Raw genomic sequence first — 56944 nt, 5'->3', positions numbered from 1 at the left:
CAAGGCCTGGCGGAAAACGGCTTCCAAGGCATCGTCGCTGCGAGTCGGTTCATGGTGGGTGCAGTACAGAACCTTGGCGCCAGCACGCGAGGCGTAGTCGAAGCTGCTGGCATAAGTGCCGTGTCCCCAACCGATCTTGGACGGGTATTCGGCCGCAGTGTAGGACGTGTCAATGATCAGCACGTCCACCCCCTGCATGCCGCGCACGATGGCCGCGTCACGGTCATTGACGTGGTGTTGGTACTCGGCGTATTCCAGGTCACCAGGCTGGTAGATGTTGTAGGGCGGCTCATGGTCGCCCGTGAAGAAGACGGACTTGCCATTGGACTCGATGCGGTATCCGTAGTTGATCACCGGGTGATTCAGCAGACAGGGAGTGATGGTGGCGCTGCCGACACGAACGCTTTCGTCGGGCGTGAGCGTCACGTACTCGACACGGCCTCGCAACTCAGCCTCACGCACTGGGAAATAGCTGTATTGCAACTGGACGGACATCACTTGTTCCACGCCTTGTCCACTCACGGGGTCGTAGGCGCCATGCAGGCGCAGCACGTTGCCCGCGACGAAATTGGGGATGAAAAAAGGCAGGCCCTGGATGTGGTCCCAGTGAGAGTGCGTGATGAAGATGTTGGCGTGCACGGGCTGACGCGTCATCAAGCTCTGGGAGAGCGGAAAGATGCCGGTGCCCGCGTCCAGGATGATGATGTCGTCTTCGTCGGTGCGCACCTCGATGCAGGTGGTGTTGCCGCCGTAGCGCACGGTCTGCGGACCCGGCGAGGCGATGGAGCCGCGCACTCCCCAGAACTTGATCTTCATGCCACTTTCCTTGGGCTTGGGCTATGTGTTGGTGCGAGGGCTTTCACGTTTCGAGTCGTGCGAACAGCCTGGCTTCGTCCATCAGAGGCTTGAGGTCGCCCAAATGCGCGATGACGCTGTCCAGATCACCGCCTAGGCGACTTTCCATGGCCTCGGTCAAAGGCTCCACGTACATGTTGCCAGCGAACCCCATTTGCAATTTCTTGCTGATTTGATTGGCGGCGAAGACGCAGGCGATCATCGGCGTGTCCTTGACCTGGGGGCCATGCATGTTCTGGATGGTTTCCACCAGACGCCAGGCAAAGCGCCAGCGTTCCAGCAGCAAGGCCCCCGTCACGGTGTGGTCGGCGCCCAGGGTCTGGCGCAAGGCCTCATGCAAGGGGATGTGCAGTTGTTTGCTGGTTTGCAACGCCAGCCTGAACTCATCCGGCATGTGTTGGGCATAGACCACCTTGCCGAAATCGTGAAGCAGCCCCGCGATGAAGCATTCCAGTGGATCGGCCTCGGGATGTTTCATCCGGGTGGCCAACTCGCGCGCGAGGCAAGCGGTGGTGAGCGAGTGCAGCAGATACTGCTGCATGTCCAGGCCCGCGGCGGTGTGGCGGGGCAGCACACCCATGGCCGCGATGCCCAGTGCCAAGTGCTTGATGGTATTGAAGCCCAGCAGAACCACCGCGTGGTTGATCGAGGTGACTTGCTTGGGAAGGTTGAATTGCGCCGCGTTGACGACTTTCAGGATCTTGAGGGTGACGACCGGGTCTTTTTCGATGACCTGCACCAAATCCTTGGGCGTGCAGTTCGGATCGCGTGTCAGGTCCAAGATGGCCTGCACGCTCTTCGGAAAAGCCGGCATCTTCTCGATGGCGGCCGTCAGCCGTCGGGTCAGCTCGGGACTGAGTGTTTGCATGTTCGACGTGCGCGTGGCAGGAGCGGGCAGCTTCCCAGATTCCCGCGCCGCCGTCAATGTCGAAGGTGTGCAGTATTTCAGCGTTTCAGTCGCGCAATGCCCAATTCATTCGATGCGATGGCGCCGCGCTCGCCCCGTATCTCGTCCGCCAACAGGCGGGCCGCCCCACAGCTGACCGTCCAGCCCAGAGCGCCGTGCGCGCAATTGAGCCAAAGGCCTGGAATCGTGGTGGAACCCAGCAAAGGCGCTTGGTCAGGCAACATCACTTGGCCACCTCGCCAAGTCTGCACGTTGCCGGAGAGCAGCGCGGCTCCGGGAAACCAGTCGTGGAGCACGGTGTAGAGCTTCTGCACCAGCTTCGGATGCTGCTGGTCGGGGCGGCCACCGAGTTCCACCGCTCCCCCTCCCACTCGGATTCGCTGGCCCATGCGCGTCAGCGCAATGTTGTGGCGCAGATCGATGACGGCGCTGCGGGGCGCATGCAGGGGCTCCCGCACTTGCGCGCTGATCGCATAGCTGTGCGTGGTGACCAAGGGCAATCTGAATCCCAGCGGACGCAGCAAAGGCTTGAGCAACTGGCTGGCACCCGCGCCAGCGCATATCACCACGGCGTCGAAGCGGCGAGGCTGCGATTCTCCGACGAGTTGTACCTGCATGTTGGCAAGCAGCCGAGCTGGGAGATGCGTGACGTTGGCGCCGGCTGCTGGTAGCAGGTGTCGTACCTCCACACCAAACACGAACTGCGCTCCGCGGGCCTGGGCCTGGGCCTTGAGCATCTGGGCGAACTGTCGGCAATTGCCCGCCTCGTCATTAGGCAAGTGGATGGCGGAGTGAAAAGCTGTCTCTTGATTGAGCGCGGGCTCAACCGTGCGTGCCTGTTCGGGGCTGAGTTCTTGAAAAGGGACACCAAGCTCTCGCAACAGCTGCAGTCCCGGTTGCAGTGCCGTCATTTCTCGCGCACTGCGCACCAGCAACAGCACGCCCAGCGTGCGCTCAAAGTCCAACTCCAGTTCGGCAACCAGGGCATGCAGCCGCTCATGGCTGTAGCGTGCAAGCTCACGCACCGCGCTGATGCGACGGGCCATCGTGCTTGAGCTCAACAGCACGCGCTTCCAGCGCCAAGCCCGTTCGCTCATGGACAGAGGGCGTGTGCGGTGCAGTGGCGCCAGGGTATCGAGTTGCTGACGGCGGGCTCGCCGTGGCATCGTGGGGTCGGCCCAGGGGATGAGGCTGGACGGCGCGATGAGCCCGCTGTTGGCGAAGCTGCCTTCTTCCGCCACGGCGAGGCGCCGGTCGAACACGGTGACTTGGTGACCGTCCTGAACCAGTTCCCAGGCGGTGGTGACGCCAGCGATGCCGGCGCCGATGACTGCGATTTCCATGAAAGGAGGTGGGGACCCGCCGAAAGCGGGAGTCTGTGCAAAAAGTAGAGAGGGACGGATTATGGCTGGCGCGAGCGGCAGACCCGGTGCCTGCGCTGACTCGGGGTGCTGGGATGCGCTTTTGCGCTATTCAGAATAGGGGTTCCAGCGCCAGTGCGAGGTTGAGCAATTCATCATCGCGCAAGGCGCCGTGCCAAAGCATCAGTCCCACCGGTGCATCGCCAGGTGCTTGGCAGGGCAGGCTGATGGCGCACCCATCCAGCATATTGACCACGCTGGGGTTGCGCAGCAACAAGCCGTTGACGCGGAAGAACGCGTCATCCCTTTCTGGTCCGGGGGCGACCTGGGCGATGGTCGGTGCCAGCATGGGCACGGTGGGAGAGAGCAGGGCGTCATAGCCCTCGATCGCACTGGTCATGCGCCGGATCCAGTCGTGTCGCGCCTGAGTCAACTCGATGTATTGCCAAGCACTCATGCCAGCGCCACGTTCCATGCGCAGCTTGACGCGAGGGTCGTAAAGCGTCCCCTGGGTCATCAGCAGCTCGCGGTGCCAGGCATAGCTCTCCGCAGCAGAAAAACCACCTGTCGAATTGATTGCGCTCAGCTCCTCCAACTCGGGAAGCGTGATGTCTTTGACCTGGGCGCCCAGACTGCGCAGCGTCTGCAGCGCGCGGTCGAACGCTCGCGCAACGGGAGGCTCCAAGTCGTCCAGCATCAAGGTGCGAGGCACGGCGAAGCGGCAATCTCCCAATGTCTTCTTCAAGCGAGGCACGACGCGTGCAGAGAGGATTTCGTGCGCGAGGATGGCATCTCGCACGCTGCGCGTGATGGCGCAGACCGTGTCCAGCGTGCTCGATAGTGGCAAGGCGCCGTCCGTGGGCACGAGACGCGCGGTGCTCTTGAACCCAACCAAGCCCTGTAGCGCGGCCGGGATGCGGATCGAGCCTCCAGTGTCCGAACCCAAGCCAATGAAGGATGCTCCGATGGCGACCGAGACTGCAGCCCCGCTCGAAGAACCTCCCGGGATTCGAGGTTGGTCCGTGTAGGCGGGATTGCTTGGCGTGCCGTGGTGTGGGTTGATGCCTACCCCTGAAAACGCGAACTCGCTCATGTTCGTGCGGCCAATGAAGGCCGCGCCTGCGGCTCTCAGGCGCGCCACCGCGGTGCTGTCGCTTTGGGCCACCGGTGCCTGGTGCAGCACCAAGGAGCCTGCCGCCGTGGTCTGGTCTCTGACATTGAACAAGTCCTTGACCGAGACAGATAGCCCCGCAAGCGGCGAGCTGGCGGCTGCAGCGCGAGCTTGTCGACGAGCGCCCTCGAAGTCCGTGGAGATGAAGGCTTGCGCTCCTTCTTCACTTTGGGCTGAGGCAATCGACTGTTCCATCTCAGCGGCCGACGTCGTCAGGCCCTCGCTGAGGCGTTTCAACGTGGCGTGGGCGTCGGGGCGGAACGTGGGCATGTCAAAAAAGTGAAAGATGGGTGCGATATGGTAGTGCGCGCCGTAGCCAAAAAGATCAATCCCGAAACGTCAAGCCTCGACAACAATGAGAAACCGCTGGCTTCGGGGATTGGTCGCGTGCTGCGGGGTGTTGTGTTCCTACGCTTGCGCCGATGGCGCGGGCCGGTCTGGGGTGGAAGAGGCCGGCGACTTTCTGCAGCTGATGATTCCGACCTACGCCTTGGGCATGGCGGTCAGCGAACACGAGTTCACGAGCGGGGGGGAGGGCGTTGCGCAATTCGGCATGACGATGCTGAGCACCGCGCTCACGGTTCACTCGTTGAAAAAAACGACCCGGCAAAAACGCCCGGACTACGATTCCGGAGAAGCCCGCGACTCCTTTCCCAGCGGTCATACGGCCTCCGCATTTGCCGGGGCCGCATTCATTCATCGGCGCTACGGTTTCTCGCAAGCCGCCGTTCCTTACGCATTGGCGGCGTTTGTGGGCTACTCTCGCATCCAAGCAGGCGCGCATCACCCGCGCGATGTGGCGGGTGGCGCCTTGATCGCAGGCTTCTCTACTTGGCTGTTCGTGGACGAACGGCAACACACGTCGGCTTGCAATCGCATTGAGACTGATTTCGGCGATGGGCGAGTCCAAGTCAGTTGTAGCATGCGCTTTTGAAGTCATCCCGAATCTGGGCTCGATGGTCTGTATCAACCAGGAGATGTCATGTTGATGTCGCGCGCGATTTCCACCTTGCTGATTGCCTTCGGTGCACTTGCGTGCTCGGCCTCGGCCCATGCTGAGTTCGAGTTTCGCTTCTACACCGGAATTCAAGGGGCCTCGGACAGTCAAGTCAAAGGCGATGATTCCGATGGGGCTGGCAAATTCAACTTCAACGCGGGATGGAGAGGAGACTCTCTGAGCCGCAAGCCCCCCTACTATGGATTGGCCTTGACATGGTGGCGCGAGGACGACTGGGGGGTGTCGCTCGACTTCACCCACGCCAAGGTGTATGCCGATGACAAAACCTTGCGCAAAAGTGGCTTCGAGGTGCTGGAGTTTTCCGATGGGCTGAACCTGCTCATGCTCAACGCCCTGCACCGTTTCCCACAGCTGATGCCGGGCTATGCCCCTTACGTTGGCGCCGGGGCAGGTTTGGCCATCCCCCATGTGGAGGTGCAGACTCGCGACGGGAGCCGAGAGACGTTCGAATACCAACTCGCCGGTCCTGCAGTGCAGTTGATTGGCGGCATCAGTTACGCCATGTCCGCCAAGTGGTTGGCGTTCACCGATTTCCGGGTCAGCTATTCGCAGAACTCAACCCGTCTCGAGGGCGGGGGTGAGTTGAAGACCAACATCGTCACGCAAGCCTTGAATGTTGGCGTGGGCTACAGGTTCTGAGCAGGCCACCATGACTTCTTACAGCATCGCCCCGTACTTCCGTCGGCTGCGTTGGTGGTTGCCACCGTTATTGGCGGCCCTTCTGGTCTGCGCGGTCAGGCCCGCGCTGGCGCTGGATTGGCAGCTGGGCCTGGGCATGGCCAATTTTGCGGAGGACGAGGGCAGCAGCTTGACTCTCGATGTCGGGCAGGGTCATTGGCAGGTCGGCCTCAGCTACAGCCAGGCCTACACGTCTTCGCGCAATGTGCCGGTTTGGCGTGGTTATGAGATCGCCATGGCAGGCTTGGGTTACCGCAATCAGATGGAGAACCTCACGACGTATGTTCGTGGCGGCTTGCTCTGGCTCGTGGACACCGAGCAAATCTTTGCGAACGACTCCAATCCGGGGCGTTTTCTGTTGATTGGTATCGAAGCTCCTTTGCTGCGTACCCCTTCGAATGGGGTAATCAAGGTGGCGCTGGAGGGCGGCAGCATGGGTAAGGGGGCTGAATTGCGCACCGGGGAAGAGGTTGGACATGGTTTTCTGAGCCAAGTCCTGTTGAAGTGGGCGTTTTAGACATGTCGTCCCGTTTTAGGGCTTTGCTATAATTCCAAGGCTTTGCCAGACCGAAGTCCATTTGTGCATTCTGTTGTCCCTTCATCGGGGCGCGAACACGCGGTTTTTGTCGGGTGAAGTGAATCGCAAACCGGCCTATCAAAGGTGTTGCGGCGTCCCATTGGCGTCGCGATAGGGGCCGGATTTAAGTTCTAACCTTCGGAGTTACCAATCATGTCCGTGACCATGCGTCAAATGCTGGAAGCCGGTGTCCACTTCGGCCACCAGACCCGCTTCTGGAATCCCAAGATGGCCCCCTTCATCTTCGGCCATCGCAGCAAGATTCACATCATCAACCTGGAAAAGTCGCTGCCGATGTTCCAGGAAGCCGCCAAGTTCGCGAAGCAGCTGGCGGCCCGTCGCGGCACCATCCTGTTCGTGGGAACCAAGCGCACTGCCCGTGAAATCGTGGCCGCCGAGGCCCAGCGTGCCGGCGTGCCGTATGTCGACCAGCGTTGGCTGGGTGGCATGCTGACCAACTTCAAGACCGTCAAGACCTCGCTCAAGCGCCTGAAGGACATGAAGGTTCAACAGGAAGCTGGCCTGGACGCGATGTCCAAGAAAGAGCAACTGATGTTCCAGCGCGAACTTGAGAAGCTGGAAAAAGACATCGGTGGTATTCAAGACATGGCGACGCTGCCGGACGCCATTTTCGTGATCGACGTCGGCTACCACAAGATCGCCGTGGCCGAAGCCAAGAAGCTGGGCATTCCCCTGATCGGTGTGGTGGACTCCAACCACTCGCCCGAAGGCATCGACTACGTGATTCCGGGCAACGATGACTCTTCCAAGGCCGTCACGCTGTATGCCCGCGGCATCGCCGACGCCATCCTCGAAGGCCGTGCCAATGCGGTGGAAGACGTGGTCAAGGCCGTGTCCGCCGAGGGCGACGACGAGTTCGTCGAGGTGGAAAACGCCGCCTGATCTCATGCCCTGCGCCCCTTTACCAGGGACGGGAAGAAAGGGGCGTGTAGGCCCCTTTTTTTTAGCCCCGGTTTGAACCGAACCAAACAAATCAAGACGGAGTAAACAAATGGCTGCAATCACCGCAAGCATGGTCGCCGAACTGCGCGCCAAGACCGATGCCCCCATGATGGAATGCAAGAAGGCGCTGACCGAGGCCGATGGCGACCTGGCCAAGGCCGAGGAAGTGCTGCGCGTCAAGCTGGGCACCAAGGCTGGCAAGGCCGCGTCCCGCGTGACCGCCGAAGGGGTGGTCGCTTCCGCCATCGAAAACGGCGTGGGTTCGCTGATCGAGATCAACTGCGAAACCGACTTCGTGACCAAGAACGACAGCTTCCTGGCCCTGGCGAATGCCGCCGCGCAGCTGATCGTCAAGAACAACCCGGCCGACGTGGCGGCCCTGGGCACCGTGGCCTACAGCCAGGACGGCTTCGGCCCCACCCTGGAAGACGTTCGCAAGGGGCTGATCGGCAAGATCGGCGAGAACATGAGTTTCCGCCGCTTCAAGCGTTTCGCCTCCGGCGCCAAGCTGGCCTCCTACCTGCATGGCACGCGCATCGGCGTGGTCGTGGAGTTCGACGGTGACGAGGTCGCCGCGAAGGACGTGGCCATGCATGTGGCCGCGATGAAGCCCGTGGCCCTGACGTCCGCCGATGTGCCGGCCGCGCTGATCGAGACCGAGCGCCGCGTCGCCGCCGAGAAGGCCGCAGAGTCTGGCAAGCCTGCCGACATCGTCGCCAAGATGGTCGAGGGCTCGGTGCAGAAGTACCTGAAGGAAGTCTCGCTGTTCGACCAAGTCTTCGTGAAGGCTGCGGATGGCAAGCAGACTGTCGGTGCCTACGTCAAGAGCAAGAACACCACGATCAAGAGCTTCACGCTGTACGTCGTGGGCGAAGGCATTGAGAAGAAGGTTGACGATTTCGCCGCCGAGGTGGCTGCACAGGTGGCGGCCGCCAAGCAAGCCTGATGCTCTTGTGACGCATTGCCATCCATCGCCGCGCAAAGGGTCCGGCGGTGGGTGGTAGCCGGTTGAAATCCGGTAAATTTCCGTTCGCGCCCCGCCTTCTTTCCTTTCTGGAGTCTCCCATGTCCACCCCGCAGCCGGCCCACAAGCGCATTTTGCTCAAGCTGTCCGGTGAAGCCTTGATGGGGGATGATGCCTTTGGCATCAACCGCGCCACCATCGTGCGCATGGTCGAGGAAGTCGCCGAGGTCACCCGCATGGGCGTCGAAGTGGCCGTGGTCATCGGCGGCGGCAACATCTTCCGTGGTGTCGCGGGTGGCTCGGTCGGCATGGATCGCGCCACGGCCGACTACATGGGGATGCTCGCCACCGTGATGAACGCCTTGGCCTTGGCCGACACGATGAACAAGGCGGGTCTCACGGCCCGCGTGATGTCGGCGATCGCCATCGAACAGGTGGTGGAGCCTTATGTGCGTCCCAAGGCTTTGCAGTACCTCGAGGAAGGCAAGGTCGTCGTCTTCGCGGCGGGCACGGGCAACCCCTTTTTCACGACGGACACAGCCGCGGCCCTGCGTGGCGCGGAAATTGGCGCCGAGGTGGTGCTCAAGGCCACCAAGGTCGATGGCGTCTACACAGCCGACCCTGCCAAAGACAAGAGCGCCACGCGCTACAGTCGTCTCTCCTTTGACGAGGCCATCCAGCGCAATCTGGGCATCATGGATGCAACGGCATTTGCTTTGTGCCGTGACCAGAAGCTGCCGATCAAGGTGTTCTCGATCTTCAAGCACGGCGCCCTCAAGCGCGTGGTGCTGGGCGAAGACGAAGGTACTTTGGTGAGTCTTTGATGCATACACGGCGCCCATAACTTTCACCGTCGAGTCCCAAGTTCCGATTTTTGCCTGTACGTGCAGGAGATCCACATGACCACGATTGCAGACATCAAGAAAAACGTCGAAGGCAAGATGGACCAGTCCATCGAGGCACTGAAGAACAACTTGTCCAAGATCCGCACCGGTCGCGCCAACCCCGCCTTGCTGGACGCCGTGCAAGTGGAGTACTACGGCTCCATGGTTCCCTTGAGCCAAGTCGCCAATGTGGCGCTGCTGGACGCACGCACCATCAGCGTTCAGCCCTGGGAAAAGGGCATGGGTGCCAAGATCGAGAAGGCCATCCGCGAAAGCGACTTGGGTCTGAACCCCGCGTCCATGGGCGACCTGATCCGCGTGCCCATGCCGCCCATGAGCGAGGAACGCCGCAAGGAAATGACCAAGCTCGTGCGCAACGAAGGCGAGGCGGCCAAGATCGCCGTGCGCAACCTTCGTCGTGACGGGAACGAAGCCGTCAAGAAGTTGGTGAAGGACAAGACCGCCTCCGAGGACGATCAGAAGCGCGCCGAGGCCGACATTCAGAAGTTCACGGACAAGCATGTCGCGACCATCGATCAACTGGTCGCCGCCAAGGAGCAAGAGGTGATGGCCGTTTGACCGGCCGTCTCCCTTGTTCCTGCTGCAGATGCGCATGAAAGCCATCCTCAACCGCGCCCCCTCCCTTGGGGTACCCACGCACATCGCCATCGTGATGGACGGGAATGGTCGCTGGGCCACGCGGCGCCTGCTGCCACGCCTGGCGGGGCATCGGCAAGGCATGGAAAGTCTGCGCCGTTGCATACGCGCGTGTTTGGAGCGCGGCGTGGCGGTGCTGACGGTCTTCGCTTTTTCTTCTGAAAACTGGAACCGACCTGCGGAAGAGGTGTCAGGCCTCATGGAGTTGCTCGCCGGAGCCCTGGCCAAGGAAGTCCCCCAGATGCACGCCGATGGCGTGCGTTTGCACTTCGTGGGCGAGCGCGCGAACCTTTCCGAAAAGGTGCGGACCGGGTTGACCACGGCCGAGCAAGCGACAGCGGGCAACGACCGTCTGATCCTGAACGTTTGTTTCAACTACGGGGGACGCTGGGACTTGGTTCAGGCTGCGGCGAAACTGGCCGCGGCGAAGGTCGAGGTGACCGAGGCCACGTTGGCCAGCGCCCTGGCCCTGGCCCACGTGGCTGACCCCGACCTGTTGATACGCACGGGCGGTGAGTTACGCCTGTCCAACTTTCTGCTCTGGCAGGCGGCCTATGCCGAGCTGTATTTCAGTGAGATGCTCTGGCCAGACTTCGACGAGGCGGAATTGGATCGTGCCATCGCGGCCTATGCGAAGCGTGAGCGGCGTTATGGCCGTGTTCCCTCGCCAGCCTCGTCTTCAGCCTCAACGTCCAGCTCGAGACAGTCCCAGGCGGCTTGAAGCCTCGGGCATGATGCAACCCCCCCCGAGCTCCCACGGAGTCGGTACCGTACCAGTCAGGAGACAAGGACCCATGCTCAAGCAACGCGTCATCACCGCCATCGTCCTCCTGGCGCTTCTGCTGCCCGCGCTCTTTCACCCAGACACCACCTACTGGCGAGCTGTGACGCTGGTGCTGATTGCCGGTGGGGCGTGGGAGTGGGGGCGTTTGAATGATCCTAGGCAGCGTCGCGCCGGCTTGCTCACGTGGGCCGGTGTTCTGCTGTGCGTATGCGCTTGCCTGCTGAGCTGGGTCGGCGGCGGATTCCGCGCGACATCGGTCTGGGTGTGGACACTCGGGGGCTTGTTGTGGGTGCTGGTGGGTGCCGCCTTGTTGCGTGCCGGCGTGACACGTTGGGCAAGCGTGCCCCGCGCGCTGCGCTTGATCGCCGGCTGGGCCGCGCTCTGGCTGACCTGGCTCGCCGTGGTGCGTGCCCGTGAGTTGGGGATCGCCTTCTTGCTATCGGTGCTCGTGCTCGTCTGGGTGGCCGATATCGCCGCTTATTTCGCGGGCAAGGCCTTGGGTGGGCGTTACACGCGCCAGCGCCTTGCGCCCAGCATCAGCCCGAACAAAAGCTGGGAGGGCGCGTGGGGTGGCTTGCTGGGCGTCTTCGTGCTCGCCTTGGTTTGGCTGGCCCTGGAGCGCTCTGCTGTGCTGCCTGGTCCCAGTCTCTATGCAGTGCTTGGCGCATCGAGCGCTGGGGCGGTGGGCTTGGCCCTCGCATTGGTTTTTTTGACGGCCATGAGCATTGTGGGGGACCTCGTGGAATCCCTGGTCAAGCGCAGCGCGGGCATGAAGGACAGCAGTGGCCTCTTGCCTGGTCATGGCGGCGTGCTGGACCGAGTCGATGCGCTCTTGCCCACTTTGCCACTCGCCCTGATGTTGCATGCTTGGGCGCGCTGAGCCTTCGTTTTTCCCGGAACCCTCAACATGACAAAGCAGCGCGTCGCCGTCCTTGGCTCCACGGGCTCGATTGGCGTCAATACCCTGGATGTCTTGGCCCGTCACCCTGAGCGGTTCGAAGTTTTCGCCTTGACCGCCGCCAGTCGTGTAGACGAGATGCTGGCGCAGTGCGCGCGCTTCAAACCCGCGTACGCAGTCATGGCCGATGAGGCGGCGGGGCGCTTGCTGGCCAGTCGGATCAAGGCCGAGGGGATTTCCACGCGGGTGCTCAGTGGCGAGACGGCCTTGTGCGAAGTTGCCGCGCATGAGGCAACGGATGTGGTCATGGCCGCCATCGTGGGCGCGGCTGGCCTGGCGCCGTGCCTCGCCGCGGCGCGCGCCGGCAAGCGCTTGTTGCTGGCCAACAAGGAAGCCATCGTTGTCGGCGGTGCCTTGTTCATGGACGCGGTGCGTGAGGGGGGCGCGCTGCTGCTGCCCATCGACAGCGAGCATTCGGCCATCTTTCAGTGCCTGCCCGAGGATCGCTCGACCTGGTCGCAGCGCATTGACCATATCCTGCTGACCTCTTCCGGCGGGCCGTTCCGTGAGCGGGACCCGGCCACTTTTTCCGCGGTCACCCCCGAACAGGCCGTGGCGCATCCCAACTTCGCGATGGGGCGCAAGATCTCCGTCGATTCGGCCACCATGATGAACAAGGCGCTGGAAGTGATCGAGGCCAAATGGCTCTTCGATCTTGCGCCAGAGCAGGTGCGTGTCCTGATCCATCCGCAACAGATCGTGCATTCCATGGTGGTCTGCCGAGATAACTCGGTGCTGGCTCAGCTGGGTACGCCTGACATGCGTGTACCGATTGCCTATGGTTTGTCGTTCCCCGAGAGGATCGAGTCGGGGGCGGCGGCGCTCGATTTCACGAAGCTGACCGGCCTGAGTTTCCAGTCGCCTGATCACCTGCGCTATCCGGGGCTCGCGCTGGCTTGGGAGACCTTGCGGGGTCCGGCAGGGTCAACAGCCGTGCTGAACGCGGCCAACGAAATCGCGGTGGCCGCCTTCCTCGATCGGCGCATCCGTTTTGACCAGATTCACGCAGTGAACTTTTCGGTGCTGGAAAGCATCTCACCCAGGCTGTCCGCGGCGGCCCCTCCGGCCGCCTTGGAGGATCTGCTGGCCTTGGATGAGCGCTCCCGCGCCGTGGCTGAGCAATGTGTGCAGCGCCTGTCCTTGCAGGCGGCCTGAAGGACCCATCTTGCTGACAATCGCCGCATTTGTTCTCGCACTCAGTCTTCTGATCGCCATTCACGAGTACGGCCACTACCGCATGGCGGTGGCGTGCGGTGTGAAAGTGCTGCGTTTTTCCATCGGCTTTGGACCCGTCGTTTTGCGTTGGACCTCACCCAAATCGGGTACCGAGTTCGCGCTGAGTGCGCTGCCGCTCGGTGGTTACGTGAAGATGCTCGATGAGCGCGAGGCACCTGTGGCAGCTCAGGAGCGCCATCGGGCCTTCAATCTTCAGCCTTTGCGCTCGCGTGTTCTCATCGTCGCTGCGGGCCCGCTGGCAAACCTTGGTCTGGCCGCGTTGCTCTATGCAGCGCTCAACTGGAGCGGTGTGCAAATGGCCGCGCCTGTGCTCGGCGTGCCGGTGTCCGGGTCTGTCGCCGATCGGGCCGGGCTGTTGGGCGGAGAGCGTGTGGCGCGGGCTGGCTATGACGCGGCCGACCTCGAAGTCGACGATCTGCAGCCCGTGCAGTCTTTTGAGGATTTGACTTGGCTCATGAGCCAAGCGGCGCTGGCTGGACGTGACGCACGCCTGCTGCTCGATGATGGGACGCAGGTCCGGCTCGGTCTGGCCGCCCTGGAGGCGCGCGAGGCTGCCCCGGAGCTGCTTGAACGCATTGGACTCATCGCACCCCTTAGCAAGCCCGAAATCGGTGATCTGTTGGCCGATGGCGCGGCCCAGACCGCCGGCCTGCGCAAGGGAGATAAGGTGCTGAGCGTCGACGATGTGGCGATGCGGGACGGTCGCCAGCTTCGCGAGCTGATCCGTGCCAGCGCAGCCGACGGTGTCGCGAAAGTCCAGCGCTGGCGCATCGACCGGGCCGGCCAGATCCTCGTGGTGGACGTACGGCCTGAAGTCGTGGTGCAGGACGCCTCGACTGTGGGCGACTCGCACTCCATGGGGCGCACGGTCGGAAGAATCGGTGCTTACATAGGCTCCCAGCCTGAAATGCGCTTGGTACGGTACGGCCTGTTCGACGGATTGTGGCTGGGCATCGTCAAGACCTGGGATGTCTCGGCCTTGACACTCAAGACGCTGGGACGGATGGTGATCGGAGAGGCCTCGCTCAAGAACCTGAGCGGTCCCCTGACCATCGCCGATTACGCGGGGCGTTCCGCCAGCTTGGGCCTTTCGGCTTATCTGGTCTTCCTGGCGCTCATCAGTGTGAGTCTCGGCGTGCTCAATTTGCTTCCCTTGCCACTGCTTGATGGTGGGCACCTCATGTATTATCTCTGGGAGGGTCTGACGGGCCGTCCTGTATCCGAGGCCAGCCAGGCTTGGCTCCAGCGATTCGGCGTTGTCGTGCTGGCGCTCATGATGTCCATTGCCCTCGTCAATGACGTCACCCGTTTATTGGGCTGATAACCACGGGTTGATTCCATAAAGGCCGCCCCCATCCCCTGACTGCGCTGTTGATGCTGTTTCCTCGTTTTCGTTTGATGGCCCGGTTCTGGCCGATGGCCCTGCTGGTTGTGTTCTCTGCACTGTTCGCAGTGACGCCTGCGCGAGCGGTCGAACCGTTCACTGTTCGTGACATTCAGGTGGAGGGCCTGCAGCGCGTGGAACCGGGCACGGTGTTCGCCTCGCTGCCGCTGCGCATCGGTGACCGTTATGACGACGACAAGGGCGGCGCCTCCATACGGGCGCTTTTCGCTTTGGGTTTGTTCACCGACGTCCGCCTTGAAGTGAAGGGGGATGTGTTGGTGGTTGTCGTGCAGGAGCGCCCCACCGTGGTGAGCCTGGAATTCAACGGCGTGCGCGAGTTTGACCAAACCGTGCTCACTCAGGCGCTCAAGGACATTGGTCTGGCGGAGGGGCGCCCTTTTGACAAGGCGTTGCTGGATCGGGCCGAGCAGGAACTCAAGCGTCAATACATCAACCGCAGCCTCTACGCGGCCGAGGTGGTCAGCACGGTCACTCCAGCGGAACGTAACCGCGTGGCCTTGAGTTTCAGCGTGACCGAAGGCGAGCCGGCCAAGATCAGTGAGATCCGCATCGCTGGCAACAAGGTGTATTCAGAAGCGACGCTGCGCAACCTGTTTGATTTGGATACTGGCAACTGGATGAGCTGGTACACCAAGTCCAACCGGTATTCACGCGCCAAGCTGAACGCGGACATGGAGACCTTGCGCTCTTACTACCTGGCCCGGGGCTATCTGGAGTTCCGCATCGATTCGACCCAGGTGGCCATGGCTCCGAACAAGCAGGACATGAGCATCACCATCAACGTGACCGAGGGTGAGCGTTTCGTCGTGTCCGCGGTGCGTCTGGCCGGCAACTACCTGGGTCGTGAAGACGAGTTCAAGACCTTGATCACCATCCGTCCTGGTGAGGCTTACAACGCCGATCAAGTTGCCGAGACCGTGCAGGCCTTCACCGAGCATTTTGGCCGTTTCGGCTATGCCTTCGCCCGCGTGAATTCGCAACCCGAGATCGATCGCGCGACCAATCGGGTCGCCCTGGTGCTGAACGCTGAACCCGCGCGACGCGCCTATGTCCGTCGCGTCAACATCGCGGGCAACACACGGACGAGGGATGAAGTCATCCGTCGGGAACTGCGGCAATATGAATCGGCTTGGTACGACGGCGACAAGATCCGCTTGTCTCGCAATCGTGTCGACCGTTTGGGCTATTTCGACCAAGTCACCGTCGAAACCAGCGAAGTCCCCGGCACCTCCGATCAGGTGGACCTGAATCTCAATGTCAAGGAACGGCCCACGGGCAGTTTGACGCTGGGCGCGGGTTATTCCACCAGCGAGGGGTTGGGCTTGCAGTTTGGTATCAGTCAACGTAACGCTTTCGGCAGCGGTAACTCGCTGGGTATCCAGCTGGACACGAGCAAGGTCAATCGCACCGTGGTGCTGAACACCACCGACCCTTATTTCACAGAGGATGGCGTTTCCCGGAGTTTTGATTTGTACGACCGGATTTCCCGGCCCTACACCGATACCTCGGCTTACTCCGTCGAGACCCAGGGCGGCAGCGTGCGCTTCGGCTTGCCGGTGAGTGAGCGCGATACCGTGTACGTCGGAGCCGGCATTGAAAGCACGACCATTGTTCCTGGGAATTACCTGCCTGCTGCCTACGAACGTTACATCAACGAATTCGGCCGCAACAGCTTGGGCTACCCATTGACGCTGGGATGGGGTCGGGATAACCGTGACAGCGCCTTGGTTCCGACCCAGGGCAACTATCTGCGCGCCTCGCTTGAATGGAGTCCGAGTTTCTTCGGGGGTGAATTGCAGTACCTTCGCAGCACGTACCAATACCAGCATTACATCCCTCTGACCAAACAATACACGCTCGCCATGAACAGCGATCTGGGCTGGGGGTTTGCGCTCGGGGATCGTCCCTATCCGATGTTCAAGAACTACTACGGTGGGGGACTGGGCTCGGTCAGAGGTTTTGAACCCGGCAGCCTAGGCCCGCGTGATCCAGACTCGGGCAATAGCTATGGCGGATCTAAGAAATTTAACCTGAACTTTGAACTGCAAGCACCGTTCCCCGGCGCGGGCAACGACCGCACTTTGCGCGTCTACGCCTTCTATGACACGGGCAACGTCTATGGTCCGGACCAGGACATCAGTCCCAGTGACTGGCGCTCTGGCGCGGGCTTGGGTCTGAGCTGGATTTCGCCGATGGGCCCCTTGCGCCTGGCCTACGCCTGGCCCGTGCGCAAGTTCGATGGCGATAGAATCCAACATCTCCAATTCCAGATCGGGACCACATTCTGATGAAGCTGCGCAAATCCTTTGTTGCCTATTGGCTGGCCGTCAGCGCGGGTCTGTTGGCGCTGTTCAGTACGCCGGTTTCCGCTCAACAGTTTCGCCTTGGTTACGTGAGCCTGGATCGCATCATCAAGGAGGCTGCTCCCGCGAAGAATGCCCAGGTCCGTCTTGAACAGGAATTCTCCAAGCGCGAGAAAGAGCTGCAGACTCAGGGAGCGGCGCTCAAGACCCGAGCCGACCAGTTCGAGAAAGATGCCCCCACCTTGTCCGAAAGCCAGCGTTCGGCCCGGCAAAAAGAGCTTGTGGATCTGGACCGTGATTTCCAACGCAATCGCCGTGAGTTCCAAGAGGATCTCAGCCGTCGGCGAAATGAAGAATTGCAGCAGGTCTTTGAGCGCGCCAACCGTGTGGTCAAGCAGGTGGCGGATGCCGAGAAGTACGACCTGATCCTTCAGGAAGCGGTGTATGTCAATCCCAAGCATGACATCACCGACAAGGTCATCCAGGCGCTGAACGCCAGCGCCAAGTAATTCCCAGCCCTCAAGCGTCACGCATGGGTCATGTTGTACTGCGTCTCGGTGCCATCGTCGAGCAACTTGGGGGTGAGTTGCTCGGTGATGCGCACTTGCAAATCGAGCGTCTTGCTCCGCTTGAATCTGCCGACGCCCAGTCCCTGAGCTTCCTCAGCAGCGCCAAGTATCGCGCTCAACTGGCGACGAGCCAGGCGGCCTGTGTGATCGTCGCACCCGCCTTGCGCGATGAGGCGATGGCTCGCTCTGTGCACGGTCTGTCTGGTGGCCCAGCCTGCATCGTCACGCCAGATCCGTATCTTTATTTCGCTCGCCTCACCCAGCTCTGGCAGCGCGCGCGCAGAGCGACCGCACCGGCTGGCCCGCGCATCCACCCTAGTGCCGTGGTGGATGCCCTGGCCCAGGTCGATCCCAGCGCGGTCATTGGTCCGCTTTGCGTGGTGGAGCGGGGTGCGAAGATCGGCGCGCACACATGGCTGAAGTCCCGCGTGACGGTGGGTGAGGACTGCGTGATTGGCGCGCGCTGCATCTTGCATTCAGGCGTGGTCATTGGGGCCGACGGCTTCGGTTTTGCCCCTGTGCGCGCCGACGCTGAAACACGCTGGGAAAAAATTGAACAGCTTGGCGCCGTGCGCATCGGTGACGACGTGGAAATCGGCGCCAACACGTGCATCGACCGGGGCGCCTTGGCGGACACCGTGATCGAGGATGGCGTCAAGCTCGACAACCTGATTCAGATCGCGCACAACGTGCGCGTGGGGCGCAACACGGCCATGGCGGCCTGTGTCGGCGTGGCAGGCTCCGCCATCATCGGCGCCAACTGCACTATTGGCGGGGGAGCGGGCATCGCCGGGCATCTGACCCTTGCCGACAACGTGCATGTGTCCGCGTTTTCGCTGGTTTCCCGATCCTTGCACAAGCCGGGGCATTACACAGGGGCCTTTCCCCTCGATGACCACGCTTCCTGGGAAAGGAATGCTGCCACGCTCAAACAACTCGCCGGTTTACGCGAACGGCTGCGCGCCTTGGAGAAGGCGCATGGCTCCGAATCGAGCGACAAGGCGATTGACAAGAATTGAAGGAACCCGAGAGGAATAAACAATGAGCGCACCCACCACCGACCTGACCCGGCTGGACATCCACCAGATTCTCAAACTGTTGCCGCATCGCTATCCCATCCTGCTGGTGGACCGTGTGCTTGAACTTGAAAAGGGCAAGCGCATCAAGGCGCTGAAGAACGTGACCATGAACGAAGAATTCTTCAATGGTCACTTCCCCAGCCGTCCGGTCATGCCCGGCGTGTTGCAGATCGAGGCCTTGGCCCAAGCCGCGGCGCTGCTGTCCTTTGTGTCGAATGACATCGAGCAGGACGGCAAGAGCATCTACTACTTCGCGGGCATCGACGCTGCGCGCTTCAAGCGCCCGGTGGAGCCAGGCGACCAGTTGATCTTGGAGGTCGAGCTGGAGCGCTCCAAGGCGGGCATCTATAAATTCAAGTCTTGGGCCAGTGTCGACGGCGAGCGCGCCGTCGAGGCCGATATCATGTGCACGATGCGCCGTGTCGATTGAGCCCCCGGGGTAACAAGCAGGAACATCGAGGCGCCATGAGCCGTATCCATCCCACAGCCATCGTCGATCCGAAAGCCGAGTTGGACGCTTCGGTCGAGGTCGGCCCCTACGCCGTCATCGGACCGAACGTGAAGATTGGGGCGGGGACCCAAGTGGGTCCGCATTGTGTGATCGAGGGATACACCACGATTGGCCGCGACAATCAGTTCTTCCAGTTTTCTTCCATCGGTGCAGCACCGCAGGACAAGAAATATGCTGGCGAGCCCACCGAATTGCGCATTGGTGACCGCAATCTGATCCGCGAGTTCTGTACTTTCAACACTGGCACTACGCAGGACGCGGGTGTCACGCAGATTGGCAGCGATAACTGGATCATGGCCTACGTGCATGTCGCGCACGATTGCGTCATTGGCGACCACACCACGATCGCCAACAACGCCACCTTCGCCGGGCATGTGCGGGTGGGCGACTGGGTGACAGTGGGTGGGCTCACGGGCGTGCTGCAGCGCATGCGCATAGGTGCACACGCGATGGTGGGCTTCGCCAGCCACATCAACAAGGATGTGCCTCCTTTCATGGTGGTGGATGGTCATCCGCTTGAAGTGCGCGGCGTCAATCTGACGGGCCTGAAGCGGCGTGAGTTTTCGGAAGCACGTATCCGAGCCATACGTGAGATGCACAAGTTGCTCTACCGCCAAGAGCTCACCCTGGAGCAGTCGCGTGCGGGCATCCTGGCCTTGTCCGTGAACTCGCCGGAACTGGCCGCGGACGTCGCTTTGATGGATGCGTTCTTGTCCACCAGCGCCGCAGGGATCGCCCGTTGAAGACCTTGGCCATGGTTGCTGGGGAAGCCTCCGGTGACCTGCTCGCCGGCTTGCTGCTCGATGGCGTGCAGGCCCGCTGGCCTCAGATGCGCGCACCGGGCAACATGGTGGGCATCGGCGGACCGCAGATGCTGCGACGTGGTTTTCAGGCCTGGTGGCCCAGCGAGAGGCTGGCCGTCAGCGGTTATGTCGAGGTGCTGCGTCGTTACCGCGAATTGGTCGGCATCCGTGACCAATTGCGGCAACGGCTGTTGCGCGAGCGGCCCGATGTCTTCATTGGCGTGGACGCACCGGATTTCAACCTTGATCTTGAACGCGGCCTGCGCGAGGCTGGGATCAAGACCGTTCACTTTGTCTGTCCCTCCATCTGGGCATGGCGTCCGGAGCGGGTGCATAAGATCAAGGCCAGTGTGGACCATGTGCTGTGCATCTTCCCCTTCGAGGTCGAACTGCTCTCGCAGCATGGCATCGCCGCGACCTATGTGGGGCATCCGCTCGCCAATGTGATTCCCCGAACGCCCGACCGCGTGGCGGCACGTGCCGCGCTGGGATTGCCGCCCGACGCTCCCGTGGTGGCTGTCTTGCCCGGTAGCAGAGCCAGCGAGGTCAAGCATCTCGCGGAACGCTTCCTAAGGGCTGCGGCGTTGATGGGGCGGGCAAGACCGGAATTGCACTTCATCGTGCCCGCCGCGCCTGGTCGGCGTGCTGCCATCGAGCAGGCCGTTCGGCGGGTGTTTGGCGCGAGTGCGCAGCCCAATCTGCACATCCTGGACGGACAGTCCCACCAAGCCCTGACCGCCTGTGACGTGACGCTGATCGCCAGCGGGACCGCCACGCTGGAGGCCGCTTTGTTCAAGCGACCGATGGTCATCGCCTACGCAGTCCATTGGCTCACGGCCTCGATCATGAGAGGCAAGAAGCTGCAGCCCTGGATCGGCCTGCCCAACATCCTCTGCCGCGATTTTGTCGTCCCCGAATTGCTGCAAGACGAAGCGCGACCCGAAAAACTTGCTGCCGCCACACTGGCTTGGTTGGATGACCCAGCACGCGTCGCGGCGCTGCAAACCCGTTTCGATGCCCTGCACGCTGAATTACAGCGCGATACTCCCACCCTGGCTGCCGATGCGATCGCCCAGATCCTCCCGGCCTGATGCCGCGCTGGCCGCACAAGCCGCTCAGACCCGCCTGATGTGGGACACGCCCGGCCTGCTCGCCGGTGTGGATGAAGCGGGGCGCGGACCGCTGGCCGGGCCCGTGGTGGCCGCCGCCGTCATCTTGGACGAGTTGAATCCGATCGAAGGTCTGGACGACTCGAAGAAGCTCACGGCCGCGCGGCGTGAGCGGCTGTACGACGAGATCCGGGCCAAGGCCTTGTGCTGCGCCGTGGCCGAGGCCAGCGTGGAGGAGATCGACGCCCTGAATATCCTTCAGGCCACCTTGCTGGCCATGCGGCGCGCCGTCGGGGGACTGCGTTTGAAGCCCTCCAAAGTGCTGGTCGATGGCAACCAGTTGCCGCGCCTGTCCGTGCTGTCCGAGGCCGTGGTGAGGGGCGATGCTTTGGTGCCGGCCATCTCGGCGGCGTCCATCCTGGCCAAGGTGCACCGCGATCGCTGGTGCCTCAGCTATGACCGTGAATTCCCTCAGTACGGTTTCGCCGCTCACAAGGGTTACGGCACGGCAGTGCATCTGGCCGCCTTGCACATGCATGGCGCGTGTCCGCAGCATCGGCGCTCCTTCGCGCCGGTGGCGCAGGTCATGCGCGCCGGGAGTGCATCGTGAGCCTGCCCCAGGCCCAGATCATCAGCTCGCGTGACAATCCTCTGCTGAAGGAGTTGCGTCGGCTGGCGCAGGACAACACGGCCTACCGCAAGTCCGGCACCGCTGGCCGGGTCTGGGTCGAGGGTGACCACCTGGCCCGCGCGGCGCTGTTGCGTGGCTGGCGTCCCGCCTTGGCCGTGTTGGCCGAATCGGCCTGGCTGCACTGGGGCGGGGAGTTCGGCGATGCGAGCCACACTGGCGCGGAACGCACCGTGCTTCTGCCCGACGCCCTGTTCGCCAGCATCAGTGCTCTGGAGTCGTTCTCGCCCGCGCAGGGCCTGGGTCTGGTGTTCGACCTGCCCGTCGAGGCGACCGTTCAGTCTGGGCTGTCCACCGTCGTCCTGGACCGGGTCCAAGACGCAGGCAACGTCGGCTCCATCTTGCGCAGCGCCGCAGCCTTCGGCTGCGCTCAGGTGCTGGCGCTCAAGGGCACGGCGGCGCTATGGAGCCCGAAAGTGCTGCGCGCTGGCATGGGGGCGCACTTCGGCCTGCGCTTGGTCGAGGGCCTGGCCGCAGACGATCTGGCGGTCTTGCAGGTCCCGCTGCTGGTGACCAGCTCTCACCAAGGTGAGCTTTTGCATCGCGCCCATTTGCCCTGGCCGTGTGCCTGGGTCTTGGGCCACGAGGGGCAGGGGGTGGGTGAAGCCTTGATGGCTCGCGCGGCGCTCAAGCTGCGCATTGCCCAACCGGGTGGCGAGGAGTCACTCAACGTGGCCGCTGCCGCCGCCATCTGCCTGCACGCCAGCGCGCTGTCCGGTCCTGCGCTGTCCTGAGCAAGGCCCGTTTTCACGGGTCCGGTACTTTTCTCGCCTTGTGAAAACGCCCCGTGCTGCGGCGCAGCATTTTTTCTTGATATGAGATATTGGATTTCTCATCAAGAAAATTCATCCTTAAGTCTATGATTTAAAAAGAATAAAAAAACTCCAAGTCACTGAGATCCGATCGGCATCGGAAGGGTGGGCACACCTACATTGAACGGGTCGCAAGTCTTATACATGACCTGCGCTTTCCCCTGTATCCACCATGACCCAAGGAGTTCACCATGCCCCAAACCCTGACCGAACAACTCAGCTGTGAGCAACAAGCCGCCGCCCTGGAAAAAGACTGGGCGAGTAATCCCCGCTGGAAAGGTATCGAGCGCGGTTACAGCGCCGCTGACGTCGTGCGCCTGCGCGGATCCTTTCCCATCGAGCACACCGTCGCGCGCCGCACGGCGGAAAAGCTTTGGGATTTGCTGCACACCACGCCGTATGTGAACTGTCTGGGCGCTTTGACGGGTGGGCAGGCCATGCAGCAGGTCAAGGCTGGCGTGAAGGCCATTTACCTGTCGGGCTGGCAGGTGGCGGCCGACAACAACAGCTACGCCTCCATGTACCCCGACCAGTCGCTCTATCCCGTGGATTCCGTGCCCAAGGTGGTGGAGAGCATCAACAACACCTTCCGCCGCGCGGATGAAATCCAGCACGCCAAGGGCGTCAACCCCGGTGACACGGACTACATCGATTACTTCGCGCCCATCGTGGCGGACGCTGAAGCTGGTTTCGGCGGTGTGCTCAATGCCTTTGAACTCATGAAGGCCATGATCCGAGCAGGCGCGGCGGGCGTGCATTGGGAAGACCAGTTGGCGTCCGTCAAGAAATGCGGGCACATGGGTGGCAAGGTGCTGTTGCCCACGCGCGAGTCGTGCCAGAAACTGATCGCCGCGCGCATGGCCGCCGACGTGATGGGCGTGCCGACGCTGGTGATCGCGCGCACCGATGCCGAAGCCGCCGATCTGTTGACCTCCGACTACGACGAGATCGACCAGCCCTTCCTGACCGGCGAACGCACCGCCGAAGGTTTCTTCAAAACCCGCAAGGGACTGGACCAAGCCGTGGCCCGTGCGAACGCCTACGCCCGCTACGCCGATCTGGTGTGGTGTGAGACCGGCACGCCCGACCTGAGCTTCGCGCGCAAGTTTGCCGAGGCCGTGCACAAGGTTCACCCTGGCAAGATGCTGGCCTACAACTGCTCGCCGTCTTTCAACTGGAAGAAGAACCTGGACGACGCCACCATCGCCAAGTTCCAGCGTGAACTTGGCGCCATGGGCTACAGGTACCAGTTCATCACCCTGGCTGGGATCCACAGCATGTGGTTCAACATGTTCGATCTTGCTCAAGACTACGTGCAACGTGGCATGACGGCCTATGTGGACCGCGTGCAAGAGCCAGAGTTCGCGGCGCGTGAGCGTGGCTACACCTTTGTTTCGCACCAGCAGGAGGTGGGCACCGGCTACTTCGACGAGGTGACCACGGCGATCCAGGGCGGGCGCTCCAGCGTGACCGCTCTGACAGGCTCCACCGAGGAAGAGCAGTTCCACTGAGTCGGCCTCCAGACTGAGCCGGTGCGCATCTTTTCAAGACCGGTCTCTACGGAACTTCTTGCGAGGGCCAGCTCTGGGCTGGCCCTCGCTCCGCTATAATTCGAGGCTGTTCAGAAATCAGCGCGCCCGCAGCGCATTTCCTTCGAACCTTCCCTCACCAAAAGCAGCAAAGCCAGGCCCAGTGTGTCCTGGAGATGCCCAGGGCGCGCCCGTAACCAACGGAGTCCCCAGTGCTTTTGTCTCTCCAAGGCGCGCACCAATCGCAGCCTCCCGCCATCCTGGCGCTTGCAGACGGCACGGTCTTTCTCGGCAATTCCATCGGTGCCCCGGGTGCCACGATCGGCGAGGTGGTGTTCAACACCGCCATCACTGGCTACCAGGAAATCCTCACCGACCCGAGCTACTGCCGGCAGATCGTGACCCTCACGTATCCGCACATCGGCAACTACGGCATCAATGCTGAAGATGTCGAAGCCGACAAGGTCCACGCCGCCGGCCTGATCATCAAGGATCTGCCCTTGCTGGCTTCCAACTTCCGCAGCACGGAGACGCTGTCGCAGTACCTGGTGCGCGAGAAGACCGTGGCGATCGCCAACATCGACACGCGCAAACTCACCCGCGTGTTGCGTGACAAGGGTGCTCAGAACGGTGCCATCGTCGCGCTGAAGTCGGGCGAGTCCGTCACCCAGGCGCTGATCGACGATGCCATCGCGCGTGCCAAGGCCGCGCCCAGCATGGCGGGGCAGGATCTGGCCAAGGTGGTCAGCGTGGCGCAGCCCTATGAATGGACCCAGACCGAGTGGCAGTTGGGCAGCGGGTATGGCGTGCTGGAGCAAGCCATGTTCCACGTCGTTGCCTACGATTTCGGCGTGAAGAAGAACATCCTGCGCATGCTCGCTTCGCGGGGTGTCAAGGTCACGGTGGTGCCCGCGCAGACTTCCGCCGCCGAGGTGCTCAAGTACCAACCCGATGGCGTGTTTCTCAGCAACGGCCCCGGAGACCCGGAGCCTTGCGACTACGCGATCACGGCGACGAGGGAATTTTTGTCCCGAGGCCTGCCGACATTCGGCATCTGCCTCGGACACCAGATTCTTGGGTTGGCGCTCGGCGCCAAGACATTCAAGATGAAGACCGGCCATCACGGTGCCAACCATCCGGTGAAGAATCTGGACACGGGTCGTGTCAGCATCACCAGCCAAAACCATGGTTTCGCCGTCGACCCGAAGACCTTGCCGGCCAGCAGTCGCGAAACCCACGTGTCGCTGTTCGACGGCACCTTGCAAGGCTTCGAATGCACGGACAAGCCGGCTTTCGGGTTCCAGGGCCACCCCGAGGCGTCGCCTGGTCCGCATGACATTGCTTATCTGTTTGACCGCTTCGTCAAATTGATGGAAGCCCGCGCATGAGTTTCTACGGCGTCACCGATCTTTGGACCTATGTGCTCGGTGCCATTGGCATCGTCTTGCTGCCTGGCCCCAACTCCCTGTTCGTGCTGTCGGTGGCCACGGCGCGTGGCGTACGTGTCGGCTACCACGCCGCCTGCGGCGTGTTCCTGGGCGACAGCATCCTGCTGCTGTTCACGGCTCTGGGGGCGGCCAGTCTGCTGCGCGGCTACCCAGCGCTGTTCATGGTCGTGAAGTACGTCGGTGCCGCTTATCTGTTCTGGGTGGGCATGAATCTGGCGTGGTCAGCGTGGCGCAAGTGGCGCGCCGCAGGCATCGCCACGCAGCTTGTTGAACCAACAGCCCTTGCGGCAGCCCAGTCGGCGCATTTGCTGGCACCTTTTCAGCGTGCGCTGGTCATCAGCTTGCTAAACCCCAAGGCCATCCTGTTCCTGTTGTCGTTTTTCGTGCAATTCATCGATCCTGCCTACGACACGCCCGCGATCCCATTTCTGATTCTCAGCGTCATCGTGATGGCTTTCAGCGCCGTGTATCTCTCGGTGCTGATCGTCGCAGGCGCGCGCCTGGCCGATGCTTTTCGCCAACGTCGGCGCACGTCGGCCGGTCTGTCCGGCGCCGTGGGCGCCTTGTTCCTGTGGTTCGGCACCAAGCTCGCCACGGCCAGTCTGAACTGAATTCCAAGTAAGCCATGCCCAAACGTACAGACATTCAAAGCATCCTCATCATCGGCGCCGGTCCCATCATCATCGGCCAGGCCTGTGAGTTCGACTACTCCGGCGTGCAGGCCTGCAAGGCTTTGCGCGAGGAGGGCTACAAGGTCATCCTGATCAACAGCAATCCCGCGACGATCATGACCGACCCCGCCACGGCCGACGTGACCTACATCGAGCCCATCACATGGCAGACGGTCGAAAAGATCATCGCCAAGGAAAAACCCGATGCCATCCTGCCCACCATGGGCGGGCAGACCGCGCTGAACTGCGCGCTGGACCTCTGGCGCCATGGCGTGCTGCACAAGTACAAGGTGGAACTGATTGGCGCGACGCCCGAAGCCATCGACAAGGCCGAGGACCGCCTGAAGTTCAAGGAAGCGATGACGCGCATTGGCCTCGGTTCCGCGCGCTCTGGGATCGCGCATAGCCTGGACGAAGCCTGGGCTGTGCAGAAGACCGTGGGGTTCCCCGTTGTCATCCGTCCGAGTTTCACCTTGGGCGGCACGGGCGGCGGAATCGCCTACAACCCCGAGGAATTTGAGACGATCTGCAAGCGGGGCCTCGAAGCCTCGCCAACATCCGAGCTGCTGATCGAAGAGTCGCTGGTGGGCTGGAAAGAGTACGAGATGGAAGTTGTCCGCGATAAGGCCGACAACTGCATCATTGTCTGCTCGATCGAGAACCTGGACCCGATGGGCGTGCACACCGGAGACTCCATCACTGTCGCGCCGGCGCAGACGCTGACCGACAAGGAGTACCAAGTCATGCGCAACGCCTCGCTGGCGGTGCTGCGCGAGATCGGTGTGGACACGGGTGGCTCGAACGTGCAGTTCTCGATCAATCCGGCCGATGGGCGCATGATCGTGATCGAGATGAACCCACGGGTGTCGCGTTCCTCCGCGTTGGCGTCCAAGGCGACAGGCTTTCCGATCGCCAAGGTCGCGGCCAAGCTGGCCGTCGGGTACACGCTGGACGAATTGAAGAACGAGATCACGGGCGGCGCCACGCCAGCGTCCTTCGAGCCCTCGATTGACTATGTGGTCACCAAGATCCCGCGCTTCGCCTTCGAGAAATTCCCCACGGCTGACAGCCGCCTGACCACGCAGATGAAGTCGGTGGGCGAGGTGATGGCCATGGGCCGCACCTTTCAGGAATCTTTCCAGAAGGCCTTGCGCGGCCTTGAGGTCGGCGTGGATGGCATGAACGAGAAGACCAAGGACCGTGAGCTGCTCGAAAAGGAACTGGGCGAACCTGGTCCCGAGCGAATCTGGTATGTGGGCGACGCTTTTGCCGCCGGTTTCACGCTGGACGAAGTGCATGACCTCACCAAGATCGACAAGTGGTTCCTGGTGCAGATCGAACAGATCGTGAAGATCGAGCTCGACATCGACAAGCTGGTCGAGGCCAAGGGCGCAGGCGCGCTGGCTGCCCTGGATGCCGCGACCCTGCGCGAGCTAAAGAAAAAAGGGTTCTCCGACCGGCGGCTCGCCAAGCTCTTGAAGACCAACGAACAAGCCGTGCGCGAGGCTCGCCGCAAGCTGAATGTACGTCCGGTCTACAAGCGCGTGGACACCTGCGCGGCTGAATTCGCGAGCAAGACCGCCTACATGTACTCGACCTACGAGGACGAGTGCGAGGCCGAGCCAACGAACAACAAGAAAATCATGGTGCTGGGTGGCGGACCCAACCGCATCGGCCAGGGCATCGAATTCGACTACTGCTGCGTGCACGCCGCGCTCGCCATGCGCGAAGACGGTTACGAGACCATCATGGTCAACTGCAATCCGGAGACGGTCTCGACCGACTACGACACCAGCGATCGCCTCTACTTCGAGCCGCTGACGCTGGAAGACGTGCTGGAGATCGTGGACAAGGAAAAGCCCCTGGGCGTGATCGTGCAGTACGGCGGTCAGACGCCGCTCAAGCTCGCGCTGGGCCTGGAAGCCAATGGCGTGCCCATCATTGGCACCAGCCCGGACATGATCGATGCGGCTGAAGACCGCGAGCGCTTCCAAAAGCTGCTGCACGAGCTCAAGCTGTTGCAGCCGCCGAACGCCACCGCGCGCACCGAGCCTGAGGCGCTCGAAAAGGCCCAGGCTCTTGGGTATCCGCTGGTGGTGCGCCCGAGCTACGTGCTGGGTGGCCGCGCCATGGAAATCGTCCACGAGCAACGCGACTTGGAGCGCTACATGCGCGAAGCGGTGAAGGTCAGCAACGATTCACCGGTTCTGCTGGACCGCTTCCTGAATGACGCCATCGAATGCGACGTGGACTGCGTGCGTGACAAGTCGGGCCGCACCTACATTGGTGGTGTCATGGAGCACATCGAGCAGGCTGGTGTGCACAGCGGGGACTCCGCCTGTTCCCTGCCGCCGTATTACTTGTCCAAGGCCACGGTGGACGAACTCAAGCGCCAGACTTCCGCGATGGCCAATGCCTTGCAGGTCGTGGGCCTGATGAATGTGCAGTTCGCGATCCAACAGATTGAAAAGAACGGAACGATCCAGGACGTGATCTACGTGCTGGAAGTCAACCCGCGTGCCAGCCGCACCGTGCCTTTCGTCAGCAAGGCTACCGGTGTGCAATTGGCCAAGGTGGCCGCGCGTTGCATGGCCGGCCAGACGCTGGATCAGCAGGGCGTCGGTGCCGAAGTCACGCCGCCTTACTACAGCGTCAAGGAGGCCGTCTTCCCCTTCGTCAAGTTCCCGGGCGTGGACACCATCTTGGGGCCGGAGATGAAGTCCACCGGCGAAGTCATGGGCGTGGGCAAGACCTTCGGCGAAGCTTTCGTCAAGAGCCAACTCGGCGCGGGCACCAAGCTGCCCAAGTCTGGACCCGGCGCGGGCAAAGCCTTCATCTCCGTCAAGGGCAGTGACAAGCCGCGTGCCGTCGAGGTGGCGCGGGGCCTGATCGAACAAGGCTTCACGATCGTGGCCACCAAGGGCACGGCGGCCGCCATTCAGGCCGCGGGCCTATCCTGCGAAGTCATCAACAAGGTGACCGAGGGCCGTCCCAACATCGTGGACATGATCAAGAACGAGGAAATCGCCCTGGTCATCAATACGGTGGAGGAGCGGCGCAACGCGATCGCGGATTCGCGTCATATCCGCACCTCGGCTCTCCTGGGCCGTGTCACGACCTACACGACGATTGCGGGCGCGGAAGCGGCGGTCGAAGGCATGAAGTACATCGACAACCTCGATGTCTACTCCGTGCAGGAACTGCACGCCCAGCTGGGTTGATCACATGTGTGCTGTGGGCTGCTGCAGGTAGCACGACCTGCAGCCAGTGGGTGTGGCATGCCGCGCTGCTTGGTCTGTTCTGCCGTCGTGCCGCTGGCCGCCACGGCGTTCGATAGCGGCTGAGATGGAGGGCCTTGGTGGCACACAGCTTCAGTCGTTTCGGGTTGTGTGTCGCTTGCCATTCGCGGCATAATTCTGGCTCGAGACCGCCGAGCGGCAACGCCCGGCGGTTTGCTTTTTTCTTGATGAAAACGGAGTACGACGTGGCCACCATTCCGATCACCCTGCGCGGCGCGGAAAAGCTCAAGACCGAATTGCACCGCCTGAAGACCGTCGATCGCCCCGCCGTCATCAATGCCATTGCAGAGGCCCGTGCCCAAGGCGATCTGAGCGAAAACGCCGAGTACGACGCGGCCAAGGACAGACAAGGGTTCATTGAGGGCCGCATCCAGGAGATCGAGGGCAAGCTCTCCGCCGCTCAGGTCATTGACCCCGCTGGCCTGGATGCCGGCGGCAAGGTGGTTTTCGGCGCCACCGTGGAGCTAGAGGACGAAGCCACTGGCGATAGCGTGACCTACCAGATCGTTGGAGAGGACGAGGCGGACCTCAAGCAAGGCCTGATCAACGTCAGCAGCCCGATCGCGCGCGCGTTGATCGGTAAGGAGGAGGGCGACACGGCGGAAGTCCAGGCCCCTGGTGGCGTGAAGCGCTACGAGATCGTGGCCGTTTCCTACCGCTGAGTCACTCGTCCGTCCAGATTCGACACGTATGCAACGCTTTCTGTCATCCCTTCCCGCCTGGGTAGCTGCTCTGTGGTGGGGCAGTCTCACCACCATAGGCTTTCTGGTGGTTCCTCTGCTGTTCGTTCATCTGGACACACCCGCGATGGCGGGACGTATGGCTGCGCATCTGTTCACGGCCCAAACTTGGGTCACGGTGGCCTGTACGCTCCTGCTGCTCATGGGGTCACGGGCTCGGGGGCAAGACAGCTTGTCGCCGTCAAAGTCGGCGCTGGTGTCGGCTCGTCAGCCGATCCTGGCGGGCTTGCTTCTCGCGCTGCTTGTCGAACTCGTGGTGGCTCCGCGTATCGTCGCCCGGGAGAATCTGGCCGTCTGGCATCGCCTGGGCAGCGCCTTCTATTTACTTCAATGGCTTTGTGCCGGCTGGACGTTCTGGCGTCTGAGCCGACCAGCGCCGGCTCGTCACGACTGAGTAGGCTGACTATGCACGGTGCCCTCACAGCGAGGGGCGCCGGGCTTGCTCAATCGCTAGCTTTTAGGCTTGGCTGCGCTTCTTAACGCTGGTGGGGCGGGGCTTCTTGGCCCGCTTCACCTTGCCGCCGGGGGTCAGGCGTTGGTTGCCTAGCACCCGCAGCACTTTCACTTCGGGACGTTGCCCTCCCTTTTTGCTGAACTTCAGCACCTTGACGTCGCGAGGGCCAGGCCTACGGTCTTCGTCAATGGTCCGTTCCTTCTCGGGGATGGGGCGCCATAGCACCAGCAATTTGCCAATATGCTGGATTGGCGCGGCATTCAGTTCATCCGCCAGAGTAGTCAGTATGGTTTCGCGCTCAACACGTTCATCTGAAAAGACCCTGACCTTGATGAGACCATGGGCCTTCAGCGCGGCATCGACTTCTTTTTTGACGGCGGGCGTCAGTCCGTCCCCACCGATCATGACCACAGGGTCCAGGTGGTGGGCTTCGGCCCGATGTTCTTTGCGCTGCGCGACGGTGAGTTGAATGGCTGACATGGGGCTATTATCCCCTGGATATGAAAATACAGACCAAGAGCAAAAAGGTCAACAAGGCGTGGCTCAACGACCATGTGAACGACCCCTACGTCAAGCTCGCGCAGAAGGAGGGTTACCGCGCACGCGCGGCTTACAAGCTCAAGGAAATCGACGAAACCTTGCGGCTGGTCAAGCCCGGACAGGTCATCGTTGATCTGGGGTGCGCGCCTGGCGCCTGGAGCCAGTACCTGCGCCGGCGTCTAGCGCCCCAGGGCGCAGCGGTGGGGGAGCTCAATGGCAGCGTGATCGGACTCGATCTCTTGCCCATGGAGCCGATCGAGGGCGTTCAGTACATCCAGGGGGATTTCCGGGAGGCCGCAGTCTTGGCGCAATTGGAGGCACTGCTGCAGGGGCGACCTGTGGACCTGGTGGTTTCCGACATGGCGCCGAACCTGTCGGGTGTGGCGTCAGTCGATACCGCTCGTGTGGAGGAGCTGGTTGCCCTGGCCATCGACTTCTGTAATGCGCATCTCAAGCCCTCGGGCACGCTCGTGGCCAAGGTGTTTCATGGCAGCGGCTACAACGAACTGCTGGCTTTGTTTAAAAACAACTTCAAAACCGTGAAGCCCCTGAAACCCAAGGCCTCTCGTGACCGGTCATCCGAGACTTTTTTGATTGGTTCGGGTCTGAAATCGCATTGAACTGCCCTGAAGCACCGCTAACCCCCTTGTGTGGTGCGTCAGCGCGCAAAAAACGGCAAATGAAGCCCCTGCGTTGTCAATGGCCGTCACAGGCACAGACTATCGGGCGGCGGCTTGAAAGCCCTAAAATGAATCCAAACTAAGTCCGCGCAGGATATCTCTCTCAGGAGTCACACTTGAACAATCAATGGTTTTCCAAACTTGCCGTCTGGCTGGTGGTGGCACTGGTGCTTTTCACCGTGTTCAAGCAGTTTGACTCTCGCGGCTCCGGCGCAGCGGCGTCGATGGGCTACTCCGATTTTCTGGAGGAGGTGCGCGCCAACCGCATCAAGAGCGCCATCATTCAAGAAGGTCCCAGTGGGACTGAAATCCTTGCGACCACGACCGATGACCGCAAGGTTCGCACCACGGCGACCTACCTCGACCGCGGCCTGATCGGTGACCTGATCAACAACGACGTCAAGTTCGACGTCAAGCCTCGCGAAGAGGGGTCCTTGCTCATGACCCTGCTGGTGAGCTGGGGCCCCATGCTTCTGCTGATCGGCGTATGGATCTACTTCATGCGGCAGATGCAGGGCGGGGGCAAGGGTGGCGCGTTCAGCTTCGGCAAAAGCAAGGCGCGCATGCTGGACGAAAGCAACAACCAGGTCACCTTCGCTGACGTGGCCGGGTGCGACGAAGCCAAGGAAGAAGTGACCGAGGTGGTGGACTTCCTGAAGGACCCACAGAAGTTCCAGAAGCTGGGCGGGCGCATCCCGCGTGGCCTCTTGCTGGTCGGCCCTCCGGGCACGGGCAAGACGTTGCTGGCCAAGGGTATCGCGGGCGAGGCCAAGGTGCCGTTCTTCAGCATCTCGGGCTCCGATTTCGTCGAAATGTTCGTGGGCGTGGGCGCAGCCCGCGTGCGCGACATGTTCGAGAACGCCAAGAAGAACGCGCCTTGCATCATCTTCATCGATGAAATTGACGCCGTGGGGCGTCAGCGCGGTGCGGGCCTGGGTGGTGGCAACGATGAGCGCGAACAGACGCTGAACCAGATGCTGGTCGAGATGGACGGCTTCGAGACCAATCTGGGTGTGATCGTGGTCGCCGCGACGAACCGTCCGGACATCTTGGACTCGGCTTTGCTGCGTCCTGGCCGTTTTGACCGTCAGGTGTATGTGACCCTGCCTGACATCCGCGGACGCGAGCAGATCCTGAACGTTCACATGCGCAAGATCCCGATCAGCCAGGACGTGGCGCCGGCCATCATCGCCCGTGGTACCCCGGGCATGAGCGGAGCCGATCTGGCCAACCTTTGTAACGAAGCCGCGCTGATGGCTGCACGTCGGAATGCGCGCAACGTGGAAATGCAGGACTTCGAGAAGGCCAAGGACAAGATCCTTATGGGCCCGGAGCGCAAGAGCATGGTCATGCCCGAAGAGGAGCGCCGCAACACGGCCTACCACGAAAGCGGCCATGCGCTGATTGGGAAATTGCTTCCCAAGTGCGACCCTGTGCACAAGGTCACCATCATTCCGCGCGGCCGCGCGCTGGGTGTCACCATGAGCCTGCCGGCGCAGGATCGCTACAGCTACGACCGTGAATACATGCTGAACCAGATCAGTATGCTGTTTGGTGGGCGCATCGCCGAAGAGGTCTTCATGAACCAGATGACCACGGGCGCGAGCAATGACTTTGAGCGTGCTACCCATTTGGCTCGTGACATGGTGATGCGCTACGGCATGAGCGATGCCCTTGGCCCCATGGTCTACGCTGAGAATGAAGGTGAAGTTTTCCTGGGGCGTTCGGTCACCAAAACCACCAACATCAGCGAACAGACCATGCAGAAGGTCGATGCCGAGGTGCGTCGCATCATCGACGAGCAGTACAAACTGGCGCGTAAGCTGATCGAGGACAACAGCGACAAGATGCATGCGATGGCCAAGGCTCTGCTGGATTGGGAAACCATCGACTCCGAGCAGTTGGACGACATCATGGCTGGCAAGGAGCCCCGTCCGCCGAAGGACTGGACGCCGCGCGCGCCCAAGTCGGATGGCGGTGGTGATGCAGGCGGTAGCGCCGCGGTCGGCCAGCAACCCACGCCCACGACGGCGTAAGACATCCGGTCGGTGTGGGACTACCCCAACCGATGCGAAGGCGGGGATAGACGCCCCATCTAGAAGTGATAATTGCCGACGGGGTAGAGAACTTGGGTTCTCGCCCCGTTTTTGTTTTCCCCATTCATGTTCTGGCAGACCTCCCGTTTTCGCATCGACTTGTCACGCCCGCGGATCATGGGCATCGTCAATGTCACGCCCGATTCCTTTTCGGATGGCGGCCGTCACGCCAATGCGCATGCGGCGCTCCTGCACTGCGAGCGCTTGCTGAAGGACGGGGCTCACATCCTAGACATCGGTGGCGAGTCAACCCGGCCGGGCAGCCCCCCTGTTCCCTTGGAAGATGAACTCGCGCGCGTGCTGCCCGTGCTGCGCGAGGCGCTGTCTTTGGGCGCGCCCGTGTCGATCGACACCTACAAGCCTGAGGTGATGAGGGTGGCTCTCGATCTCGGAGTGGACATCCTCAACGACATCTGGGCCTTGCGCCGTGATGGCGCTGCCGATCTGGTGGCCCGGCATCCATCCTGTGGTGTCTGCCTGATGCACATGCACCGCGATCCTCAGACCATGCAGGCTGCGCCGATGTCTGGGGATGTCGTGCCGCAGGTGCGATTTTTCCTTGACGAGGCGGCGCGTGACCTGCGCGCGCGTGGCGTGGCGATGGACCGCATCGTCCTGGATTCGGGCATCGGCTTTGGCAAAACGGTGGAACAGAACTTCGCGCTTCTGGCACGACAAGGTGAACTGCTTGAGCTGGGCTATCCTTGGCTGGCGGGCTGGTCACGCAAGTCGTCGCTGGGTTCAGTGACCGGTGTGGAGGTTGCTGCGGAGCGTGTGGTCCCCAGTGTCGCGGCGGCCTTGTTGGCCGTGGAGCACGGTGCTTCCATCGTGCGGGTGCACGATGTGCGGGAAACAGTTCAGGCCTTGCGGGTCTGGAATGCGATGCGAGCGCAACAAAAACAAGGACATCAATGAGCAGCAGAAAATACTTTGGCACAGATGGCATTCGAGGAACGGTAGGTCAAGAACCCATCACGCCAGATTTTGTCTTAAGGTTGGCCCATGCTGTGGGCCGTGTGCTCAAGCGTCATGAGCCAGAAGCGGCGGCGCGCCCCGTGGTGCTGATCGGCAAAGACACCCGGATTTCTGGATACATGCTGGAAAGCGCGCTGGAGTCAGGGTTCAATTCTGCGGGCGTGGACGTGCTTCTGCTAGGGCCCCTGCCCACGCCGGGCGTGGCTTATCTGACGCGAGCGCAGCGCGCGAGCTTGGGCGTGGTCATCAGCGCCAGCCACAATCCTTACCCTGACAATGGCATCAAGTTCTTCAGTGCCGCTGGTTCGAAATTGCCCGACGAATGGGAGGCCGAGGTCGAAGCAACTTTGGAAGAACCGCCTCAATGGGTTGATTCTTCCCGTCTGGGGCGGGCGCGCCGTTTGGAGGACGCTGCGGGGCGCTACATCGAGTTCTGCAAAAGCACTTTCTCGGGTGATCTCACGCTCAGGGGTGTCAAGATCGTCGTGGATGCGGCGAACGGCGCTGCCTACCAAGTCGCGCCCAAGGTCTTCCATGAGTTGGGCGCCGAGGTCATCACCATCGGTGGCAATCCCGATGGGCTGAACATCAACCAGGATGTGGGGGCCACGCATCCGCAAGCCCTGATCGCCGCCGTGCAGTCCCAAGGCGCACACTATGGTGTCGCCCTGGATGGGGACGCCGACCGCCTGCTGATGGTCGATGCGCAAGGGCGCCTCTACAACGGCGATGAACTGCTTTACCTCATGGTCAGCGAGCGTCTGAGCCGCGGTGAGCCAGTGCCTGGCGTTGTGGGAACGCTGATGACGAACATGGCGGTGGAAGTTGCGCTCAAGAAGCGAGGCGTGCAGTTTGTTCGCGCGCGAGTGGGGGACCGGTACGTGCTGGAGGAGTTGCTCGCGCGTGGCTGGCTGCTGGGCGGGGAGGGCTCCGGGCATTTGCTGGCGCTCGACAGACAAACCACCGGTGACGGCTTGGTCAGTGCCCTCCAAGTGCTGCAGGCTTGTGCGCGTGGCAAGCAATTGGCGGAGTTGTTGTCTGATGTGATGCTGTTTCCCCAGACACTCATCAACGTCCGAATGGATTCGGATCGCATGCCAGATTGGAAGACGGCTTGGAAAACGCACCCGGGTTTGTTGGCTGCTCAAAAGTCGGTGGAGCTTGAGCTGGGCGATTCAGGACGCGTGCTCATCCGCGCAAGCGGAACCGAACCGCTGCTGCGCGTGATGGTTGAAACCCGTGATGCCGCGCAAGCCCATTCATGCGCGGAACGTATTGCGGCGGCGTTTCAGGTTTAACAGGCGTCCTCCCGGCCGCGTAGTTTGGTCCACGAGGCCGGGAGGCCTGCCCGAGCTGGCGGTGCGCACGGCGCATTCAGTCATGGGTCGGCTGTTCTGCGCTTTTGTGGAAGTTGCCGAAGAACGCCGCGCTCAGCTCGTCGCTCTTGAACGAGCGGACCGACAACATCGTCTGCATTTCCGTAAGCCAGGAGCTGATGTACTTGTAGGTGGATACCTTGCCGTAGTCCTGGGCCATTTTCAACAAGGCATGCCCATCGAACTTATGGATCAGTGCACGGATGTCGCGTTGAATTCGGCTGGTGTCCTCGGTAAAGAAGTCCATGTTGTTCAGCAAATCCACCAGCAGGAACTCGGGCGTGATCTGCGTGGGATAGCGTGAGCGCCGCCGGACATCAAAGGTCACCTCTCCCAAACGGAAAATGCCGTGCCGCTTGCGGTTGTAGACCAAGTGCATGTCGAACTTGGGCGTCAGATTCAAACCCAGCGACAAATACTCTTGCCATGGTAGCAGCAGAAAATCGCCCATTCCCAAAAAGCCTTCGAGCAGAGACTTGCTGGTCAGTGGAGAGTAGTTTCGAGGTGATGGGCCCCGGTAGTGGTAGAGCCCTTGGGTGATTTTTTCCAAAGAGCCTTGTGCAACGAGCTGGCGAATGCGGTGATCGGTGAAGACCAGATCACAAACAAGGTCTTCTCGGCGGTAGACCTTGCCAGGCTCCAGTTTCTCTTCGACATTCTTTTCGCTTCTGTCCATGGTGTGACGCTCCTTTCCCTGCGCGCAATGAAGTCACGTACCTGATGAGAGATACGCGGCGGACACCAACGAACGACCTGCGAAAACTGTGTGCCAGTTTTTTGAGTATTCAGTTTATAAAACAGATTGGTATATCTGTTATCGATAGAGTAGCGGCGTGAGACCTTTTTAGCAACAACGGGGGTGAATAACCCCCAGCCATCCGAATTCATCAGGATTGCCGAACTGTTTTTTGCCTTAATGGAAGATTTTTTTCGCAACTGATTCAGTTCTCTTTTTCTGATTCAGTGTTCGGTCAAAAAGTGTCCGCGCACCTCATCAGCCGGTGGAAAAAGCGGATACCCATGGAATCGAAACCCGCATCGCTCCAATGCGGAGCGAAGTTTCAATACCCCCTACGGATAGCCCCTATCAAGTGAGCGACCCATCGAGATGGCTGACCTGCGAAACACCCAAGGGGCTGGTGCCCCACGTCAACGCTTTGCGCGATGACGGACAACAGCCTCAGGGGAGTTGTTTTTTTGCATCTCCGCGCAGGGCCATACAGCCGCAGAGATAGGTCCAGACGAAACTCGCGGCGGCTTGACTGCTGAGCTCCGCGTGGTCGTAGGGCGGAGATACCTCCACGCAGTCCATCCCCACAAAAGGCAGGTCCGCCAGTTCCTCCAGGATGCTCAGAACCTGCCGGCTGCTCATGCCACCGGGCTCGGGTGTGCCCGTGCCTGGGGCATAGGCAGGGTCCAGGCAGTCGATGTCCAGCGTCAGGTACAGCGGAGGGTTGCCGTGCCTTTGTTGCCTTTCCCGGATGGCGTTCAGCAGGGGGGCCAACTGGCTGGGGCTTTCCAGCCCTCGCACATCCCTGCCCGTGAAGATCAGTCCCCCTTGCTCACGCACGTATTCACGCGCCGCACGCTCCCCGGAAGACCGGATGCCGATCTGCGTGAAGCATTCGGGGATGACCAAACCCTCCTGTATCGCCTCGTACACCCAGGTGCCATGTCCGCTGGGTTCCCCAAAATGGTCTTGCCAAGTGTCGCAATGCGCGTCGAAATGGATCACGGCCAGCGGTTCGCCCAGCCACTCGCGGTAGGCGCGCAGCAGGGGCAGCGTGATGGAATGATCGCCTCCCAGCCAGCACATGTGATGGGCGCGCAGCAGGGGGCCGACCAGCGGCATCATCGCCGCGCGCATGGCGTCCAGGCTGGTGTTCGGCAGGGGCAAGTCCCCCGCGTCCCCCAATTGGCCCAGCGGCGTGACATCGAAATGGGGGTGAATCGCGTCGCACAGCATGTGGCTGGCCTCTCGTATGGCGCGCGGGCCGAAGCGCGCGCCAGGCCGATTGGTGACGGCGCCATCCCAGGCGATCCCCGCGACCGCGTAAGGGGTGCTGGCGTCAGCGGGTGCCGCTTTCAGAAACAAGGTGTGCGAGAGAAATGCGAAGCTCATGCTTGGGATTGTCGCAGCGTCCAGGACCTGATCTGGTCGTGCGGTGCCTGACAGCGGTCTCCGCAGGCGAACGCAAAAAAGGCCACCAGGTGGTGGCCTTTTTGCAGAACGCGTCCTTCAGGACGAGCCGTTTCAGGCTGCTTGCTTCGACTGGGCCTGGTTGGCCGCCAGCGTCGGCTTGATGCTGGCCTGCGCGTCGGAAATGGCCTTGGCCTTGACTTCCGGACCCATGTTCACACCCTCGGCGCGCACGAAGCGCACATCGGTGATGCCGAAGAAGCCGAACACGGCCTGCAGGTAGCTCTCTTGGTGCTCCAGGGCGCGGCCCATTTCGCTGTTCGAATAAAAACCACCGCGGCTGGAGGCCACGATGACGGTCTTGCCGCGTGCCAAGCCTTCGGGCCCCTTCTCGGTATAGCGGAAGGTGCGGCCGGCCTGGGAGAGTCGGTCGATCCAGGCCTTGAGCTGGCCGGGGATGGAGAAGTTGTACAGGGGCGCACCCACAACGATCACATCCGCCGCCAGGAACTGGCTCACCAGACGTTCAGAGACCTCGTCCTTGAAGCCACCGCTGAGCACCTGCCCGTCCAGATGGCCGGGGGCATTCACGGCCAGGTCCAAGTACTCCACGGTGGTGGCGGGCTTGGCGGCCTTCCATTCGGCAACGATGGCCTGGGTCAGTTGGCGGGAGACGGAATGAGCGCCGGTGATGGCGGAATCGACATGCAGCAGTTTCATGATGGTTTCCTTGCGATGGCGGGTGGCAGGTAAAGGGATGAGTTGACGGTACATATTCTGCTGGTGTGATCAATAATTGATAAGAAGGCAAAATCGTGATTGATTGTTCTGAAATCAGGACGATGTGGCGAAATCCTGCGGACGAGTACGAGTGTCTGCCCCACCCAAGAGGCTGCCCATGCAAGATCTGAACGACATGCTGTATTTCGCTGAAGTGGTCGAGCGCGGCGGTTTTGCCGCTGCTGGGCGGGTGCTCGGCATTCCCAAATCACGCTTGTCACGCCGCATCGCGGAACTGGAGTCGCGGCTGGATGTGCGATTGCTGCAGCGCACCACCCGCAAGCTGTCGCTCACCCAGGCGGGCGAGCTGTACCTGCGCCATTGCGCAGCCGTCCGGGACGAAGCGCAGGCAGCGCAAGATGCTCTCGCCGCCGTGCAGGTGGAGCCGCGTGGCGTCATCCGCGTGGCTTGTCCCATCACCCTGGCCCAGACCACGGTGGGGCATTTGGTGCCGCATTTCATGGCCCAGTACCCGCAGGTGAAGGTGGAAATGCGCGTCAGCAACCGCGTGGTCGATTTGGTGGAGGAGGGGGTGGATGTGGCCCTGCGCGTGCGTGCTTCACTGGATGAGAGTGGCAGCCTGGTCGTCAAGCACCTGGGAGAAAGCCGCTCGCTGCTGGTCGCCTCGCCTGAGTTGCTGGCTCGCCAGGGTGAGCCCAGGACGGTCCAAGACTTGACGCGCCTGGACACCGTGGCCATGTCTGCCTTGGAGGGGCGTGCCACCTTGCGTCTGCTGGGGCCCGAAGCCAACGGGAAGAAGGCTGAGTATGTGTTGACCCACCAACCTCGCTATGTCGCGGACGACTTGGTCACCCTGCAATACGCGGTGCAACGCGGCATCGGCATGACCGCCTTGCCGGATTACCTGTGCCATGCCGCGCTCTCGGACGGCCGCTTGGTGCAAGTGCTGCCCGGCTGGGCACCGCAAGCGGGCATCGTCCATGCCGTCTTTCCGTCCAGGCGCGGCCTGAATCCAGCGGTCCGTCGCTTTCTGGATTTTCTTGGCGCCCATCTGAGGGGGCACGAGATCGTGATGGGCAACGAGGTCTGCGTGCCCTCGGTCTAGCATTTGGCCGCCCGGTGTCGCGGCGCTGGACGCTTCGGGTGCCACATCCGGTTGAGGCCGACCGCGCTGCGGCAAAACGCCGGCCGCAACGCCTGGCTGAACTACTCGACTCAGCCGCTCACAACCACGCAGGCATTCCTTGGCCCGCCGAGGGCGGTGCGAACCAGACTTGCCGCGCGGCGGCCAGCACGCTGTCGATCAGTGGCACGTCGATGTGCTCTTGCAGTGACGCCGCCAGACCACCCAGACCGGCGCCGCCCAGGATGATGGCGTCCGCCCCATGCTCAAGCCGGACCTTGCGGCAGGCTTGCACCAGCAGCGCCGCTGCCGCAGCTGGGTCTGCGCGCAGTTGTGCGCCCGTCAAGGCCACGGTTTCGATGGCCGCCACGCGCTCGCCGCCGGCCAGTGTAGGCAGCAGCTTGCGCAGCATGGGCCCCCATGCCGCACCCCCCGTCACGATGGCGCACCGTGCCTTGCCCGTGGGCAAGGAGTCCGCCATCCGGCGAATCGCTTCCTGGATCGCGCCCTCCGCCAAGCCCGTGACGGGGCAATGGGCGGCCTCGCGCAGCGCGAAGAGGCCGGGGTCGCCGAAGCAGCCGACGATCACGCCGTCGAAAGGCGTCGCGCGGGCAAGGCTGGCTTGTTGCCAAGCCTTCAACGCGGCATGTCCCGCCACTGCATAGGCGGTTTCGTCGGAGATGTAAGGAGCGCCGAAGGCGGCGGTCACGGCATGGACACGGACGTCGGCGGGCACCGAGGCGCGCACGAGCGAGGTCAGGGTTTCCGTGATCGCGGTCGTCGTGTTGGGGTTGATCACTAGCAGTTCACGCATGGTGGACATCCTATCCTAGGGTTTCGCCTAGAACCATGGCGATGCGGATGAACTGAACAATGGGCTCGCTCCATGACGAACGTGGAAGGAGACAGACCATGCAAGTGAAGTTCAAGGTCAACGGCATGCTGGCGAACGTTGACGTTCCTCCCAACACCTTGCTCGTGCATGCCCTGCGCGAGCAATTGCGTCTGACCGGCACCCATGTCGGCTGCGACACGGCGCAGTGCGGGGCGTGTACCGTCATCGCCAATGGCCGCGCCATCAAGGCCTGCAATACCCTGACGGCGCAGCACGAGGGATCGGACATCACCACCATCGAGGGCCTGGCCCAAGCCGATGGCACCTTGCATCCCATGCAAGCCGCGTTCAAGGAGTGCCACGGTCTGCAGTGCGGCTTCTGCACGCCGGGCATGGTCATGAGCGCGGTGGACCTGTGTCGCCACCACCCCAAGGCCAGCGAAGCCGAGATCCGCGAGCTGCTTGAAGGCAATCTCTGCCGATGCACCGGCTACCAGAACATCGTCAAGGCCGTGCAGCAAGGCCGGGCCGCGATGGCGGCCTGAGACCCCACCCAACCCCGAGGAGACCACACCATGGGTGCCACCGACTTTGCCAAGCTGCCGCACATCGGAGAGGCCGTCCGCCGCAAGGAGGACTACCGCTTCCTGACGGGCGCGGGCCAGTACACCGACGATGTGAACCTCGCGCACCAGGCGCAGGCCGTCTTCGTGCGTTCGCCGCACGCCCATGCGCGCGTCAAGTCCGTGGACGTGCGCAAAGCTGAAGCCATGCCCGGTGTCCTGAAGGTGTACACCGGCAAGGACATCGAAGGCAAGATGAACGGACTGCCCTGCGGCTGGCTGATCACCAGCACCGACGGCACGCCGATGAAGGAGCCGCCGCATCCCGTGCTGGCGCAAGGCAAGGTGCGTTACGTGGGCGACCACGTGGCGATGGTGGTCGCCGAGACGTTGCAGCAGGCGCGTGACGCAGCCGAGGCCGTGGAAGTCGACTATGACGTGCTGGATGCCGTGGTCGCCGTCGGCGACGCGAAGCAGGGGCCGGCCCTGCACGACATCGCGCCCGACAACCATTGCTACAAGTGGGCCATCGGCGACAAGGCGGCGGTGGACGCGGCCTTCGCCAAGGCGGCCCATGTGACCCGCCTCGACTTGGTGAACAACCGCCTGATTCCCAACGCGATGGAACCGCGCGCGGCCATCGGCAGCTACAACCGGGCCACCGACGAATACACGCTCTACGTCGCCAACCAGAACCCGCACGTCGAACGGCTGTTGATGACGGCCTTCGTGCTCGGTCTGCCCGAACACAAGGTGCGCGTGATCGCGCCCGATGTCGGTGGAGGATTCGGCTCCAAGATCTTCCTCTACGCCGAGGATGTGGCCTTGACCTGGGCCGCGCGGCAGCTCAACCGCAGCATCAAGTGGACGGCTGACCGTGCCGAAGCCTTTCTGTCCGATGCGCACGGGCGTGACCATGTCAGTCACGCCGAGATGGCCATGGACAAGGATGGCAAGTTCCTTGCCCTGCGCGTGCACACCGACGCCAACCTGGGGGCCTACCTGTCGACGTTCTCCACGGCGGTGCCGACCATCCTCTACGCCACCCTGCTGGCCGGGCAATACACGACGCCGCAGATCTACGTGGAGGTCGACGCCTGGTTCACCAACACCGCGCCGGTCGATGCTTACCGGGGTGCGGGTCGGCCCGAAGCCACTTACCTGCTGGAGCGCTTGGTGAGCCGCTGCGGCTGGGAGCTGGGTCTGGGGCAGGACGAAATCCGTCGCCGTAACTTCATCACCCAGTTTCCGTACCAGACACCCGTGGCCTTGCAGTACGACGTGGGCGACTACCCGGCAGCCATGGACAAAGCGCAGAAGCTGGCCGACGTGGCCGGTTACGCGGCGCGCGTGAAGACCAGTGAAGCGAAAGGGCTGAAACGCGGCATCGGATATTCCTCCTACATCGAAGCTTGCGGCATCGCGCCGTCCAACATCGCGGGCGCCCTGGGCGCGCGTGCGGGCCTGTTCGAGTGCGGCGAGATCCGCGTGCACCCGACCGGCAGCGTGACGGTGTTCACCGGCTCGCACAGCCACGGTCAGGGCCATGAAACCACCTTCGCCCAGGTGGTTGCCGCGCGCCTGGGCATCCCGGTGGAGAACGTGGACGTGGTCCATGGCGACACGGGCCGCGTGCCTTTCGGCATGGGCACCTACGGCTCGCGCTCCATCAGCGTGGGCGGCGCGGCGATCATGAAAGCCCTGGACAAGATCGAGACCAAGGCCAAGAAGATCGCGGCCCACCTCATGGAGGCGAGCGACGCTGACATCGAGTTCAGCGGTGGTGAGTTCAAGGTCAAAGGCACGGACAAGAAAATCCCCTTTGGCCAAGTCGCGCTGACCGCCTACGTGCCCCACAACTACCCGCTGGACAAGCTGGAGCCCGGCCTCAACGAAACCGCCTTCTACGACCCGACCAACTTCACCTTCCCGGCGGGCACCTACATCTGCGAGGTCGAGGTCGACCCCGCCACGGGCGCGGTGCGGGTGGACCGCTTCACGGCGGTGGACGATTTCGGCACCATCATCAACCCGATGATCGTCGAGGGGCAGGTGCACGGTGGCCTGGTGCAAGGCATCGGCCAGGCCTTGCTGGAAAACTGCGTCTACGACCGGCAGACGGGCCAGCTGCTCACCGGCAGCTTCATGGACTACGCCATGCCGCGCGCCGATGATTTCCCGAACTTCCAGCTCGACACCATTTGCACGCCCTGCACCCACAACCCCCTGGGCACCAAGGGCTGCGGCGAGGCGGGCGCCATCGGTTCACCGCCCGCGGTGATCAACGCCGTGCTGGACGCCTTGCGCCCGCTAGGGGTCAAGGAATTCGACATGCCCGCCTCGCCCGCGCGGGTGTGGAACGCCATCCAGTCCGCCAAGTAAGGAGCTTGCCATGTACGCCTTCACCTTCGAACGCCCAGGCTCCGTGGCCGACGCAGGCCGCTTGGCCGCCTCGGGTGCCAAGCTGCTGGCCGGGGGGCAGACCCTGCTGCCGTCGATGAAGTTGCGCTTGTCTGACCCTGGGAGATTGGCCGATCTCGGCGCGGTGCGCGAGCTGGCCGGCATCCGCAAGGACGGCCAGGCCGTGGTGATCGGCGCGATGACCCGCCATGCCGAGGTCGCCGGCAGCGCCGAGGTCGGTTCTGCGATCCCGGCCCTGGCCGATCTGGCCGCGCACATCGGTGACAAGCAGGTGCGCGCCCTGGGTACCTTGGGCGGCTCGTTGGCCAACAACGACCCGGCCGCCGACTATCCCGCGGCCGTGCTGGCACTGGGCGCCACCGTGCAGACCACGAAACGCCAGATCGCGGCCGACGCCTTCTTCCAGGGCCTGTTCGCCACAGCCCTGGACGAGGGCGAGATCATCACCGGTATCCGCTTTCCCATCCCGAAGCGCGCGGCGTACATGAAGTTCAAGCAGCCGGCCTCGCGCTTCGCCCTGATCGGTGTGTTCGTCGCGCAGACCGATGCCGGCGTGCGCGTGGCCGTCACGGGCGGCGGCAATGGGGTCTTCCGCCACGCTGGACTGGAGGCGGCGCTGGGCAAGAGCTTCACACCCGAAGTGGCCGCCAAGGTGGCGATCGACGCGGCCGAGCTGAGCGGAGATCTGCATGGCTCCGCGGATTACCGCGCCCACTTGATCGGCGTGCTGGCGCAGCGTGCGGTGGCCCAGGCCTTGGCTTAGTCGAGTTCAAGCCGTGTGTGTGAGTTGATGCGCAAAGACCCAGACCGGTGTTGCAGTCCAGACCACTGCAACGGTGGCGGATTGACGGTGCCGATAGAACGGGATGGGCGATGACGGTTGCGCTCGCTGCCCCCTACGCGTCGATCGATGCCGTGCTTGCCGGCCTCCAGGGCTGCGGGTATCACGCAGATCGCCGACTGGCCGCGGCCGTCTTCCTGGCCTTGCGTCTGCAGAGGCCCCTGCTGCTGGAAGGCGAGCCGGGCGTGGGCAAGACCGAATTGGCCAAGGCTTTGGCCGCCGCCTTGGGGCGTCCTTTGTTGCGCCTGCAGTGCTATGACGGTCTGGAGTTGCGCGATGCCCTGTACGAATGGAATTACGCCGCCCAGCTGCTGCACCTGCGCGCTGCTGAGGGTGCGAGTCCGGACGCGCAAACGATGGAGCACGAGGTCTACCAGGAGCGGTACTTGATCCGCCGCCCCTTGTTGCAGGCTTTGCAGGCGCCGCCGCCTGGTGCCGTGCTGCTGGTGGACGAAGTGGACCGCGCCGACGAGCCCTTCGAGGCCTTCTTGCTGGAGTACCTGGGCGAATACCAAGTCAGCATTCCTGAACTCGGCACGGTGCGCGCCGCCGTTGCCCCCGTGACCGTGCTCACCAGCAACCGCACGCGCGAACTCAACGATGCCGTCAAGCGCCGCTGCCTCTACCACTGGCTGGACTATCCCGAGCGCGAGCGTGAACTGGCCATCGTGCGTGCGCAGGTGCCCGAGGCCAGCGACGCGCTGTCGGCGCAGATCGCGGCCTTCGTCGGACGTCTGCGTGAACAACCCCATGCCAGCGCGTTCCAGCGCGCGCCAGGCGTGGCCGAGAGCGTGGAGTGGGCTCGGGCCCTGGTGGCCCTGGACACGCTCACGCTGGACCCCGAGGTCGTGAGCGACACCGCGGGCGTGCTGTTCAAGCAGCGCGACGACGTGGCCGCGCTCACGCCCGACCTGGCACGGGAGCTGCTGGCGCCGCAGGATGCCTGACGCGGTGCCCCAAGCCCAAGCCAAGATGGACAGGGAGCGCGCGACGATGAAACACCGGGCCGTCACGCAGGCAAGCAGGTCTGGCGAGCACGGTGTGGGTGCAGCTTGGGAGCACGGTCGTGCTGCTCGGTGACGCCCGTCGCGGCAAGCTGCCGGACAACATCGTCGGTTTCGGCCGGGCGCTGCGGCGCGCGGGAGTGCGTCTGGACAGTGCGCGCATTGCACTGGCCTGCGAGGCCGCGCAGTGGGTTGGCGTGGCCCACAAGCCCGACTTGGGCGCCGCGCTTGAGGCCGTGCTGGTCTCGCGCGAGCAGGACCGCGCCGTCTTCCAGGAGCTGTTTGACGCGTATTTCCGCGATCCCGAGGTGGCGCACAAACTGCTGGCGCAGATGCTGCCCAGCGCCGAGGGGCGGGCCGAACCCTCGAAGCGCCGCCCTCGTGTGCGCGAGGCCTTGACTCCGCAGCGCGCCTTTGGAACCCAGACCCCTCGGCCCACCGAGGACCCCTTGGAGTTCGACGCCGCGATGACCGCCAGCGACCTGGGGCGTTTGCGGCAGGCCGACTTCAACGCGCTGAGCGCCAGTGAATACCGCCTGGTCGAGCGACTGGTCCGCGACATCCCCTTGCCCTTGCCAGAAGTCCCGGCGCGGCGCCACCGGCCGGATGCGCGCGGCGCGCGCTTGAATTGGCGCGGTGCCTTGCACGAGGCCACGCGCACCGGGGGCGAACTGCTGCGTCTGCCGCGACTGAGTCGACGGGCCGAGCCCTTGCCTGTGCTGATCCTGGTGGACGTGTCGGGTTCGATGGAGCGCTATGCCCGCTTGCTGCTGGCCTTTCTGCACGCGGCGACGCGGCAGGTCGCGGGGCGGCGGGTCCGGCGTGACATCTATGCCTTTGGCACCGACCTGACGGACCTCGCGCCCGCCCTGCGCCTGGCCGACACGGACGAGATGCTGGCTGCCACCAATGCGCTGATCGACGACTACGGCGGCGGCACCCGCCTGGGGGCTTCGCTGGCCACGCTGCGGACCCAGCACGCGCGCCGCCTGGTGGGCCGGCGTACCCTGGTGCTGCTCGTGAGCGATGGCTTGGACACGGGCGAGCCTGAACAGCTCGATGCCGAACTGGCCTGGCTGCGCCGCCGCTGCCGCCACCTGTTCTGGCTCAACCCCCTGCTGCGCTACGAAGGCTACGCGCCCTTGGCACGGGGCGCGGCCGTGCTGCACCGCCATGCCGACGGGATGTTGGCCATCCACAACCTGAGCCGGCTTGAAGATCTGGCGGCCAGTTTGGCCACCCTGATGACATCCCGATGAAGACCGAGAGAGGAAGACGACCATGGACATGCAAGGCAGCCGCCAGCTCACCGTCACCCAGCAACAGGCCTGGGACGCGCTCAACGACCCGCAGGTGCTGCAGCGCTGCATCCCCGGCTGCGACAAGGTCGAGGCCACGGGGGAGGGGCAGTACGCCGTTGGCCTGAGTCTCAAGATCGGACCGGTGTCGGCCCGCTTCTCCGGGAAGATCACCTTGTCCGATCTGCAGCCGCCATCCGGCTACACCCTGAACTTCGATGGGCAGGGGGGCGTGGCGGGTTTTGGCAAGGGCAGCGCCCAGGTCAGCCTGACGCCAGCCGATGGCGGCACGACCCTGGCTTACACCGTGCACGCGCAGGTCGGCGGCAAGGTGGCCCAGCTCGGGCAGCGCCTGATCGATGGCGCGGCGCGCAGCCTGGCCGAAGATTTCTTCAAGCGTTTCGACGAGGAGATGCAAGGTCGGCATGGTCAGACAGCCGCCCTGGCGCAAGGGGCGGGCGACGCGGCAAACCGCGCTGTCGACACGCCCTCCAAATTCCCAGCCTGGGCCTGGACCGCCGCCGCTTTCGCGGTCATCGCCGTCCTCTGGTTCTTGATCTGAGCCGGGGTCCATGGACAACCTGGACGTTCGCGTGCTGCGCTGCCTGCGCGATTGGCGCCAGGCGGGGCGGCACGCACTCCTGGCCACCGTGGTGCGCACCTGGGGTTCCTCGCCCCGGCCCATCGGGTCCATCATGGCCCTGGCCGACGATGGAGCCGTGGTCGGTTCAGTGAGTGGCGGTTGCATCGAGGACGACCTGATCGCCCGCTACACCGGGGCCACATCGGCGACCGACGCACCAGCCCTGCCGGCGGGGCCGACGGGTTTCGTCAAATACGGCATCACCGCCGACGAGGCGCACCGCTTCGGCCTGCCTTGCGGCGGCACGTTGGAGTTGCTGCTGGAGCGCGATCCGGACCTCACCCGCTTGCAAGCCTTGGTCGAGGCGCTGGACGCAGGCCGTTTGATGCGGCGCACCGTGCGCTTGGCCGACGGGCAGGTCATGCTGGACGAAGCCGCCACGCCCGAGGCCTTGCGCTTGGACGACGTCTCCCTTGTCAACACCTTCGGCCCGGAGTACCGCATGCTGCTGATCGGAGCCGGGCAATTGACCGAGTACTTGGCGACCATGGCCTTGTTCAATGGCTTTGCCGTGACGGTCTGCGACCCGCGCGAGGAATACCGGGGCGGCTGGCGCGTGCCCGGCGCGGCCGTGACGGGCGAGATGCCGGACGACGTGGTGCGCGCCTTTCGCGCTGACCGCCGCTCCTGCGTGCTGGCCCTCACGCACGACCCCAAGCTGGACGACATGGCCCTGCTGGAAGCCCTGGGCACCGAGGCGTTCTATGTGGGCGCCATTGGCAGTCGTCGCAACAACGAAGCTCGGCGCGAGCGCCTGTTCACGCACTTCGGTCAGACGCCGGACAGCCTGGCGCGCCTGCGTGGACCCATCGGCATCTACATCGGCAGCAAGACCCCGAGCGAGATCGCGGTCAGCGTGATGGCCGAGGTACTGGCGGTGAAGAACGGGGTCACCCTGCCGCGCGACGTGGACGTGGCCCAGGCCAAGCAGGCGCGCGAGAAAGACGTGGGAGGTCCGGGCGAGACCTTGCCCGATGGGTGGGCGGGACGGGTGTGCGGCGCCTGAGCGCTCAGGCCTTGCGCCGCCGTCCCAACCACCAGGCCAGCGCCACGGTCAGCCCCATGACCAGCAGCGAGACCACCGTGGTCACGGTGCCGAGCGCGTAGATGGCCGGTGTGGTGACGGTGCTGGTCAGCCCCTGCAGCTCCAGGGGCAGGGTGTTGACGTCGCCAATGGCCTGTGAGGTGCGGGCGATTTCGTCCCAGCTCAGCGTGAAGCCGAACATGCCCACGCCCACGACCGAGGGGCCGATCAGTGGCAGCACAACGTGGCGGAGGGTCTGCCAGGGCGTGGCGCCCAGGTCACGCGCGGCTTCTTCGTAGGCCGGGTTGAAGCGGTTGAAGACCGCGAACATGATGAGCAGGCCGAAGGGCAGGGTCCAGGTCAGGTGCGCGCCCAGGGCCGAGGTCATGAGCCCGAGGGCTGTGCCATAGTTCTCGAGCGTGGTTTGCGCGTAAGGGCTGTGCGCGCCGAGCGCCTCGAGCAGCCATTTGAGACCGCCGTCGAGCAGGCGGAACTGCAGGCCGATGCCCAGCGAGATGATGATGGAGGGCATGATCAGGCTGGCCACGCTGACGTAGAACAGCGCGTCGCCGCCCCGTAGCTTCTTGCGGAAGGCCAGACCCGCAAGCACCGACAACACGACCGTCAAACCCATCACCACCGCACCCAGGAGCAGGGAGCGGCGCAGCGCGGCCGCGATGTCCACCGTGCCCAGGCCTTCGGCAAGCTGGCGAAACCAGTGCAGCGAAACGCCGCGCAGCGGAAAGGTCAACCCGCCCTCCGGGCCCTGGAAGCTCAGCACGAAGATCGTGACCATCGGGCCATAGAGAAAGACCACGAAGAGGGTGAAGACCAGGGCCAGGGGCCAGAAACCCGCGGATCGACTCACCCCCAGGCTGCGCGCACTTCGTGTCGCTTCGCCACCCCCCTGCAAGGGGGCGACACCAGCAGCCCGGCGAAGCCGGCTCTGCGGTGTCCCCGTTAAAGACCCACTCATAACTCTTTCCGTATGTCGACCAGGCGCGTCAGGCCCCAGATGATCATCAGCACCACAGCCAGCAGGATGACCGCGTTGGCCGCCGCTAGCGGGAACTGGAGGTACTGCGTCTGCACCTGAATGATCTTGCCCACGCTGGCGATCTGCTGGCCACCCATCACGCCGATGGTCACGAAGTCGCCCATCACGATGGTGATGACGAAGATGGAACCGATGAGGATGCCCGTCTTGGACAGCGGAACGACGACGTTCCACAGCGTCTGCCAGCCGGAAGCGCCTGCGTCGCTCGCGGCCTCCAGCAGGCTGCGGTCGATGCGCATCATGCTGTTGAAGATGGGCACGATCATGAACATGGTGTAGAGGTGCACGAAGGCCAACACCACCGAGAAATCGGAGAACAGCAGCCATTCCACCGGCTGATCCACCAGCCCGAGGCCCATCAGCATCTGATTGACCAAGCCGTTGCGCCCCAACAGCGGCACCCAGGAAATCATGCGGATGACGTTGGAGGTCCAAAAGGGCACGGTGCACAGCACGAAGAGCACCGTCTGCATGCCTGGCGAGCGCACATGGAAGGCCAGGAAATAGGCGATGGCAAAGCCCAGCACCAGCGTCGTGAGCCAGACCAGGAAACAGAATTTGAGCGTGGACAGGTAGGTGCTCAGCGTGACGCAGAAGTCGCCCTGGTCGGTCAGGCTCGAACAGCCCTCGAAGACGGTGAGGTAGTTGTCCAGTGTGAAGCCGGGGATCAGTTCGTACTCGGTGAAATGCCAGAAGCTGACGACCAGCACGAGCGCCAGCGGAATCAGGAAGAAAAGCAGGAACACCGCCCCGAACGGCCCGGCCTGCCACCAAGCGGGCAGGGTGCGTAGGGAAGTGGCGGTATTCGTGTTCATAGAAAGAGAATGCAAACCTCAAGCGAGCGCAGCGAAGCCGTTCCAGGGCTCCCGCGGAACCGGCTTTGCCGGGCCGCTGGGAGCGCCCCCTCACAGGGGAGTGGCGTAGCGAACGAAGGGAGCGGAGCCTGGGGGTCGAATTTGTGGACGGCGTTCACGCCGCCACAAATTCATTCCATTTTCTGACCATGTACGCGTTCTCGTCCATGATGGCGTTCCAGCAGGCAATGCCACCCATGCGCTGCTCGTAGCTGCCGCCATCGCGCACGCTGCCGGCCTTGGCGATCACCGAACCTTGCGGGCTCTTGATGTCCTGCGCGGCGGGCTTGCCTTCCATCCAGTAGGCCCATTCGTAGGCTTCCATCTGGGCCTTGGCGGTGTCGAGCACGGCGCTGTAATAGCCCTGACGATTCAAGTAAGCACCCGCCCAGCCGTCCAGGAACCAGTTGATGAACACATAGGCCGCGTCCAGCTTCTTGCCCGACAGCGTGGCCGGCAGGCCGAAGCCGGCGGCCCAGGCGCGATAGCCTTCCTTGAGCGGTTGGAAGGTGCAGTCGATGCCCTTGCTGCGCACGGCGGTCACGGCCGGGCTCCACATCGACTGGATGACGACCTCGCCCGAGGCCATCAGGTTGACCGATTCGTTGAAGTCCTTCCACAGCGCGCGGAACTGGCCGGCCTTCTTGGCTTCGATCAGGGTCTTGATCGTCAGGTCGATCTCGGCCTTGGTCATATTGCCCTTGTCCTTGTACTTGTGGATGCCCTTGGCTTCCACCACCATGGCCGCGTCCATGATGCCGATGGAGGGAATGTTCAGGATGGCCGCCTTGCCCTTGAATTCGGGGTTCAACAACTCAGCCCAGCTGTTGATCGGGCGCTTGATCAGGTCGGGGCGGATGCCCAGCGTGTCGGCGTTGTAGACCGTGGGAATCAGCGTCATCCACTGGGTCGGAGAGGTCGCGAACTTCTTGCTCTTTTCGCCTTCCAGGAAGATGACTTTCTTGGGCGCGGTGCCTTGGTCGCCGACCTTCTTGCCCGCGACTTCACCCTTGGTGAACAAGGGCGTGATCTTGTCGGCGTTCTTGATCTTCTTCGTGTCGATGCCCTTGAGGTTGCCCGTGGGCACGATGTTCTTGAGCGAGAAGTACTCGGTGTCGATCAGGTCGAAGCTGTTGGGAGCGGTGACGGCGCGCTTGGTCACGTCGTCGGTGGTGACGGCCACGTACTGGATCTCGATGCCGGTGTCGGCCTTGAACTTGTCGGCGATGGCCTTGTCCTGGTTCACCGCCGTGCCCAGGTAGCGCAGCACGACTTTCTCCTGGGCGTGGATGGCCGGGGCCATGCCGGTGGCCAGGATGCCCCCGACACCGGCCAGCAGATGGCGTCGGCTCAGGCCGGAATGAAGGTCGTTTTGAGGTTCCAAGGTCTCGGACATGGTGCAGCTCCTGGTGAAGAGGGTTGGGGTGAAGGGACGGTGGTGAATCGCGGTATTCAGAGCGGATGCGCCGCATGCCAGTTCAGGCGCACGGGCTCGCCTGGCACGTAGGGGCGCGCCTGGAAATCAGCCTCGGGCAGCATGGCGCAGACCTCGGCGCGCCGGTCCACGCCATCGACCGTGTAACGGGCATCCAGTCCCAGCAGCACGTACGTGCCCTGGTACTCCACGTCGGTGACGGTGGCGGGAAGGCCTTGGTCCTGGCTCGCGGGCAGGACACGAAGATGGTCGTTGCGCACGGCCACTTTGCCGTGCGCCGTGTCCAGCACGTTGTGCCCGCCCATGAAGCGCGCGACGAACTCATTGATCGGCCGGTTGTAGACCTCGCTGGGCGTGCCGGCTTGCTCGATCACGCCATGGTTCATCACCACCATCAGGTCGGCCAGGGCCATGGCTTCTTCTTGGGAGTGCGTCACGTGGATGAAGGTCAGCCCCAGCTCTTTCTGCCAGCGCCGCAGCTCGGCCCGCATCTGCACGCGCAGGAAAGGGTCGAGCGCCGACAGGGGTTCATCGAGCAGCAACACCTTGGGGCTCGTGATCAGCGCGCGCGCCAGCGCGACGCGCTGCTGCTGCCCGCCAGAAAGTTCACCCGGCTTGCGCTGGGCCAGGTGGCCGAGCGACACGCGCTCCAGCAGATCCTGGGCCTTGGCGTGGCGCTCGGCCTTGGACATGCCCTTCATCTTCAGGCTGAAGGCGACGTTGTCGAGCGCGCTGAGGTGCGGAAACAGCGCGAAGCTCTGGAACATCATGGCCGTGCCGCGCGCGGCGGCGGGCAGGGTGGTGATGTTGCGGTTGTCCAGCAGGATGTCGCCGCCACTCACTGTCTCGTGTCCAGCGATCATGCGCAAGGTGGTGCTCTTGCCGCAGCCCGAGGGCCCCAGCAGGCAGCAGTAGCTGCCGCTTTCAATGCGCAGATTGATGGCGTCCACCGCGACATTGCCCGAGGGGTAGTGCTTGCTCAGAGCGACCAACTCGATGCCGGCTGGCCTGGGTTGGGCGTTTTCGGACAGAGCAGACAGCGCGGCGTTCATGCGGACAGCGGCTTGCATCAAGCATGCCAGCTCCGCGCGCCTCGCGACGCTCGTGGAGGCGCTTGCGCGCGTCAATTGCGCACCATTTTGTATGCAATCCTGGGTGCATCCGTGCCCGATGAGGGCCGGCCCCGCGCCGAGACGGTGCATGCCCAACTGCGTTCAAGCCGCGCGTCCAGCCGACTGTCCAGCCGCGCCCGAGGACTGGGCACAATGCCGCCCATGCAATTGCAGGACATTTTGTTTGGACAGGGCTTTGGCGCGCGCCGCGTGTGCGCGGGGCTGGTGCAGCAGGGGCGGGTGAGCGTGGCGGGTGCCGCGTGCATCGATCCGCTGGCCGAGTTTGAGCCTGAGGGCTTGCACCTGCGGGTGGAGGGGCTGGAGGGGCGCACGGGCTTGCGCGAGGGCGGTCTGGACTGGGTCTGCCATCTTTCGGCGCTGATCATGCTGAACAAGCCCGCCGGCTATGAATGCTCGCAAAAGCCTTCCGCTTGGCCGAGTGTCTACACCCTGCTGCCGCTGCCGCTGCGCCAGCGCCCGGCCCAGGGCAAGAAAGGGGCGACGGCGGGGGTGCAGGCGGTTGGGCGGCTGGACCAGGACACCACCGGCTTGCTGCTGCTGACGGACGATGGCCAATTGATCCACAAGCTGGCCTCGCCCCGGCACAAGGTGTCCAAGGTCTATGAGGTGGGCCTGAAGCATCCCGTGCCGTCCCCCGCGGAAGCTTCCTTCGTGCAACGCCTGCTGGACGGCGTGGTGCTGGATGATGACCCGCACCCGGTGCGCGCCGCGGCCTGCGAACTGCTCACGCCCCAGCACCTGCGCCTGACCCTCACGGATGGCAAGTACCACCAGGTCAAGCGCATGGTGGCCGCCGTGGGCAACCGCGTCGAGACCTTGCACCGCTCACGCATCGGCGCGCTGCAACTGCCTGACGATCTGGCGCCGGGGCAGTGGCGTTGGCTTGAAGTCGCCGACCGTGCCTTGCTGGGACTTTGATCTGTGTCATTCCATGCGCAGTTGAGAGGGATTTCGGCATGCGGGAATGGATACACTTGGTGATTACCGTTTTGTCCTGGATTCATGGTCTTTCTGCCATTCCCCCGTTTCGCTTCCCTCAGCCCTCGACAGCTCCCCCGCTCCGCGTGGACTGCGCGCCAAGCCTGGGCGGGACTGTGCTTGGCCCTGTTGCCCTTCTTGCACGGACTGGCGCGCGCGGCGGGTGATGAGCCACCGATCTTCGTGCTCAACTCCAAGGACGCGGACGTCAGCGTGATCGATCCGAGCACCTGGGAGGAGATCAAGCGCATTCCCACCGGCAAGGAACCGCACCATCTCTACCTCACGCCGGATGAGAAGTCCCTCATCATCGCGAATGCCTTTGGTGACTCCCTGACCTTCATCGATCCGCGCACGGCCGAAGTGCAGCGCACGGTGCGCGGCATCCTGGACCCGTACCAATTGCGCTTCTCGCCCGACATGCAGTGGTTCGTGACCGCGGCCAACCGGCTCAACCATGTGGACATCTACCGCTGGGACGGCGAGAACCTGACGCTGGCCAAGCGCATCCCGACCCGGCGCACGCCCAGCCATATCTGGATTGACGCGGCCAGCACCACGGCCTACGTCACCATGCAGGACAGCAGCGAACTCGTCGCCATCGACATCCCGACGCAAAAGCTGCTCTGGCGCATCTCCACGGGCACCTTGCCGGCCGACGTGTACGGCACGCCCGATGGCCGTCATCTGTTGATCGGCCTGACCGGCGGTGATGGCGTGGAGATTTACGCCCTGGGTGCCTCGCCCGACGTGCCGCCCAAGCTGAAGCAAACCCTGCCCACCGGCGAGGGCGCGCACGCCTTCCGGGTGGTGGGCGACGGCCGTCATGTGCTGGTGAGCAATCGGGTGGCCAACACGATCAGCAAGATCGATTTCGTGAATCTCGCGGTGGTGGACGAGTACCCCGGTCCCAGTGGGCCGGATTGCATGGATTTGACGGCGGACGGCCGGTACATCCTGCTGAGCTCGCGCTGGGCCGGCAGGCTCAGCGTGATCGACACCCAGACCCGCAAGGTGGTGCGGCAGGTGAAGGTCGGCAAATCGCCGCATGGGGTCTGGACCCTAAACCATGCGCCGCGCCAGTGACTGGCTGCTCGCGGGCTGCCTCCTTGTTTCCGCCGCGACCGTCCAAGCTGACGACTGCGTCAAGCCGGTCTACCTGACGCTGGACACGGGCCACATGGGCGTGGCGGAGCAGGTCGCGCAGGTCCTGCGGCGCCAGCAGGTCCGCGTCACCTTCTTCGCGGCCAATGAGCGCACGCAGGAGGGTGATGGCAGTCTGGGCGTGGGGCCGAACGCCCATTGGGCCGCCTGGTGGCGTGCGCGCGCCGCCGAAGGCCATGCCTTTGCCTCCCATACCCTGAACCACACCTACTGGCGTGCCGACCTGCCGCAGCCGGACGGCAGCGTGCGCTTTCGCGTGCGCGCCTCGGCCGGCGCTCAGGCCGGCCGGGACCAGATCTGGGACGCCGCTCGCTACTGCGCCGACATCAAGGCCGCGGACACCCGTCTGCGCGAGATCACGGGGGTCGCGCCGCTGCCGCTGTACCGCGCTCCCGGGGGCAAGACCTCGCCAGCCTTGCTGGCCGCCGCTCAGGCCTGCGCGGGCGGCGGATACCTGCACGTGGGCTGGTCGGCGGCGGGTTTCCTTGGCGATGAATTGCCGAGTGACAAGTTCCCGAATGATCTGTTGTTGCGCCAGGCCCTGCGCGACATCCGGCCCGGTGACGTGCTGATGGCCCACCTGGGCATCTGGTCGCGGCAGGACCCTTGGGCCCCGGCCGTGCTGGAGCCGCTGATCGAGGGACTGAAACAGCGCGGCTTCTGCTTCCGGACCCTGCGCGATCACCCGGATTTCCGGGCCTGGATCGCGGCCCATCCCTCGGCTGAGAAATAATCGCGGCATGGACTGGCTCGTGCACGCTTTCGACCTCGCGCAGCAATGGCTGTTCGAGACGGTGGTGCAACCGCTCGCGTTCATGGCGGGGCTGGGCAATTTCCTGGAGGACGCCTACGACGGCACCGGCTGGCTGCTGGTCGGCTTGATCCAGCTCGTCGTGATGGTGCTGCTGATCGCGCCGCTGCAACGCTGGCGTCCGGTGGAGCCGGTGAGCGACCGCTTGGCCATCCGCCCCGACATCATCTACACCCTGATCCACCGGCTGGGTCTGTTCCGCTTGGTGCTGTTCTTCACGCTGATGCCGGTGTTGGACGATGCCATCGGCTGGCTGCGCGTGCACGGCATGCCAACCTTCCACCTCGATGACCTGTGGCCCGGCGTGACCGACCACGCCGTGGTGAGCTTCCTGCTCTACCTGCTGGTCATGGATTTCTTCGACTACTGGCTGCACCGCGGTCAACACCACTTCGAATGGTGGTGGCGTCTGCACGCGCTGCACCATTCCCAGCGGCAGATGACGGTGTGGAGCGACAACCGCAATCACCTGCTGGACGACGTGATCCGCGATCTGCTGCTGGTCACGCTGGCCCAGATCATCGGCGTCGCGCCGGGGCAGTTCGTCGCCATCGTCGCCATCACGCAACTCAGCGAGAGTCTGCACCACGCCAACCTGCGTCTCTGGTTCGGTCGCTGGGGCGAACGCCTCTGGATCAGTCCGCGCTTTCATCGACGCCATCACAGCATCGGCATCGGGCACGAGAAACAAATCAAGCTGGACGCGGTCGCCTTGAGCGCCGCCGGGCCGTCCCAAGGCGCGAAGGCCCCCTCGGGGGGCAGCGAACCTCGCGCAGCGG

Annotated in this window: 54 protein-coding genes (1 of these 54 cut by a window edge); 41 read left to right on the top strand and 13 right to left on the bottom strand. The window is 63.2% G+C overall.

Annotated elements, in window-relative coordinates; translation table 11 throughout:
- The 4 genes from HGR_RS12640 to HGR_RS12625 all read right to left on the bottom strand — a co-directional run.
- A protein-coding gene (locus tag HGR_RS12640; protein ID WP_006298667.1) for an MBL fold metallo-hydrolase crosses the window boundary here: on the bottom strand, positions 1-816 show its 5' portion. Its footprint begins 69 nt before the window's first position; 816 of the gene's 885 nt are visible here — the first part of the coding sequence; its start codon is at positions 814-816; its stop codon lies off the left edge, out of view.
- A 43-nt stretch (positions 817-859) separates the two neighbouring features.
- A complete protein-coding gene (locus tag HGR_RS12635) occupies positions 860-1723 on the bottom strand; it encodes an HDOD domain-containing protein (RefSeq protein ID WP_006298666.1) in 864 nt (287 codons plus the stop codon).
- A 77-nt stretch (positions 1724-1800) separates the two neighbouring features.
- Entirely contained in the window at positions 1801-3105 is a 1305-nt protein-coding gene (locus HGR_RS12630; RefSeq protein WP_006298664.1) for an FAD-dependent oxidoreductase, read from the bottom strand.
- A 130-nt stretch (positions 3106-3235) separates the two neighbouring features.
- Positions 3236-4564 (bottom strand): amidase, encoded by a 1329-nt coding sequence (locus tag HGR_RS12625; protein ID WP_006298662.1) that lies wholly within the window; start codon positions 4562-4564, stop codon positions 3236-3238.
- Positions 4565-4766: 202 nt separating this feature from the next.
- Here HGR_RS12625 and HGR_RS12620 point away from each other — a divergent pair, with 202 nt between their 5' ends.
- The 25 genes from HGR_RS12620 (at position 4767) to HGR_RS12500 (ending at position 30373) form a co-directional block, all read left to right on the top strand.
- Positions 4767-5228 carry a phosphatase PAP2 family protein gene (locus tag HGR_RS12620; protein WP_169312702.1) on the top strand — a complete coding sequence of 154 codons (462 nt, stop codon included), beginning with the start codon at positions 4767-4769 and terminating at the stop codon, positions 5226-5228.
- A 48-nt stretch (positions 5229-5276) separates the two neighbouring features.
- Positions 5277-5951, top strand: coding sequence for an outer membrane beta-barrel protein (locus HGR_RS12615; protein ID WP_006298658.1), 675 nt, complete (start codon positions 5277-5279; stop codon positions 5949-5951).
- A gap of 10 nt (positions 5952-5961) precedes the next feature.
- Positions 5962-6507 carry a hypothetical protein gene (locus HGR_RS12610; protein ID WP_006298656.1) on the top strand — a complete coding sequence of 182 codons (546 nt, stop codon included), beginning with the start codon at positions 5962-5964 and terminating at the stop codon, positions 6505-6507.
- A 213-nt stretch (positions 6508-6720) separates the two neighbouring features.
- Positions 6721-7470 (top strand): 30S ribosomal protein S2, encoded by a 750-nt coding sequence (rpsB, locus tag HGR_RS12605; RefSeq protein ID WP_006298655.1) that lies wholly within the window; start codon positions 6721-6723, stop codon positions 7468-7470.
- Between the two features lie 109 nt (positions 7471-7579).
- Positions 7580-8476 carry a translation elongation factor Ts gene (tsf, locus tag HGR_RS12600; protein ID WP_006298654.1) on the top strand — a complete coding sequence of 299 codons (897 nt, stop codon included), beginning with the start codon at positions 7580-7582 and terminating at the stop codon, positions 8474-8476.
- Between the two features lie 119 nt (positions 8477-8595).
- Positions 8596-9318 carry a UMP kinase gene (pyrH, locus tag HGR_RS12595; protein ID WP_006298653.1) on the top strand — a complete coding sequence of 241 codons (723 nt, stop codon included), beginning with the start codon at positions 8596-8598 and terminating at the stop codon, positions 9316-9318.
- Between the two features lie 75 nt (positions 9319-9393).
- Positions 9394-9957, top strand: a complete 564-nt coding sequence (gene frr, locus HGR_RS12590) for a ribosome recycling factor (RefSeq protein WP_006298652.1) — start codon at positions 9394-9396, stop codon at positions 9955-9957.
- A 34-nt stretch (positions 9958-9991) separates the two neighbouring features.
- Positions 9992-10756 carry a polyprenyl diphosphate synthase gene (gene uppS / locus HGR_RS12585; RefSeq protein ID WP_039853495.1) on the top strand — a complete coding sequence of 255 codons (765 nt, stop codon included), beginning with the start codon at positions 9992-9994 and terminating at the stop codon, positions 10754-10756.
- A 73-nt stretch (positions 10757-10829) separates the two neighbouring features.
- The gene (locus tag HGR_RS12580; RefSeq protein ID WP_006298650.1) at positions 10830-11699 is read left to right on the top strand and encodes a phosphatidate cytidylyltransferase; all 870 of its coding nucleotides are present in this window, start codon (positions 10830-10832) and stop codon (positions 11697-11699) included.
- A 27-nt stretch (positions 11700-11726) separates the two neighbouring features.
- Complete coding sequence (ispC, locus tag HGR_RS12575) at positions 11727-12932, top strand: 1-deoxy-D-xylulose-5-phosphate reductoisomerase (protein WP_006298649.1); 1206 nt, start codon at positions 11727-11729, stop codon at positions 12930-12932.
- Positions 12933-12939: 7 nt separating this feature from the next.
- Positions 12940-14334: an RIP metalloprotease RseP gene (gene rseP, locus HGR_RS12570; RefSeq protein ID WP_039853493.1), complete on the top strand. Its 1395-nt coding sequence runs from the start codon at positions 12940-12942 to the stop codon at positions 14332-14334.
- A gap of 53 nt (positions 14335-14387) precedes the next feature.
- A complete protein-coding gene (bamA, locus tag HGR_RS12565; protein WP_006298647.1) occupies positions 14388-16706 on the top strand; it encodes an outer membrane protein assembly factor BamA in 2319 nt (772 codons plus the stop codon).
- Entirely contained in the window at positions 16706-17230 is a 525-nt protein-coding gene (locus HGR_RS12560; RefSeq protein WP_006298646.1) for an OmpH family outer membrane protein, read from the top strand. Before bamA ends, HGR_RS12560 begins: the two co-directional genes overlap by 1 nt.
- A gap of 23 nt (positions 17231-17253) precedes the next feature.
- Complete coding sequence (gene lpxD / locus HGR_RS12555) at positions 17254-18309, top strand: UDP-3-O-(3-hydroxymyristoyl)glucosamine N-acyltransferase (protein ID WP_039853466.1); 1056 nt, start codon at positions 17254-17256, stop codon at positions 18307-18309.
- Between the two features lie 22 nt (positions 18310-18331).
- Positions 18332-18799 carry a 3-hydroxyacyl-ACP dehydratase FabZ gene (gene fabZ / locus HGR_RS12550; protein WP_006298644.1) on the top strand — a complete coding sequence of 156 codons (468 nt, stop codon included), beginning with the start codon at positions 18332-18334 and terminating at the stop codon, positions 18797-18799.
- A 35-nt stretch (positions 18800-18834) separates the two neighbouring features.
- On the top strand, positions 18835-19623 hold the full coding sequence (gene lpxA, locus HGR_RS12545; protein WP_006298643.1) for an acyl-ACP--UDP-N-acetylglucosamine O-acyltransferase: 789 nt from the start codon (positions 18835-18837) through the stop codon (positions 19621-19623).
- Between the two features lie 11 nt (positions 19624-19634).
- Positions 19635-20774, top strand: a complete 1140-nt coding sequence (lpxB, locus tag HGR_RS12540) for a lipid-A-disaccharide synthase (RefSeq protein WP_039853489.1) — start codon at positions 19635-19637, stop codon at positions 20772-20774.
- On the top strand, positions 20746-21402 hold the full coding sequence (gene rnhB / locus HGR_RS12535; protein WP_039853464.1) for a ribonuclease HII: 657 nt from the start codon (positions 20746-20748) through the stop codon (positions 21400-21402). The genes lpxB and rnhB overlap by 29 nt, the downstream gene beginning before the upstream one ends.
- The gene (locus tag HGR_RS12530; protein ID WP_406564784.1) at positions 21396-22214 is read left to right on the top strand and encodes a TrmH family RNA methyltransferase; all 819 of its coding nucleotides are present in this window, start codon (positions 21396-21398) and stop codon (positions 22212-22214) included. The genes rnhB and HGR_RS12530 overlap by 7 nt, the downstream gene beginning before the upstream one ends.
- Positions 22215-22483: 269 nt before the next feature.
- On the top strand, positions 22484-23803 hold the full coding sequence (gene aceA / locus HGR_RS12525) for an isocitrate lyase (RefSeq protein ID WP_006298639.1): 1320 nt from the start codon (positions 22484-22486) through the stop codon (positions 23801-23803).
- 230 nt (positions 23804-24033) lie between these two features.
- The gene (carA, locus tag HGR_RS12520) at positions 24034-25209 is read left to right on the top strand and encodes a glutamine-hydrolyzing carbamoyl-phosphate synthase small subunit (protein WP_006298638.1); all 1176 of its coding nucleotides are present in this window, start codon (positions 24034-24036) and stop codon (positions 25207-25209) included.
- A complete protein-coding gene (leuE, locus tag HGR_RS12515) occupies positions 25206-25880 on the top strand; it encodes a leucine efflux protein LeuE (protein ID WP_006298637.1) in 675 nt (224 codons plus the stop codon). The genes carA and leuE overlap by 4 nt, the downstream gene beginning before the upstream one ends.
- A gap of 14 nt (positions 25881-25894) precedes the next feature.
- Positions 25895-29161, top strand: a complete 3267-nt coding sequence (carB, locus tag HGR_RS12510; protein WP_006298636.1) for a carbamoyl-phosphate synthase large subunit — start codon at positions 25895-25897, stop codon at positions 29159-29161.
- Positions 29162-29424: 263 nt separating this feature from the next.
- Positions 29425-29901: a transcription elongation factor GreA gene (greA, locus tag HGR_RS12505; protein ID WP_006298635.1), complete on the top strand. Its 477-nt coding sequence runs from the start codon at positions 29425-29427 to the stop codon at positions 29899-29901.
- Positions 29902-29929: 28 nt separating this feature from the next.
- On the top strand, positions 29930-30373 hold the full coding sequence (locus HGR_RS12500; RefSeq protein ID WP_039853462.1) for a DUF4149 domain-containing protein: 444 nt from the start codon (positions 29930-29932) through the stop codon (positions 30371-30373).
- 63 nt (positions 30374-30436) lie between these two features.
- Here HGR_RS12500 and HGR_RS12495 read toward each other — a convergent pair whose 3' ends face one another.
- On the bottom strand, positions 30437-30913 hold the full coding sequence (locus HGR_RS12495) for a YhbY family RNA-binding protein (RefSeq protein WP_006298633.1): 477 nt from the start codon (positions 30911-30913) through the stop codon (positions 30437-30439).
- Between the two features lie 20 nt (positions 30914-30933).
- On the opposite strand from HGR_RS12495, the gene HGR_RS12490 reads away from it, so the two are divergent.
- From HGR_RS12490 to glmM, 4 genes are all read left to right on the top strand, one after another.
- Positions 30934-31593: an RlmE family RNA methyltransferase gene (locus HGR_RS12490; RefSeq protein WP_006298632.1), complete on the top strand. Its 660-nt coding sequence runs from the start codon at positions 30934-30936 to the stop codon at positions 31591-31593.
- Between the two features lie 176 nt (positions 31594-31769).
- Positions 31770-33689, top strand: coding sequence for an ATP-dependent zinc metalloprotease FtsH (gene ftsH / locus HGR_RS12485; RefSeq protein ID WP_006298631.1), 1920 nt, complete (start codon positions 31770-31772; stop codon positions 33687-33689).
- Between the two features lie 126 nt (positions 33690-33815).
- On the top strand, positions 33816-34664 hold the full coding sequence (folP, locus tag HGR_RS12480; RefSeq protein ID WP_039853486.1) for a dihydropteroate synthase: 849 nt from the start codon (positions 33816-33818) through the stop codon (positions 34662-34664).
- Positions 34661-36022 (top strand): phosphoglucosamine mutase, encoded by a 1362-nt coding sequence (glmM, locus tag HGR_RS12475; RefSeq protein WP_039853461.1) that lies wholly within the window; start codon positions 34661-34663, stop codon positions 36020-36022. The genes folP and glmM overlap by 4 nt, the downstream gene beginning before the upstream one ends.
- A 76-nt stretch (positions 36023-36098) precedes the next feature.
- Here glmM and HGR_RS16875 read toward each other — a convergent pair whose 3' ends face one another.
- The 3 genes from HGR_RS16875 to HGR_RS12460 all read right to left on the bottom strand — a co-directional run bounded on the left by HGR_RS16875 (position 36099) and on the right by HGR_RS12460 (position 38960).
- Entirely contained in the window at positions 36099-36776 is a 678-nt protein-coding gene (locus HGR_RS16875) for a hypothetical protein (RefSeq protein WP_006298628.1), read from the bottom strand.
- Between the two features lie 504 nt (positions 36777-37280).
- Positions 37281-38222 carry an agmatinase gene (gene speB, locus HGR_RS12465; protein WP_006298627.1) on the bottom strand — a complete coding sequence of 314 codons (942 nt, stop codon included), beginning with the start codon at positions 38220-38222 and terminating at the stop codon, positions 37281-37283.
- Positions 38223-38354: 132 nt separating this feature from the next.
- Positions 38355-38960, bottom strand: coding sequence for an FMN-dependent NADH-azoreductase (locus HGR_RS12460; protein WP_006298626.1), 606 nt, complete (start codon positions 38958-38960; stop codon positions 38355-38357).
- A 178-nt stretch (positions 38961-39138) separates the two neighbouring features.
- Between HGR_RS12460 and HGR_RS12455 the strand changes: the two genes are divergently transcribed.
- Positions 39139-40086 carry a LysR family transcriptional regulator gene (locus HGR_RS12455; protein WP_006298625.1) on the top strand — a complete coding sequence of 316 codons (948 nt, stop codon included), beginning with the start codon at positions 39139-39141 and terminating at the stop codon, positions 40084-40086.
- A 118-nt stretch (positions 40087-40204) separates the two neighbouring features.
- On the opposite strand, the gene HGR_RS12450 is transcribed toward HGR_RS12455, so the two are convergent.
- Entirely contained in the window at positions 40205-40918 is a 714-nt protein-coding gene (locus HGR_RS12450) for an aspartate/glutamate racemase family protein (RefSeq protein WP_138922521.1), read from the bottom strand.
- 98 nt (positions 40919-41016) lie between these two features.
- On the opposite strand from HGR_RS12450, the gene HGR_RS12445 reads away from it, so the two are divergent.
- From HGR_RS12445 to HGR_RS12415, 7 genes are all read left to right on the top strand, one after another.
- The gene (locus HGR_RS12445) at positions 41017-41484 is read left to right on the top strand and encodes a (2Fe-2S)-binding protein (protein ID WP_006298623.1); all 468 of its coding nucleotides are present in this window, start codon (positions 41017-41019) and stop codon (positions 41482-41484) included.
- Positions 41485-41514: 30 nt separating this feature from the next.
- Positions 41515-43884: a xanthine dehydrogenase family protein molybdopterin-binding subunit gene (locus tag HGR_RS12440; protein WP_006298622.1), complete on the top strand. Its 2370-nt coding sequence runs from the start codon at positions 41515-41517 to the stop codon at positions 43882-43884.
- Between the two features lie 10 nt (positions 43885-43894).
- Positions 43895-44686, top strand: coding sequence for an FAD binding domain-containing protein (locus tag HGR_RS12435; RefSeq protein WP_006298621.1), 792 nt, complete (start codon positions 43895-43897; stop codon positions 44684-44686).
- 110 nt (positions 44687-44796) lie between these two features.
- On the top strand, positions 44797-45711 hold the full coding sequence (locus HGR_RS12430; protein WP_006298620.1) for an AAA family ATPase: 915 nt from the start codon (positions 44797-44799) through the stop codon (positions 45709-45711).
- A 119-nt stretch (positions 45712-45830) separates the two neighbouring features.
- Positions 45831-47027, top strand: coding sequence for a vWA domain-containing protein (locus HGR_RS12425; RefSeq protein ID WP_138922520.1), 1197 nt, complete (start codon positions 45831-45833; stop codon positions 47025-47027).
- Positions 47028-47049: 22 nt separating this feature from the next.
- On the top strand, positions 47050-47628 hold the full coding sequence (locus HGR_RS12420) for an SRPBCC family protein (RefSeq protein WP_006298618.1): 579 nt from the start codon (positions 47050-47052) through the stop codon (positions 47626-47628).
- 10 nt (positions 47629-47638) lie between these two features.
- Positions 47639-48715, top strand: a complete 1077-nt coding sequence (locus HGR_RS12415) for an XdhC family protein (RefSeq protein ID WP_006298617.1) — start codon at positions 47639-47641, stop codon at positions 48713-48715.
- A gap of 4 nt (positions 48716-48719) precedes the next feature.
- Here HGR_RS12415 and HGR_RS12410 read toward each other — a convergent pair whose 3' ends face one another.
- The 4 genes from HGR_RS12410 to HGR_RS12395 form a co-directional block, all read right to left on the bottom strand.
- The gene (locus HGR_RS12410; protein WP_006298616.1) at positions 48720-49601 is read right to left on the bottom strand and encodes an ABC transporter permease; all 882 of its coding nucleotides are present in this window, start codon (positions 49599-49601) and stop codon (positions 48720-48722) included.
- 104 nt (positions 49602-49705) lie between these two features.
- Positions 49706-50605, bottom strand: coding sequence for an ABC transporter permease (locus HGR_RS12405; RefSeq protein WP_006298615.1), 900 nt, complete (start codon positions 50603-50605; stop codon positions 49706-49708).
- 154 nt (positions 50606-50759) lie between these two features.
- Complete coding sequence (locus HGR_RS12400; RefSeq protein ID WP_006298614.1) at positions 50760-52040, bottom strand: ABC transporter substrate-binding protein; 1281 nt, start codon at positions 52038-52040, stop codon at positions 50760-50762.
- 56 nt (positions 52041-52096) lie between these two features.
- Positions 52097-53131, bottom strand: coding sequence for an ABC transporter ATP-binding protein (locus HGR_RS12395; protein WP_039853457.1), 1035 nt, complete (start codon positions 53129-53131; stop codon positions 52097-52099).
- 222 nt (positions 53132-53353) lie between these two features.
- On the opposite strand from HGR_RS12395, the gene HGR_RS12390 reads away from it, so the two are divergent.
- From HGR_RS12390 to HGR_RS12375, 4 genes are all read left to right on the top strand, one after another.
- Positions 53354-54130: a 16S rRNA pseudouridine(516) synthase gene (locus HGR_RS12390; RefSeq protein WP_039853472.1), complete on the top strand. Its 777-nt coding sequence runs from the start codon at positions 53354-53356 to the stop codon at positions 54128-54130.
- A gap of 180 nt (positions 54131-54310) precedes the next feature.
- Positions 54311-55276 carry a YncE family protein gene (locus HGR_RS12385; protein WP_006298611.1) on the top strand — a complete coding sequence of 322 codons (966 nt, stop codon included), beginning with the start codon at positions 54311-54313 and terminating at the stop codon, positions 55274-55276.
- Positions 55260-56087 carry a polysaccharide deacetylase family protein gene (locus tag HGR_RS12380; protein WP_006298610.1) on the top strand — a complete coding sequence of 276 codons (828 nt, stop codon included), beginning with the start codon at positions 55260-55262 and terminating at the stop codon, positions 56085-56087. Before HGR_RS12385 ends, HGR_RS12380 begins: the two co-directional genes overlap by 17 nt.
- A 7-nt stretch (positions 56088-56094) precedes the next feature.
- On the top strand, positions 56095-56944 hold an 850-nt coding region (locus tag HGR_RS12375; protein WP_006298609.1), incomplete at its 3' end, for a sterol desaturase family protein.

The organism is Hylemonella gracilis ATCC 19624 (assembly GCF_000211835.1).
GTDB classification, from domain to species: Bacteria; Pseudomonadota; Gammaproteobacteria; order Burkholderiales; family Burkholderiaceae_C; genus Hylemonella; species Hylemonella gracilis.
The sequence above is the reverse complement of the archived record's forward strand: the minus strand, read 5'-3'. Positions and strand labels throughout refer to the sequence as shown.

Coding starts and splice junctions, on each gene's coding strand:
- HGR_RS12635 (WP_006298666.1), bottom strand. CDS start 1,723: ATGCAAACACTCAGTCCCGAGCTGACCCGACGGCTGACGGCCGCCATC.
- HGR_RS12630 (WP_006298664.1), bottom strand. CDS start 3,105: ATGGAAATCGCAGTCATCGGCGCCGGCATCGCTGGCGTCACCACCGCC.
- HGR_RS12625 (WP_006298662.1), bottom strand. CDS start 4,564: ATGCCCACGTTCCGCCCCGACGCCCACGCCACGTTGAAACGCCTCAGC.
- HGR_RS12620 (WP_169312702.1), top strand. CDS start 4,767: ATGATTCCGACCTACGCCTTGGGCATGGCGGTCAGCGAACACGAGTTC.
- HGR_RS12615 (WP_006298658.1), top strand. CDS start 5,277: ATGTTGATGTCGCGCGCGATTTCCACCTTGCTGATTGCCTTCGGTGCA.
- HGR_RS12610 (WP_006298656.1), top strand. CDS start 5,962: ATGACTTCTTACAGCATCGCCCCGTACTTCCGTCGGCTGCGTTGGTGG.
- rpsB (WP_006298655.1), top strand. CDS start 6,721: ATGTCCGTGACCATGCGTCAAATGCTGGAAGCCGGTGTCCACTTCGGC.
- tsf (WP_006298654.1), top strand. CDS start 7,580: ATGGCTGCAATCACCGCAAGCATGGTCGCCGAACTGCGCGCCAAGACC.
- pyrH (WP_006298653.1), top strand. CDS start 8,596: ATGTCCACCCCGCAGCCGGCCCACAAGCGCATTTTGCTCAAGCTGTCC.
- frr (WP_006298652.1), top strand. CDS start 9,394: ATGACCACGATTGCAGACATCAAGAAAAACGTCGAAGGCAAGATGGAC.
- uppS (WP_039853495.1), top strand. CDS start 9,992: ATGAAAGCCATCCTCAACCGCGCCCCCTCCCTTGGGGTACCCACGCAC.
- HGR_RS12580 (WP_006298650.1), top strand. CDS start 10,830: ATGCTCAAGCAACGCGTCATCACCGCCATCGTCCTCCTGGCGCTTCTG.
- ispC (WP_006298649.1), top strand. CDS start 11,727: ATGACAAAGCAGCGCGTCGCCGTCCTTGGCTCCACGGGCTCGATTGGC.
- bamA (WP_006298647.1), top strand. CDS start 14,388: ATGCTGTTTCCTCGTTTTCGTTTGATGGCCCGGTTCTGGCCGATGGCC.
- HGR_RS12560 (WP_006298646.1), top strand. CDS start 16,706: ATGAAGCTGCGCAAATCCTTTGTTGCCTATTGGCTGGCCGTCAGCGCG.
- lpxD (WP_039853466.1), top strand. CDS start 17,254: ATGGGTCATGTTGTACTGCGTCTCGGTGCCATCGTCGAGCAACTTGGG.
- fabZ (WP_006298644.1), top strand. CDS start 18,332: ATGAGCGCACCCACCACCGACCTGACCCGGCTGGACATCCACCAGATT.
- lpxA (WP_006298643.1), top strand. CDS start 18,835: ATGAGCCGTATCCATCCCACAGCCATCGTCGATCCGAAAGCCGAGTTG.
- lpxB (WP_039853489.1), top strand. CDS start 19,635: ATGGTTGCTGGGGAAGCCTCCGGTGACCTGCTCGCCGGCTTGCTGCTC.
- rnhB (WP_039853464.1), top strand. CDS start 20,746: ATGCGATCGCCCAGATCCTCCCGGCCTGATGCCGCGCTGGCCGCACAA.
- aceA (WP_006298639.1), top strand. CDS start 22,484: ATGCCCCAAACCCTGACCGAACAACTCAGCTGTGAGCAACAAGCCGCC.
- leuE (WP_006298637.1), top strand. CDS start 25,206: ATGAGTTTCTACGGCGTCACCGATCTTTGGACCTATGTGCTCGGTGCC.
- carB (WP_006298636.1), top strand. CDS start 25,895: ATGCCCAAACGTACAGACATTCAAAGCATCCTCATCATCGGCGCCGGT.
- HGR_RS12500 (WP_039853462.1), top strand. CDS start 29,930: ATGCAACGCTTTCTGTCATCCCTTCCCGCCTGGGTAGCTGCTCTGTGG.
- HGR_RS12495 (WP_006298633.1), bottom strand. CDS start 30,913: ATGTCAGCCATTCAACTCACCGTCGCGCAGCGCAAAGAACATCGGGCC.
- HGR_RS12490 (WP_006298632.1), top strand. CDS start 30,934: ATGAAAATACAGACCAAGAGCAAAAAGGTCAACAAGGCGTGGCTCAAC.
- folP (WP_039853486.1), top strand. CDS start 33,816: ATGTTCTGGCAGACCTCCCGTTTTCGCATCGACTTGTCACGCCCGCGG.
- glmM (WP_039853461.1), top strand. CDS start 34,661: ATGAGCAGCAGAAAATACTTTGGCACAGATGGCATTCGAGGAACGGTA.
- HGR_RS16875 (WP_006298628.1), bottom strand. CDS start 36,776: ATGGACAGAAGCGAAAAGAATGTCGAAGAGAAACTGGAGCCTGGCAAG.
- speB (WP_006298627.1), bottom strand. CDS start 38,222: ATGAGCTTCGCATTTCTCTCGCACACCTTGTTTCTGAAAGCGGCACCC.
- HGR_RS12460 (WP_006298626.1), bottom strand. CDS start 38,960: ATGAAACTGCTGCATGTCGATTCCGCCATCACCGGCGCTCATTCCGTC.
- HGR_RS12455 (WP_006298625.1), top strand. CDS start 39,139: ATGCAAGATCTGAACGACATGCTGTATTTCGCTGAAGTGGTCGAGCGC.
- HGR_RS12450 (WP_138922521.1), bottom strand. CDS start 40,918: ATGCGTGAACTGCTAGTGATCAACCCCAACACGACGACCGCGATCACG.
- HGR_RS12445 (WP_006298623.1), top strand. CDS start 41,017: ATGCAAGTGAAGTTCAAGGTCAACGGCATGCTGGCGAACGTTGACGTT.
- HGR_RS12440 (WP_006298622.1), top strand. CDS start 41,515: ATGGGTGCCACCGACTTTGCCAAGCTGCCGCACATCGGAGAGGCCGTC.
- HGR_RS12435 (WP_006298621.1), top strand. CDS start 43,895: ATGTACGCCTTCACCTTCGAACGCCCAGGCTCCGTGGCCGACGCAGGC.
- HGR_RS12430 (WP_006298620.1), top strand. CDS start 44,797: ATGACGGTTGCGCTCGCTGCCCCCTACGCGTCGATCGATGCCGTGCTT.
- HGR_RS12420 (WP_006298618.1), top strand. CDS start 47,050: ATGGACATGCAAGGCAGCCGCCAGCTCACCGTCACCCAGCAACAGGCC.
- HGR_RS12415 (WP_006298617.1), top strand. CDS start 47,639: ATGGACAACCTGGACGTTCGCGTGCTGCGCTGCCTGCGCGATTGGCGC.
- HGR_RS12405 (WP_006298615.1), bottom strand. CDS start 50,605: ATGAACACGAATACCGCCACTTCCCTACGCACCCTGCCCGCTTGGTGG.
- HGR_RS12400 (WP_006298614.1), bottom strand. CDS start 52,040: ATGTCCGAGACCTTGGAACCTCAAAACGACCTTCATTCCGGCCTGAGC.
- HGR_RS12395 (WP_039853457.1), bottom strand. CDS start 53,131: ATGAACGCCGCGCTGTCTGCTCTGTCCGAAAACGCCCAACCCAGGCCA.
- HGR_RS12390 (WP_039853472.1), top strand. CDS start 53,354: ATGCAATTGCAGGACATTTTGTTTGGACAGGGCTTTGGCGCGCGCCGC.
- HGR_RS12380 (WP_006298610.1), top strand. CDS start 55,260: ATGCGCCGCGCCAGTGACTGGCTGCTCGCGGGCTGCCTCCTTGTTTCC.